The 56,198-nt window shown below is 69.4% G+C and carries 52 protein-coding genes and 1 pseudogene (1 of these 53 running past the window's edge); 31 read left to right on the top strand and 22 right to left on the bottom strand.

Going from position 1 to position 56,198, the window contains the following annotated elements; all coding sequences use genetic code 11:
- Positions 1-492: 492 nt before the first annotated feature.
- From C5B97_RS08205 to C5B97_RS08220, 4 genes and pseudogenes are all read right to left on the bottom strand, one after another.
- A pseudogene (locus C5B97_RS08205) lies at positions 493-859 on the bottom strand (ABC transporter ATP-binding protein); the annotation flags it as partial.
- Between the two features lie 322 nt (positions 860-1,181).
- Positions 1,182-1,733 carry a HEAT repeat domain-containing protein gene (locus C5B97_RS08210; RefSeq protein WP_181026951.1) on the bottom strand — a complete coding sequence of 184 codons (552 nt, stop codon included), beginning with the start codon at positions 1,731-1,733 and terminating at the stop codon, positions 1,182-1,184.
- A 63-nt stretch (positions 1,734-1,796) separates the two neighbouring features.
- Positions 1,797-3,704 (bottom strand): ABC transporter ATP-binding protein, encoded by a 1,908-nt coding sequence (locus tag C5B97_RS08215; RefSeq protein ID WP_104311622.1) that lies wholly within the window; start codon positions 3,702-3,704, stop codon positions 1,797-1,799.
- A 168-nt stretch (positions 3,705-3,872) separates the two neighbouring features.
- Positions 3,873-4,745, bottom strand: coding sequence for an RNA polymerase sigma-70 factor (locus tag C5B97_RS08220; RefSeq protein ID WP_258068074.1), 873 nt, complete (start codon positions 4,743-4,745; stop codon positions 3,873-3,875).
- 166 nt (positions 4,746-4,911) lie between these two features.
- On the opposite strand from C5B97_RS08220, the gene C5B97_RS08225 reads away from it, so the two are divergent.
- Entirely contained in the window at positions 4,912-6,117 is a 1,206-nt protein-coding gene (locus C5B97_RS08225; protein ID WP_181026952.1) for an NAD(P)/FAD-dependent oxidoreductase, read from the top strand.
- Between the two features lie 141 nt (positions 6,118-6,258).
- Here the strand turns inward: C5B97_RS08225 and C5B97_RS08230 are convergent, their stop codons facing one another.
- Positions 6,259-6,933, bottom strand: coding sequence for a cyclase family protein (locus C5B97_RS08230; protein ID WP_104311625.1), 675 nt, complete (start codon positions 6,931-6,933; stop codon positions 6,259-6,261).
- 89 nt (positions 6,934-7,022) lie between these two features.
- Between C5B97_RS08230 and arfB the strand changes: the two genes are divergently transcribed.
- The 3 genes from arfB (at position 7,023) to C5B97_RS08245 (ending at position 9,479) form a co-directional block, all read left to right on the top strand.
- A complete protein-coding gene (gene arfB / locus C5B97_RS08235) occupies positions 7,023-7,445 on the top strand; it encodes an alternative ribosome rescue aminoacyl-tRNA hydrolase ArfB (protein WP_104311626.1) in 423 nt (140 codons plus the stop codon).
- A 196-nt stretch (positions 7,446-7,641) separates the two neighbouring features.
- Positions 7,642-8,058: a nuclear transport factor 2 family protein gene (locus C5B97_RS08240; protein ID WP_104311627.1), complete on the top strand. Its 417-nt coding sequence runs from the start codon at positions 7,642-7,644 to the stop codon at positions 8,056-8,058.
- On the top strand, positions 8,055-9,479 hold the full coding sequence (locus C5B97_RS08245) for a cytosine permease (protein ID WP_104311628.1): 1,425 nt from the start codon (positions 8,055-8,057) through the stop codon (positions 9,477-9,479). The genes C5B97_RS08240 and C5B97_RS08245 overlap by 4 nt, the downstream gene beginning before the upstream one ends.
- Before the next feature lies 1 nt (position 9,480).
- Here C5B97_RS08245 and C5B97_RS08250 read toward each other — a convergent pair whose 3' ends face one another.
- Positions 9,481-10,191, bottom strand: coding sequence for a M15 family metallopeptidase (locus C5B97_RS08250; RefSeq protein WP_104311629.1), 711 nt, complete (start codon positions 10,189-10,191; stop codon positions 9,481-9,483).
- Between the two features lie 86 nt (positions 10,192-10,277).
- Between C5B97_RS08250 and C5B97_RS08255 the strand changes: the two genes are divergently transcribed.
- Together C5B97_RS08255 and C5B97_RS08260 are read left to right on the top strand one after the other, a co-directional pair.
- Positions 10,278-10,973 (top strand): response regulator transcription factor, encoded by a 696-nt coding sequence (locus tag C5B97_RS08255; protein ID WP_104311630.1) that lies wholly within the window; start codon positions 10,278-10,280, stop codon positions 10,971-10,973.
- Positions 10,970-12,112 (top strand): HAMP domain-containing sensor histidine kinase, encoded by a 1,143-nt coding sequence (locus C5B97_RS08260; protein WP_104311631.1) that lies wholly within the window; start codon positions 10,970-10,972, stop codon positions 12,110-12,112. The genes C5B97_RS08255 and C5B97_RS08260 overlap by 4 nt, the downstream gene beginning before the upstream one ends.
- Here C5B97_RS08260 and C5B97_RS08265 read toward each other — a convergent pair.
- On the bottom strand, positions 12,109-12,612 hold the full coding sequence (locus C5B97_RS08265) for a VanZ family protein (protein WP_181026953.1): 504 nt from the start codon (positions 12,610-12,612) through the stop codon (positions 12,109-12,111). The genes C5B97_RS08260 and C5B97_RS08265 overlap by 4 nt on opposite strands.
- Before the next feature lie 128 nt (positions 12,613-12,740).
- Between C5B97_RS08265 and C5B97_RS08270 the strand changes: the two genes are divergently transcribed.
- Together C5B97_RS08270 and C5B97_RS08275 are read left to right on the top strand one after the other, a co-directional pair.
- A complete protein-coding gene (locus C5B97_RS08270; protein WP_258068075.1) occupies positions 12,741-14,261 on the top strand; it encodes an amino acid permease in 1,521 nt (506 codons plus the stop codon).
- Between the two features lie 274 nt (positions 14,262-14,535).
- Positions 14,536-16,035, top strand: a complete 1,500-nt coding sequence (locus tag C5B97_RS08275) for an HNH endonuclease signature motif containing protein (RefSeq protein ID WP_146080765.1) — start codon at positions 14,536-14,538, stop codon at positions 16,033-16,035.
- 105 nt (positions 16,036-16,140) lie between these two features.
- On the opposite strand, the gene C5B97_RS08280 is transcribed toward C5B97_RS08275, so the two are convergent.
- Positions 16,141-16,767, bottom strand: a complete 627-nt coding sequence (locus C5B97_RS08280) for a response regulator transcription factor (RefSeq protein ID WP_104311635.1) — start codon at positions 16,765-16,767, stop codon at positions 16,141-16,143.
- Positions 16,764-18,032: a sensor histidine kinase gene (locus tag C5B97_RS08285; RefSeq protein ID WP_104311636.1), complete on the bottom strand. Its 1,269-nt coding sequence runs from the start codon at positions 18,030-18,032 to the stop codon at positions 16,764-16,766. The genes C5B97_RS08280 and C5B97_RS08285 overlap by 4 nt, the downstream gene beginning before the upstream one ends.
- A 165-nt stretch (positions 18,033-18,197) precedes the next feature.
- On the opposite strand from C5B97_RS08285, the gene C5B97_RS08290 reads away from it, so the two are divergent.
- From C5B97_RS08290 to C5B97_RS08315, 6 genes are all read left to right on the top strand, one after another.
- Complete coding sequence (locus C5B97_RS08290) at positions 18,198-19,382, top strand: ABC transporter permease (protein ID WP_104311637.1); 1,185 nt, start codon at positions 18,198-18,200, stop codon at positions 19,380-19,382.
- Positions 19,379-20,065, top strand: a complete 687-nt coding sequence (locus C5B97_RS08295; RefSeq protein WP_104311638.1) for an ABC transporter ATP-binding protein — start codon at positions 19,379-19,381, stop codon at positions 20,063-20,065. Before C5B97_RS08290 ends, C5B97_RS08295 begins: the two co-directional genes overlap by 4 nt.
- A gap of 136 nt (positions 20,066-20,201) precedes the next feature.
- A complete protein-coding gene (locus C5B97_RS08300; protein ID WP_104311639.1) occupies positions 20,202-21,446 on the top strand; it encodes an NAD(P)/FAD-dependent oxidoreductase in 1,245 nt (414 codons plus the stop codon).
- A complete protein-coding gene (locus C5B97_RS08305) occupies positions 21,443-21,913 on the top strand; it encodes a DUF2809 domain-containing protein (RefSeq protein WP_104311640.1) in 471 nt (156 codons plus the stop codon). Before C5B97_RS08300 ends, C5B97_RS08305 begins: the two co-directional genes overlap by 4 nt.
- A gap of 196 nt (positions 21,914-22,109) precedes the next feature.
- Complete coding sequence (locus tag C5B97_RS08310; protein ID WP_104311641.1) at positions 22,110-23,807, top strand: ABC-F family ATP-binding cassette domain-containing protein; 1,698 nt, start codon at positions 22,110-22,112, stop codon at positions 23,805-23,807.
- Positions 23,804-24,742: a hypothetical protein gene (locus tag C5B97_RS08315; protein WP_104311642.1), complete on the top strand. Its 939-nt coding sequence runs from the start codon at positions 23,804-23,806 to the stop codon at positions 24,740-24,742. Before C5B97_RS08310 ends, C5B97_RS08315 begins: the two co-directional genes overlap by 4 nt.
- An 86-nt stretch (positions 24,743-24,828) precedes the next feature.
- On the opposite strand, the gene C5B97_RS08320 is transcribed toward C5B97_RS08315, so the two are convergent.
- On the bottom strand, positions 24,829-25,623 hold the full coding sequence (locus C5B97_RS08320) for an alpha/beta fold hydrolase (protein ID WP_104311643.1): 795 nt from the start codon (positions 25,621-25,623) through the stop codon (positions 24,829-24,831).
- A gap of 134 nt (positions 25,624-25,757) precedes the next feature.
- Between C5B97_RS08320 and C5B97_RS08325 the strand changes: the two genes are divergently transcribed.
- On the top strand, positions 25,758-27,908 hold the full coding sequence (locus C5B97_RS08325) for a cell wall-binding repeat-containing protein (RefSeq protein ID WP_104311644.1): 2,151 nt from the start codon (positions 25,758-25,760) through the stop codon (positions 27,906-27,908).
- A 32-nt stretch (positions 27,909-27,940) separates the two neighbouring features.
- On the opposite strand, the gene C5B97_RS08330 is transcribed toward C5B97_RS08325, so the two are convergent.
- Both C5B97_RS08330 and C5B97_RS08335 read right to left on the bottom strand, forming a co-directional pair.
- On the bottom strand, positions 27,941-28,723 hold the full coding sequence (locus C5B97_RS08330; RefSeq protein WP_104311645.1) for a response regulator: 783 nt from the start codon (positions 28,721-28,723) through the stop codon (positions 27,941-27,943).
- Positions 28,724-28,850: 127 nt separating this feature from the next.
- Positions 28,851-30,143, bottom strand: coding sequence for an ATP-binding protein (locus tag C5B97_RS08335; RefSeq protein WP_249312051.1), 1,293 nt, complete (start codon positions 30,141-30,143; stop codon positions 28,851-28,853).
- A gap of 169 nt (positions 30,144-30,312) precedes the next feature.
- Here C5B97_RS08335 and C5B97_RS08340 point away from each other — a divergent pair, with 169 nt between their 5' ends.
- From C5B97_RS08340 to C5B97_RS08350, 3 genes are read left to right on the top strand one after another with little or no spacing between them, the layout of a single operon-like run.
- Positions 30,313-31,368 carry a tripartite tricarboxylate transporter substrate binding protein gene (locus C5B97_RS08340; RefSeq protein ID WP_104311646.1) on the top strand — a complete coding sequence of 352 codons (1,056 nt, stop codon included), beginning with the start codon at positions 30,313-30,315 and terminating at the stop codon, positions 31,366-31,368.
- Positions 31,365-32,000 carry a tripartite tricarboxylate transporter TctB family protein gene (locus C5B97_RS08345; RefSeq protein WP_104311647.1) on the top strand — a complete coding sequence of 212 codons (636 nt, stop codon included), beginning with the start codon at positions 31,365-31,367 and terminating at the stop codon, positions 31,998-32,000. The genes C5B97_RS08340 and C5B97_RS08345 overlap by 4 nt, the downstream gene beginning before the upstream one ends.
- A gap of 1 nt (position 32,001) precedes the next feature.
- The gene (locus C5B97_RS08350) at positions 32,002-33,540 is read left to right on the top strand and encodes a tripartite tricarboxylate transporter permease (protein WP_104311648.1); all 1,539 of its coding nucleotides are present in this window, start codon (positions 32,002-32,004) and stop codon (positions 33,538-33,540) included.
- Positions 33,541-33,559: 19 nt separating this feature from the next.
- On the opposite strand, the gene C5B97_RS08355 is transcribed toward C5B97_RS08350, so the two are convergent.
- A complete protein-coding gene (locus C5B97_RS08355) occupies positions 33,560-34,486 on the bottom strand; it encodes a LysR family transcriptional regulator (protein WP_181026954.1) in 927 nt (308 codons plus the stop codon).
- 77 nt (positions 34,487-34,563) lie between these two features.
- Here C5B97_RS08355 and C5B97_RS08360 point away from each other — a divergent pair, with 77 nt between their 5' ends.
- Complete coding sequence (locus tag C5B97_RS08360) at positions 34,564-36,303, top strand: FAD-binding protein (RefSeq protein ID WP_104311650.1); 1,740 nt, start codon at positions 34,564-34,566, stop codon at positions 36,301-36,303.
- Between the two features lie 211 nt (positions 36,304-36,514).
- Positions 36,515-37,006, top strand: a complete 492-nt coding sequence (locus C5B97_RS08365) for an SRPBCC domain-containing protein (protein WP_104311651.1) — start codon at positions 36,515-36,517, stop codon at positions 37,004-37,006.
- A gap of 97 nt (positions 37,007-37,103) precedes the next feature.
- Here C5B97_RS08365 and C5B97_RS08370 read toward each other — a convergent pair whose 3' ends face one another.
- Both C5B97_RS08370 and C5B97_RS08375 read right to left on the bottom strand, forming a co-directional pair.
- Positions 37,104-38,852 (bottom strand): BCCT family transporter, encoded by a 1,749-nt coding sequence (locus tag C5B97_RS08370; protein WP_104311652.1) that lies wholly within the window; start codon positions 38,850-38,852, stop codon positions 37,104-37,106.
- 69 nt (positions 38,853-38,921) lie between these two features.
- Positions 38,922-39,866 carry a flavin reductase gene (locus tag C5B97_RS08375; RefSeq protein WP_104311653.1) on the bottom strand — a complete coding sequence of 315 codons (945 nt, stop codon included), beginning with the start codon at positions 39,864-39,866 and terminating at the stop codon, positions 38,922-38,924.
- Positions 39,867-39,983: 117 nt separating this feature from the next.
- On the opposite strand from C5B97_RS08375, the gene C5B97_RS08380 reads away from it, so the two are divergent.
- From C5B97_RS08380 to C5B97_RS08415, 8 genes are all read left to right on the top strand, one after another.
- Positions 39,984-40,691: a GntR family transcriptional regulator gene (locus tag C5B97_RS08380; protein ID WP_104311654.1), complete on the top strand. Its 708-nt coding sequence runs from the start codon at positions 39,984-39,986 to the stop codon at positions 40,689-40,691.
- Positions 40,692-40,736: 45 nt separating this feature from the next.
- A complete protein-coding gene (locus C5B97_RS08385) occupies positions 40,737-41,393 on the top strand; it encodes an amino acid synthesis family protein (RefSeq protein WP_104311655.1) in 657 nt (218 codons plus the stop codon).
- Complete coding sequence (locus C5B97_RS08390; RefSeq protein WP_104311656.1) at positions 41,390-41,941, top strand: amino acid synthesis family protein; 552 nt, start codon at positions 41,390-41,392, stop codon at positions 41,939-41,941. Before C5B97_RS08385 ends, C5B97_RS08390 begins: the two co-directional genes overlap by 4 nt.
- Positions 41,942-41,951: 10 nt before the next feature.
- Complete coding sequence (locus C5B97_RS08395) at positions 41,952-42,728, top strand: alpha/beta fold hydrolase (RefSeq protein ID WP_258068076.1); 777 nt, start codon at positions 41,952-41,954, stop codon at positions 42,726-42,728.
- Positions 42,721-44,202 carry an aldehyde dehydrogenase gene (locus tag C5B97_RS08400; protein WP_104311658.1) on the top strand — a complete coding sequence of 494 codons (1,482 nt, stop codon included), beginning with the start codon at positions 42,721-42,723 and terminating at the stop codon, positions 44,200-44,202. Before C5B97_RS08395 ends, C5B97_RS08400 begins: the two co-directional genes overlap by 8 nt.
- A gap of 5 nt (positions 44,203-44,207) precedes the next feature.
- Positions 44,208-44,405 (top strand): 4-oxalocrotonate tautomerase family protein, encoded by a 198-nt coding sequence (locus C5B97_RS08405; RefSeq protein WP_104252646.1) that lies wholly within the window; start codon positions 44,208-44,210, stop codon positions 44,403-44,405.
- 35 nt (positions 44,406-44,440) lie between these two features.
- The gene (locus C5B97_RS08410) at positions 44,441-45,484 is read left to right on the top strand and encodes an LLM class flavin-dependent oxidoreductase (RefSeq protein ID WP_104311659.1); all 1,044 of its coding nucleotides are present in this window, start codon (positions 44,441-44,443) and stop codon (positions 45,482-45,484) included.
- Between the two features lie 188 nt (positions 45,485-45,672).
- Complete coding sequence (locus C5B97_RS08415; RefSeq protein WP_104311660.1) at positions 45,673-45,933, top strand: hypothetical protein; 261 nt, start codon at positions 45,673-45,675, stop codon at positions 45,931-45,933.
- Here the strand turns inward: C5B97_RS08415 and C5B97_RS08420 are convergent.
- The 4 genes from C5B97_RS08420 to C5B97_RS08435 all read right to left on the bottom strand — a co-directional run bounded on the left by C5B97_RS08420 (position 45,914) and on the right by C5B97_RS08435 (position 50,280).
- Positions 45,914-46,834 carry a DUF1295 domain-containing protein gene (locus C5B97_RS08420; protein WP_104311661.1) on the bottom strand — a complete coding sequence of 307 codons (921 nt, stop codon included), beginning with the start codon at positions 46,832-46,834 and terminating at the stop codon, positions 45,914-45,916. The genes C5B97_RS08415 and C5B97_RS08420 overlap by 20 nt on opposite strands.
- A gap of 73 nt (positions 46,835-46,907) precedes the next feature.
- Positions 46,908-48,770: a long-chain fatty acid--CoA ligase gene (locus tag C5B97_RS08425; RefSeq protein ID WP_104311662.1), complete on the bottom strand. Its 1,863-nt coding sequence runs from the start codon at positions 48,768-48,770 to the stop codon at positions 46,908-46,910.
- A gap of 138 nt (positions 48,771-48,908) precedes the next feature.
- Positions 48,909-49,373: a DoxX family protein gene (locus C5B97_RS08430; RefSeq protein WP_104311663.1), complete on the bottom strand. Its 465-nt coding sequence runs from the start codon at positions 49,371-49,373 to the stop codon at positions 48,909-48,911.
- Between the two features lie 250 nt (positions 49,374-49,623).
- Positions 49,624-50,280, bottom strand: coding sequence for a pentapeptide repeat-containing protein (locus C5B97_RS08435; RefSeq protein WP_181026955.1), 657 nt, complete (start codon positions 50,278-50,280; stop codon positions 49,624-49,626).
- A gap of 32 nt (positions 50,281-50,312) precedes the next feature.
- Here C5B97_RS08435 and C5B97_RS08440 point away from each other — a divergent pair, with 32 nt between their 5' ends.
- Positions 50,313-50,783: a hemerythrin domain-containing protein gene (locus C5B97_RS08440; protein ID WP_104311665.1), complete on the top strand. Its 471-nt coding sequence runs from the start codon at positions 50,313-50,315 to the stop codon at positions 50,781-50,783.
- Between the two features lie 75 nt (positions 50,784-50,858).
- Here C5B97_RS08440 and C5B97_RS08445 read toward each other — a convergent pair whose 3' ends face one another.
- Together C5B97_RS08445 and C5B97_RS08450 are read right to left on the bottom strand one after the other, a co-directional pair.
- Entirely contained in the window at positions 50,859-52,745 is a 1,887-nt protein-coding gene (locus tag C5B97_RS08445) for an ABC transporter ATP-binding protein (protein WP_104311666.1), read from the bottom strand.
- Positions 52,742-54,481, bottom strand: coding sequence for an ABC transporter ATP-binding protein (locus C5B97_RS08450; protein ID WP_181026956.1), 1,740 nt, complete (start codon positions 54,479-54,481; stop codon positions 52,742-52,744). Before C5B97_RS08450 ends, C5B97_RS08445 begins: the two co-directional genes overlap by 4 nt.
- Before the next feature lie 157 nt (positions 54,482-54,638).
- Between C5B97_RS08450 and C5B97_RS08455 the strand changes: the two genes are divergently transcribed.
- Positions 54,639-54,983 (top strand): hypothetical protein, encoded by a 345-nt coding sequence (locus tag C5B97_RS08455; protein ID WP_146080766.1) that lies wholly within the window; start codon positions 54,639-54,641, stop codon positions 54,981-54,983.
- On the opposite strand, the gene C5B97_RS08460 is transcribed toward C5B97_RS08455, so the two are convergent.
- Positions 54,973-55,935: a zinc-binding dehydrogenase gene (locus tag C5B97_RS08460; protein ID WP_104311669.1), complete on the bottom strand. Its 963-nt coding sequence runs from the start codon at positions 55,933-55,935 to the stop codon at positions 54,973-54,975. The two genes, C5B97_RS08455 and C5B97_RS08460, sit on opposite strands and share 11 nt — an antisense overlap.
- Positions 55,936-56,098: 163 nt before the next feature.
- Here C5B97_RS08460 and C5B97_RS08465 point away from each other — a divergent pair, with 163 nt between their 5' ends.
- On the top strand, positions 56,099-56,198 hold the 5' portion of the coding sequence (locus C5B97_RS08465) for a MerR family transcriptional regulator (RefSeq protein ID WP_219819786.1). 338 nt of this gene lie beyond the right edge of the window; the window shows 100 of its 438 coding nt (coding positions 1-100); the start codon lies at positions 56,099-56,101; its stop codon lies beyond the right edge, outside the window.

Raw genomic sequence — 56,198 nt, forward strand, 5'->3', positions numbered from 1 at the left:
TTGCCGTATCCCTGGCACGCACGCAACCATCAACACCTGCATGGATAAGGCGGCCAACGTGCTTGGACGACAGATGAGTCCGAAAAGCCGAACGCAGGACACAGTACCGCTCAACGACTGTTCGCAAGCGGTTAGAGAGACGACACCGTGGGGGCCTGTGTCTGACAGGCTGGGCATCCCACCGTCTACCCATCTAAAACAACAGCGACGAATCGATGTGGCCGCGTGCAAACGGAGGGAGCGAGCCTCTCGGGTCCCCGTCAGCACAGGCAAACCGCGAGTTGCCGAGCCGATCGTGCCGGCCGGGAATTGGTCGGATCCTGCAAGAGGTTGCAGCTTCAAATCCCGTCACTTCGACATAGAAACGTCGGTGAGACGTGGTCTTGCGAGATCATTGTCGTTGACGCGGTTCGCGTCTCGCGTGCCGAGCCAGTCGACTGAGTAGCTCTCGAGCAATTGTCGTGAAGTCTGTCCGAACGCCCAGCATCCTCCCAGCGCATCCTCTTTCGCCGCCACATTCTTCTGCACGGCGAACTGGGTTAGGTGCAACTTTTTATACCGCCCTGCCGGGCTCCACGATCGAGCCCTCCTCGACCGCGAGTATCGGGTCGGCGCCGCGGATAGTCGACAGACGGTGGGCGATCACCATCGCCGTCCGTCCCTTGAGCGCCTCGCTCAGCGCAGCCTGCACGGCCGCTTTCGAGGACGAGTCGAGCGCGACGGTCGCCTTATCGAGGCTTACAACTCGTGGCATAGTGGGCAGGAGCCTCGCACTGGTCATCCGCTGATGCTTACCACTTGATTGGCGGCAACCGCGCTCGCCCACCATGGTTTTAAGCTTGTCGGGCATGGAATAAACGAAGGGGCTGCGGATGTCTCGCGACAACGCGTGTGCCTGTCCTGCAACAGGTCACTGTCAGTTCGACAGAACATCCTCGATGAGAAGTCACTCCCACGAGGAAATCTCCACTTCTGAATGTCGTGCACTTCGGTCGACCTCTGCTTCGCGTTCAACCTCGCTCGCCGCCGCGACCCTTGCCGGGCTAATCCGCGCATCAGCACCAACCGCCACGATCCGCTAAAGCTCGTCAGCGTGCCCTCCTGTATCTCGTGCTCTGAGCGTCATAGCCGACTCCACCTCACCCCCGGAGTCGGTGGATCGAGCCAAAGCGTGACCCGCCCTAGTCCTTCGGAAACCTCGCCCGCAGTGCTTCGATGCTCTGCTGCGCGCTTCGCCGCACATCGATTTCGGGATCCTTGAGCAGCGGGCGCAGGCGATCCACGTCTTCGAGCGCGCCCACGGCTCCCAAGGACCTCGCGGCTGCCGATCGCACTCGAGCCACGCTGTCTCCGAGCAGCCCGGCCAGTTCGGATGCAGCTGGGAGCTCGCGCGCTGCGACAACCCTTGCCCCCATCTCACGGACGCGCCAAGCCGGGTTGCCGAGCGTACCGATCACCGCAGGCGCGGCCGACTCATCCCAGACATACAGCAGCGCTCGCGTGCCCCAGAGCTCGGGCCAGTAGAGCACAGGCGCACCATCGAGGATTCCCTGCGCGTGATCGCCGCCGACATAGAGGAGAAGGTCGTCGCCTTCGTCGTACCCCTTGATGAGGTTGAGCACTCGCTCAATGAACTCGGACTGGCCGTATCGCTCGACGGCAGCCGCCAACCGCTGCTCGAGCGGGAGGTCTACAGGAACGGACGCAGGAACTGAAGAGGGCATGTCAGACATCACCTCACCCTACGCGGACCGCGCTCAGGTCAGGTGCCCGAGAAACACCTTCCCGCTTCGAACTCAGGATCCACCCGCCGCATCCGCATCCGCATCCGCCGCCAGCTTCTTCTGCACGGCGAACTGCGTCCGGTGCAGCTCCTCGTACCGCCCAGCCGCGGCGAGCAGCTCCTCGTGCGTGCCGCGCTCCACGATCGAGCCGTCCTCAACCACGAGGATCATGTCCGCGCTACGGATCGTGGACAGGCGGTGGGCGATCACCATCGCCGTCCGCCCCTCGAGCGCCTCGCTCAGCGCCGCCTGCACGGCCGCCTCCGACGTCGAGTCAAGCGCTGCCGTCGCCTCATCGAGGATGACAACCCGCGGCTGGGCCAGCAGGAGCCTCGCGATCGTCATCCGCTGACGCTCACCGCCCGACAGCCGGTAGCCGCGCTCGCCCACCATGGTGTCCAGCTGGTCAGGCAGCGACCGGATGAGCGGCTCGAGCCGTGCACGGCGCACCGCATCCCACACCTCATCGTCGGACGCCTCCGGCCTCGCGAGCTTTAAATTGGAGAGGATCGTCTCGTGGAACAGGTGGCCGTCCTGCGTCACCATGCCAAGCGTGTGCCGCATCGATGCGAAGGTGACGTCGCGAACGTCCGTCCCCGCGAGGCGCACAGCGCCGCTGTCGACGTCGTAGAGGCGCGACAGGAGCTGCGCGATCGTCGACTTGCCGGCACCCGACGTGCCGACGAGGGCAACGGTCTGCCCCGGCTCGATGCGGAAGGACACACCGTGCAGCACCTCCTCGCCGCCACGCGTATCCAGCGTCGACACCTCCTCGAGGGAGGCGAGCGACACCTTGTCCGCGGACGGGTAGCCGAAGTGCACGTCGTCGAACTCGACGGAAACCGGCCCCTCAGGAACGGTGACAGCGTCTGGCTTCTCCTTGATGAGCGGCTCGAGATCCAGCACCTCGAAGACGCGCTCGAAGCTGACCACCGCGCTCATGATCTCCACGCGAGCGTTCGCGAGGCTCGTCAGCGGCGCGTAGAGGCGGGTCAGGAGCAGCGCGAGGGTGACCACGTCACCCGTCTCCAGCTGGCCGCCGAGCGCTAGGGCACCGCCGAGCCCGTACACGAGCGCGAGGGCCAGCGCTGAGACGAGCATCAGCGCGGTGAAGAAGACGAACTGCAGCATCGCGGTACGGACCCCGATGTCGCGGACCCGGGCCGCGCGGACGCGGAACTCCTCGGCTTCCTCGTCGGGCCGGCCGAACAGCTTGACGAGCGTGGCGCCGGGCGCCGAGAAGCGCTCCGTCATCTGCGTGCTCATGGCCGAGTTGTGGTCGGCGGCCTCGCGGCGCAGCGCGGCCAGGCGACTGCCCATGCGGCGCGAGGGAATGAGGAAGATGGGGAGCATGATGACGGCGAGCACCGTCACGAGCCAGGACGTGCTGAGCATGACGATGAGGGTCAGGATGAGCGCGACGAGGTTCGTGACCACGCCCGACAGTGTGCCGCTGAAGGCCTGCTGCGCGCCGATCACGTCGTTGTTGAGGCGGCTCACGAGGGCGCCCGTCCGCGTGCGCGTGAAGAAGGCGATCGGCATCTTCTGCACGTGGTTGAACACGGCCGTGCGGAGGTCCAGGATCACGCCTTCGCCGATCCGCGCCGAGTACCAGCGCGTCACGAGCGACACGCCTGCGTCGGCGACGGCGACGATGGCGATGAGGACCGCGAGCCAGACGATCGTGCTGAGCGCGCCCTTGGCGACGATGACGTCGACCACCTGCCCGGCGAGCACGGGCGTCGCGACCGCGAGGAACGCGCCCACGATGGAGAGGGCGATGAACAGCACCAGCTTCGACCGGTAGGGCACCGCGAACGTCAGGATGCGCCGCACCGACTCACGCGAGAAGCCGTGCTTCCCATCCCTCGCGGACGAGATCTTGTAGAGCGAACTCCAGGCCGCGCCTTCCATGCTCATAGCGGTTCCTTCCCCTAGGCAGGAGGCTCAGCCTAGGCGGCAAGTCGCCCCACATCTGGGATTGTCCGCCAGGGGCGGAGAGCGTCCGATGTTGACACTGACGATGGCCACCCCCGCACCCCCCTTGGCGCACGCGATCGGCCTCCTCTGGCACCTGAGCGGAGCAGGTCAGGCTGCGAACCGCAACGCGCTGAGCTTCTCCGGGTTCATGACGAAGTAGATCCGGTCGATCCCGGCGTCGCTGACGCCGATCATGCCCACCAGGTAGCGCTGACCGTCCTTGCGCAGCACAACCGCATCCGCGCCGTTCACCGACATGACATCGACCTGGAAGGCGCCCTGCGCCTTCTCCACGACGCCCAGCAGGAAGCGTCCGACCCGGTCGCGGCCCTCGACCGGCCGTCGCGCCGCCGATACTGCTCCGCCACCGTCCCCGTAGTAGACGATGTCATCGGTCAGAAGCGACCGGAGCCGTTCGAGGTTCCCCGTCTGTGCAGCCTCGAGGAAGGACCGCAACAGGCGATCGTGTCTCTCAGCGGGCACCTCCCGCGCGCCCGCCGTCTGCAGATGCAGACGCGCGCGGCGCCCGAGCTGCCGCGCATTCGCCTCCGTCGTATCGATCACCTCGGCGATCTCGGAGAACGGAAAATCGAACGCCTCACGCAACACGTACACAGCCCGCTCAGTCGGAGTCAGCCGCTCCATCAGGAGCAGCATCCCCACCGCGAGGGCTTCCGCGTTCTCCGCGCCCAGCGTCGGGTCGGAATCGGTCATCACCGGCTCGGGCAGCCAGGGACCGATGTAGGTTTCCCGACGCACCCGCGACGACTCGGCGACGTTGATCGCCAGACGAGTCGTCATGGTCGTCAGAAACGCCAGTGGCGTGCGGACGCTCGCCCGGTCGGTGGTCTGCCACCGAACCCACGCGTCCTGCACCACGTCCTCCGCCTCGGCGACGCTTCCCAGCATCCGGTAGGCGATGCCGAAGAGGCGAGGGCGCAACGCCTGGAACTCTTCGCCGAGCGCGCGCAGCTCGCCCACCGAGGTGTCATCAGCGGCGAAGCTCATATCGTCCTCCGATCCGTGACGCCCGACGCCCCACGAGCGCTCCCCAACGTACTACCGGTGCCCTGGTCCCGGAGGGGCTGTCACATTTCGGGACGGCCACCGGTCACTACTGGAGAAGCAGTTCCCGAAAGGAGCACACGTGACCCACGAAGCCCAGCACAACGTCGTCATCATCGGAGCCGGGTATGCCGGCATCCTCGCCGCCAACCGCATCCAAGCGTCACTGAGACCCGCGGAGGCGCGACGGGTGCGGGTCAGGATGGTGAACTCGACCGGTGACTTCATCGACCGCATCCGCCTACACGAGGTCGCCGCAGGGGCCCGAGCAACCGCAGCAACACCGCTCAACGAGATGCTGCACGCCCGCATCGAAGTCGTCATCGGAACCGTCTGCCACATCGACGCAGACACGCGGATGCTCTCCATCGAGACAGGGGAGGGCGTGACCCACGAGTCCTACGACACCCTCGTCTACGCGGTGGGGAGCGTCGCCGCGCTCGGCGCCCCCGGGGCAGAGGAATTCGCGCACCTGCTCAGCAACGTCGACGGTGCCGACGCGGCGCGGGGCGCCATCGCGGCAGGAGCGCCCGAGCAGCGCATCCTCGTGGTCGGCGGCGGGGCGACCGGTGTCGAGGCGGCGGCCGAGTTCGCCGAGCAGCGCCCGAGCGCATCCGTCACTCTGATCTCGCGGGGCGCTGTTCTGGGGCACCTGCCGGTCGGCTCGCGGAGATCAGTGGCGCGTTCACTCGAGAAGCTCGGCGTCACCGTCAGGGAGGGCTCCGGCGTCCGCAGCGTGACGGAGCGCGCAGTCGAGCTCGACGGCGGCGAACTCGTGCCGAGCGACGTCACGGTGTGGACGGCATCGTTCGCCGTCCCGGCGCTCGCCCGTCAGAGTGGCCTCGCCGTGGACCCGATCGGTCGGCTCCTCGTCGACGAAGAACTGCGCGTGCCCGCCCACCCGGAGATCTTCGGGGCGGGCGACGCGGTGCGCCCACCGGCGTCAGTCGGTGCCCACCTCCGCATGGGATGCGCCGTCGCCATGCCGCTCGGCGCTCACGCAGCCGACAACATCCTCCGCGCCCTCCGCCGCGAGCCCCTGAAGTGCCTTGATGTGGGCTTCGGCGCCCAGTGCATCAGCATCGGACGGAAGGACGGGTTGATCCAGCTCCTCAGCAAAGCGGACGAACCCCGACCGCTGAGGATCACCGGCAGACCCGGCGCGATCGTGAAGGAGCTCGTCTGCAGCGTCCTCGCCTACGGATCGCCCAGGCGCGAACGACGCCTGCCCGGGTCGTTGATGCTCCCCTCCGGACCGAAGCGCCTGCCCGTCGGCAGGCTCGAGTGAGCACGGCGCCCGAGCGCAGTTTCCCGCTTCAGATGACGCCACTCGAGTGCATGAGCAGGTCGGGGGAGCACGAGCCCGAGATGAGGTCGGCGTCGTTCTGGGCGACCAGCTCGGTGAACACCCCCTTCACGATCTCGCCGGTCAGGCGCGGTGCATCACGACCGCCCGAACCGGGGACCCGTCGAGGCCCGTGAACGGCAGCGGCAGGGCCGAGATCCAGGGGCCACGCGCTGGGTCGATGGCGGAGAGGTTCGTGAGGTTCTCGATGATGACGCCGCCGGCGCCCAGGAAGACCTCGTGGAACGGCAGCTCGGCAGACTCCGCGGTCGGGTCCGTTCGGTCCGGACTGAGGGTGTCGACACCGACGACCGTCACGCCCGCAGCACGCAGCCGCTCGGCGATCGCGACGTCGAGGTAGGGATGCTCGAGGTAGTCCGGCTGCCCGAACCGCGCTGACCAGTCCGTTCTGAAGACGACGATCGCGCCAGGCTGCACCGCATCGAGCTGCGAGGCGACCTCGGCGAGCGCGATCCGACGCGAGGGAGCCGCAATTGCCGTCACGTCGACGAGGTGCAGCGGCGCGACGAGCCGAGCGAGGTCGAGGCTGTCGACGGTGTCTCCGCCGGCGATCGAATGCGAGGGTGCATCCAGGTGCGTGCCCGCGTGCGTGCCGAGCTGAAGACCATGGACGACGACCCCGTGCTCGGCCAGCGAGGTGGCGGGCGCGATCCGCACCTCCGGGTCGCCGGGGTAGATCTGCATCCCAGAGGCGAGCGGATGCGTGAGGTCGACGAGCTTCCGATGCGGTTGCGACATGGGGCCACCTTAGGCACCGACGGCCGTCCCGCGAGGCGCTGCGCCTTCCGCGGCCGGCACGGGTTGCGTGCGCGTGGAAGGCTTGGCGCATGGACTTGGAGGTGTCGCGCTCGCTCACGATTCCGGCCGCGGAGCTCGGCTGGCGGTTCTCGCGATCCTCAGGGCCGGGCGGGCAGCATGTCAACACCACCGACAGTCGCGTCGAGCTCTCCTGGAACATCAGCGAATCCCTGGTGCTGACCGATGACCGGCGCCGGATGCTCCTGGATCGCCTCGGGAAGCGCCTCGTCGACGGCGTGCTCACGGTTGCCTCCTCCGAACGGCGCTCGCAGCTCCGCAACCGGGAGGCGGCGCTCGAGAAGCTCGCGAACCTCGTGCGCGAAGGCCTCGCCCCGCCCGGACCGAAGCGTCGGGCGACGAAGCCGACGAAGGGCTCGCAGCGGCGGAGGCTCGAATCGAAGGGCCAGCGCTCCGCGACCAAGGCGCAACGCAGGCGTCCGGCCGCCGACTAAGACGGCGACCGAAGCCCACGGTCGTCCGGGCGAATCGCCCCTCAAGAACCGAAACTTGTTCGATTGTTCCCTGGACGAGACTCGGGCAGCGGGTGTTTCCTTGGTGTAGAGCGGCGGCCGCAGTGCGGCAGTCGCATGCATCATCGCCGTGCGACACCTGCGCAGCAGGGCACGCCAAGTCCAAGGGAGCACTTGAATGTCGACCACACCTACACACGACGTGGTGCTCGACGCCGCCGACGCCATCATCGACGCGTTCCGCGCCACGGACACCGAGGCGTACTTCGCCGGGTTCGCGCCCGACGCGTCGTTCATCTTCCACCCGGAGCCCGCGCGGCTCGACTCGCGCGCCGAGTACGAAGCGCTGTGGGCGGGCTGGATCGCGGGCGGCTGGCGGGTCACCTCCTGCGCATCCACCGACCGCCTCGTGCAGGTCTTCCCGGGCGGCGCGGTCTTCAGCCACACGGTTGCGACCAGCATCGACTCGGCCGACGGCCCCGACTCGTACCTCGAGCGGGAGAGCATCGTCTTCACGGTCGGCGACGACGGATCCCTCCTCGCGATCCACGAGCACCTGTCCGCGCCGACGACGGACACGGAGGCCACCTCATGACCGGGCCGAAGACCATGGCCCTGAACCTCGACGGCCAGGACGACTCGGCCGGCCCCGTCCGCGGCACGCAGTCGCTCATCCGCATCGCCCTCATCTGGCTCGCCGCGAACCTCGTCGTCACGACGCTCCTCACGGGCACGCTCTTCGTGCCGGGCGTCTCGTTCGGCACGGCAACCGGCATGATCGTGCTCGGCACGCTCCTCGGCGTCATCGTGCTCGTGCTCATCGGCAACATGGGCACCCGCACGGGCCTGCCGACGATGGCCCTCACGCGCGGTGCGTTCGGCATCCGCGGCAGCCTCGTGCCGGCGGCCTCCAACCTCATCGTGCTCATGGGGTGGAGCTGGGTGCAGGCGATGCTCGCCGGCGTCACCGTCGACTACCTCGTGTTCGAGGCGACGGGCTTCTCGAACCCGATGCTGTTCTCCGCCATCTGCCAGGGCATCGTCGTCGTGCTCGCGATCTTCGGCCACACGGGCATCTCGCGCGTCGAACCGTGGCTGGCGCTCGTGATCCTGGTCGTGATGGGCTTCGTGTTCGCAGCGGCGTTCGGCGCGTTCAGCCCCGGAGACTTCGCGGCGATGACCGTGGATGCGGAGCTCGGCGGCACCGCGTTCATCACCCTCGACCTGGTCATCGCGACGGCGATCTCGTGGACCGTCCTCTCCGCCGACATGAACCGGCACGCGAAGAACAGCGTCGCCGGAGTCATCGGCTCAGGAGTCGGCTACACGCTCTCGACCACGATCGCCATGTTCCTCGGCCTCGTCGCCTTCAGCGTCGTGCTCCTTCGCGGCGGCGAGGCGATCGCGTTCGACCCGACCGTCATCGTCGCCGAGTTCGGCTGGCCGCTCGGCATCGCCATCTTCCTGTCGGTCATGGCGACCAACACCATGGTCGTCTTCGGCATGGTCACCTCGGTCATCAACGCGCAGTCGAAGTGGCACCTGCGCTTCCTGCCGACCGCGATCATCCTCGGCATCATCTCGATCATCGGGTCCACGTTCCTCGGCCTGCTGAACCAGTTCACCGACTTCCTGTTCATCATCAGCGCGTTCTTCGTGCCCGTCTTCGCGATCATGATCGCCGACTACTACCTGCTGAAGCGCCGCAGCTACTCGCGGCAGATCCTGCAGGAGCGGCGCGAGAGCCGCTACTGGTACATGCGCGGCATCAACTGGGTGGCCGTGGCCGTATGGATCGTCGGAGCGGCCCTCTCCTACGTGCTCGCGTACGTCGCGCCGAGCCCCATCGGCGCGAACATCCCGGCCTTCGCGGTGAGCTTCGCCCTCTACCTTGGCCTCACCTGGGCGCTGCGCGGCGTGAAGCCGCTCGCGCTCGCCGATCCGCGCGACGCCATCAAGGCGGGGCACCTGCTCGACGAGGAGGAAGAGGCGGGGGAGCCGACGCGGGGCCGCTGACCTACCCGCGCAACCGCGGGTCGTCCGTCGGGTCGGCGTACGGCTCCGCGCATCCGTTCGTGGATGCGCCAGCCTGGTACTCGAAGTGCCACGGCTCGTTGAGGTACGTCAGGCACAGCCCGTAGCTGGCGCCGTTGGTGGCGAGCCAGTCGGATGCGCCGTTGCCTTCCACATCGACGGCGTCGCCCGACACGTGGAGCGACGTCTCGGGCGAGGCGACCCACCGCGACGCCTCGTCCTCTGAGCCGTATTCGGCGACCGCATCCTGCAGCAGCTGCTCCTGGAGCTCGACGGAGCGCCAGCCGCTGTTGACCATGACGGACACGCCCGCCGACTGCGCGTCGCGCGTCGCTGCCTGGAGCGCATCACGCAGCTCGGGAGACAGCTTGCCGATGCCCGCGTACTCGGTGTCAAAGGCGGTCGTGCCGAACTGGAGGCGCCCGTCTGGGTTCTCGGCGTCGTCTGTCTCCGAGACAGGTGAGTCGCCGGTCTCGACAGGCCCGAGGTCTGAGGGTTCCGCGAGCACCGTGTCCTGCACCGGCAGCTCGGTGTGCGACGCCGTCGTCTCACCGAGCTGCGCCGAGAACAGCGCGACTCCGAGGCCTGCGAGGGCGACGAGGGATGCACCGCCGAGCAACAGTCGCACGCCTCGCTTGCGAGGTGGCTGGTCGTCGTCGGTGCGCTGGTGGCGGGTCGGGCTGGTGAGCGTCATGCGACAAGTCCACGTGCGCGCACGTTGCCGGGGTGTTGCCTCTTTCGCATACGCCGGCAATATGCCGCGGCTCGTATCATCGGCACATGCGTGTGCTGCTGGTGGAGGACGAGCCCTACATGGCGGAGGCGATCCGCGACGGGCTGCGCCTCGAGGCGATCGCCGCCGACATTGCCGGCGACGGGCACGCCGCGCTCGAGCTGCTGAGCGTCAACGACTACGACGTCGCCGTCCTCGACCGTGACATCCCTGGCCCCTCCGGCGACGAGGTCGCCAAGCGCATCGTCGCGTCGAACAGCGGCGTGCTCATCCTCATGCTCACGGCCGCCGACCGCCTCGATGACAAGGCGTCCGGCTTCGAGCTCGGCGCCGACGACTACCTCACGAAGCCCTTCGAGCTGCAGGAGCTCGTGCTCCGGCTGCGCGCCCTCAACCGCCGCCGCGCGCACAGCCGCCCGCCCATCCACGAGATCGCTGGCCTGAAGCTCGACCCGTTCCGCCGCGAGGTGTACCGCGACGGACGCTACGTCGCGCTGACGCGCAAGCAGTTCGCGGTGCTCGAGGTGCTCATGAGCGCGGGCGGGGGAGTGATCAGCGCCGAGGAGCTGCTCGAGAAGGCGTGGGATGAGAACGCCGACCCGTTCACGAACGCCGTCCGCATCACCGTCTCCGCCCTGCGCAAGCGCCTCGGCGAGCCCTGGCTCATCATGACCGTGCCCGGTGTCGGCTACCGCATCGACGCCGAAGCGAACTCGGTGCTCGACGAGGACGACCAGCGGTGACCCGGCAGCGCGGGCTCAGCGTGCGGCTGAAGCTCGCCCTGAGCTACGCCGGCTTCCTCATGATCGCCGGCGCGCTGCTGCTCGCCGTCGTCTACGCGTTCCTGCTCCGCTACGTGCCCGCCGAGGCGATGGCCAGCGAGTGGACGTTCTTCCCCGGCCGCACCGACCTCGTGCGCGCGTTCGTTCCCGCCGCGGCGTGGGCACTGCTGTTCCTGCTCGTCTTCGCGCTCGTCGGCGGCTGGTTCCTCGCCGGGCGGATGCTCGCCCCGCTCACCCGCATCACCTCCGCGACGCGGGCCGCCGCGGCCGGGTCGCTGTCGCACCGCATCCGCCTCTACGGGAAGAGCGACGAGTTCACCGAGCTGGCCGACAGCTTCGACGCGATGCTCGCGCAGCTCGAGGCGCACGTCGCCCAGCAGCAGCGGTTCGCCGCGAACGCCTCGCACGGGCTGCGCACGCCGCTCGCCATCTCGCAGACGCTCCTCGACGTGGCCCGCAAGGACCCGGACCACGACCACGACGAGGTCCTCGGGCGCCTGCATTCGGTGAACGCCCGCGCCATCGAGCTGACCGAGGCGCTGCTGGTGCTGAGCCGCACCGAGCACGGCACCTTCGCGACCGAGCGCGTCGACCTGTCGCTCGTCGCCGAGGAGGCCGCCGAGACGCTGCTGCCGCTCGCCGAGAAGCGCGGCGTCGCCATCGAGACGGCGGGGGAGGCCGCGACCACGATCGGCTCGCCCGCGCTCATCTCGCTGCTCACCACGAACCTGCTGCACAACGCGATCGTGCACAACCTGGCGCAGGGCGGCTCGGTCACCCTCACGACGAGTTCGGCGACGGATGCGGTGGTCGCGACGACTGCTGCGGCTGCGGCTGTTCTCGTCGTCGAGAACTCCGGCAGCTCGATCGGCGACGACCTGCTTGCCACGCTGACGGAGCCGTTCCAGCGAGGCGAGCAGCGTGCGCGCAGCGACCACGCCGGTGTCGGGCTTGGGCTGGCGATCGTGAAGAGCGTCGTCAAGGCGCACGGCGGGTCCATGCGGCTCGCGGCGCGAGACGGCGGCGGGCTGCGCGTGACCGTGCGGCTGCCGCTTGCCACCGATGCCGCGACGGGCGCACCGGCGGGCGGCAGCGCCTAGCTGAACGCCGAGCGCCGCACGCTCGGCGCGACGACCGCGGCACCGATCAGCGCGCCGACCGTGTTCGCGATGATGTCGCTCGTGTCGAAGCTGCCGACGGCAAGCGCGAACTGGGTGGTCTCCATGGCGAGGCTCGCGAACCCGGCCGCGAAGAACGTCTTCGGGCCGGGCGACCGACGCCACAGGTAGCCCGTGCAGAGGCCGAACGGGATGAAGACGGCGACGTTCGCGAGCACCTCGAGCGGCAGGCTCGCCGCGTACCCCTCACTCGCGACGAACGGGACGAGCTTGAGTGCCCGCATCTCACCCCATCCGACGAACGGGGCCTCGAGCTTCCACACGATGAGCCACGTGAGCATCACCAGGTACGCGACGAAGAGCACGGCCACGAGGAAGCGCGGCGCGCGCGACGGGCGACGCGTCCGCGGCTGGCGCTGGGCGCTGACGAACGCCCCGGTCGTCGGGAGTTCGAGGGTCTGGTCTGCGCGGCTGTAGCTCATGGCTACAGCCTCTCGAGGGGCGTGTTGCGGGAGCGTATGCGGGTTTCGATACGCGGACGATACCCGCCTGGTCGGCGGATTCGACAGGCGACGGGCCGCGCTCGCCATTCGTGAGAGACTTCCGGCTTGTGACTTCCGCAAGCGCATCCGAGAACAGCAACCCGCATGAGGCCGCGCGCGAACCGCAAGCCGTCGCCGGCCAGAAGAGCGACGCGCACCACCTGCAGCGTTCGCTGACGCCTCGGCAGCTCGCGATGATGGGCCTCGGCGGGGCGATCGGCGCCGGCCTCTTCGTCGGTTCCGGGCAGGCGATCGCGGTCGCCGGACCCGCCGTCATCGTGTCCTACGCGGTCGCGGGCCTCCTCGTCATCCTCGTGCTGTTCATGCTCGCCGAGATGGCCGCCGCCGACCCGCAGAGCGGTGCCTTCTCCGTGTACGCGGCGAAGGCCTTCGGCGCGACCGCGGGTGCGACGCTCGGCTGGTTCTACTGGATGCAGCTCGTCATCGTCATCGCCGCCGAGGCCACGGGAGCCGCCGCCATCGTGGCCGCCTGGACGCCCGGCATCCCGCAGGGCATCTGGGCGCTCGCCTTCATGGTGGCGTTCACCCTCATCAACCTCCTCGGCGTGCGCCGTTACGGCTCCTTCGAGTTCTGGTTCGCGGTGCTCAAGGTCGCCGCCATCATCGGCTTCCTCGCCCTCGGTGCCGCGCTCCTCGTCGGGCTCATCCCCGACGTGCCCTCGCCCGGCCTGTCCAACCTCGTCGCGCACGACGGCTTCGCGCCGACCGGCATCCTCGGCATCTCCGCGGCACTCCTCATCGTCATGTTCAGCTTCGGCGGCACCGAGCTCACCGCGATCGCCGCCGCCGAGACCCGCGACCCCGCCACGAGCATCCGCCGCGCCGTGCGCAGCGTGCTCTGGCGCATCCTGCTCTTCTACATCGGCTCCGTGTTCGTGATCGTCGCCGCCCTGCCGTGGATGGACCCGGCCGTCGTCGCCGGCCCGTTCGCCGCCGTGCTCGCCCTCACGAACATCCCCGGCGTGGACCTCATCATGTCGGCCATCATCGTCATCGCCCTGCTCTCGGCACTCAACGCGAACCTCTACGGCGCCTCCCGCATGGTCTACTCGCTGTCCGAGCGCCGCTTCGCGCCCCGCGGAATGCAGCGCCTCGCCCGCAACGGCACGCCGACCGTCGCCGTGCTCGTCTCCGTCGGGGTCGGCTTCCTCACCGTCATCTTCAACTTCCTCGCGCCCGACGCCGTCCTGCCGACCCTCCTCAACATCGTCGGCTCGACCCTCATCGTGCTGTGGGCGACGGTCACCGCCTCCCAGCTCGTGCTGCGGCGGCGAGCGGATGCGCGCGGCGAGACCCTCACAGCCCGCATGCCCGGCTTCCCCTGGCTGAGCATCCTGGCGGCCGTGATCCTCGCAGTCATCGTCGTGCTGACCATGCTGAACGAGGGGTCTCGGGAGCAGCTGCTCGCGACGCTGGGCATGACCGCGGTCATCGCCGTCGCCTGCGCGCTCACCAACCGGCACCTGCGCAGGCAGGGCGTCGATCCCGTGCAGCTGCTGCGCGGAGAGGTGCATGAAGGGGCTGCAGGAACTGAGGCGCCCGGATCTGGCAACGCACAGAAGAAGTAAGTGAACATCGTTTCTGCACTGCCTGACCCGTTGATCCGAAGCTATGTTCGGGAAGTCGGGAATCTAGGTTCCACCCACGTCTGGGGATAAGTCCAAGGGCGGCCGATTTTCGGTCGCGATCGGTGCGGAAAGTTATCCGCGAAACCGCAGAATGTCGGTGGTTGTCCGTAGCGTTGGGGACATGCAACAGCACCGCGAGCACGACCTCCCGAACCCGGGGTTTGACCCTTCGGATCCGGCGTCTGTTGCTGCGCGTAGGTCGTACATTCTGGCGTTGGAGGAGCGGGCGGCCGCGATGATCGCGGCAGGGTCCGCGTTGCAGTTGCGGGCGCATGCGGCGGCGTACGACTTCGGTCACGTGTTGGATGCGGCGGAGGGATGCGCGGAGTCGGCGATGCATGTGCGGTCGATCGCGAACGAGGTGGCGCTGGTCATGCAGGTGACGTCCGGGGCTGCTCAGGGACAGCTGGCGCTCGCGTCGATGACGCAGCAGGATTTCGCGGCGCTGGCGGTCGCGTTGGACGAGAACGTCGTGACGCCCGCGCAGGTGCACAAGCTGGTCGAGGTGGGGTTCAAAGTGAACCACGATGATCCGGTCGAGCAGGCGGAGCGGCGTGCGCTGTTCGTGGAGGTGATGCTTGAGCGGGTTCGGCGGGAGCCGTTGCCGCCGCAGGCACTGCGGAAGGCTGCGGAGCGGGTCGCGGAGGAGCTGACTGGCGAGTCCATCGATCAGCGGCATGCGCGGGCGAGGCTGCAGCGTCGAGCGACGGTCGAAGATCTTGGCGACGGGATGAGCATCATTCGGGTCACGACGGACACGTTCGTCGCGCACGCGATCCGCGACCGGGTGCGGAAGCAGGCGCTCGCGATCATCAAGGCGCGCCAGAGGGTCGGTGCAGCACCTCATGCCGAGACACAGATCGCCGCCGACGCCGACGCCGACGCCGCGGCCGCCGACGCCGCCGGGGCAGCGTCCGCAGCCGGAAGCGCATTCGGGGTAGCCGTCGATGATGCTCGCGCTTCCGCGGAAGCTGGCGAAGAACCGGACGAGCGGAGTCTGAACGAGGTCATGTCCGACGTCGTCGCCGACATGCTCCTCACCAGCGACCCGATGGGCAACTCCGCGGCCGCCGGTATCCAGGCCAACGTGCAGCTCTCGATCCCGATCACGACGGTACTCGCCGACAGCGACTCCGCGAGCGACCAGCCGGGCCGGGCGCCCGCGATGCTCGACGGGATGACACCCATGCCGATCGAGGACGCGAAGCGCCTCGCCGCGACCGCACCAGCGTTCCTCCGCGTGCTCACGCACCCGATCACCGGGGCCGTGCAGGCCGTCGACTCCTACAAGCCGACCGCGGCGATGCGCGCATTCCTGCAGGCCCGCGACATCCACTGCCGCTTCATCGGCTGCCGACAACCCGCCGTGAGGTGCGAGCTCGACCACACCGAGGACTACCAGCACGGCGGCAAGACCGCGGTCTGGAACCTCAGCGACTTCTGCAAGAACCACCACATCGTCAAACACCACACCGCCTGGAAAGTGCGACAACTCGACGGCGGCGTCCTCGAATGGACCACACCAAGCGGGAGGATCTACATCAGCAGACCCGAACCCCACGGCGTGATCTTCACACCAACCGACCAACTCTTCAGACCGACGGAAGAACCCAGGAGAGGCGAGCCCGTTCACTCGGAGCGACGCGAACGTGCGCGTCCCGTCAGTGAAGCCCTGCCGCCGCGGCCCAACAGCAGCGCGACTCCACCGTTCTAGTCCCGCCGTGGCCGTGGCCGTGGCCGTTGCCGTGTTCTTTGCTGCTCCTGACTCCTGCGCGCGGTCATACCTGCACGCAAGGGCCGCCGCGGGGACGAGCGGGGACTAGCGGAGAACGCCGCGCGTCCTCGCCTCGGAGACCGCCGCCGTGCGCGACGTCACGCCGAGCTTCGTGAAGACGTGCGCGAGGTGCGACTTCACCGTCGTCTCCGTGACGAACAGGGCCGCAGCGACCTCCGTGTTGGAACGGCCGGCCGCGACGAGCTCGAGCACCTCGATCTCCCGCGGCGAGAGACTCTGCTGCGGCGCCCGCAGCCGATCCATGAGGCGCGACGCGATCGGCGGGGCCAACGCACTCGCGCCTCCCGCCGCCGCGCGCACCGCCGCGAGCAGCTCGTGCGGGGGCGCATCCTTCAACAGGTAGCCGCTGGCACCGGCCTCGACGGCGCCGAGGATGTCGCCGTCCGAGTCGTAGTTCGTCACCACGAGCACGTGCGGGGGAGTCGGCAAGGCGCGGATGCGCTTCGTCGCCGAAGCCCCCGTCTCGTTCTCGCGAGCCCCGAACTGCAGGTCCATGAGCACCAGGTCCGGCCGCGTATCCACCGCGGCGCGCACCGCCTCCTCCGCGGTCGAAGCCTCAGCGACGACCTCGATGTCGGACTCGCCGCCGAGCAGAGCCCTCAGGCCAGCACGGACCACAGGGTGGTCGTCGGCGATGACGATGCGGATCATGCGGCGACCTCGCGAGGGAGCGTGACGGTCAGGGTCGTGCCCCGGCCCGCCATGGACGCCAACGCCAGAGTGCCGCCCAGCTGCTGCACACGGTCGCGGGTCGCGACGAGACCGAACGAGTCGGAGCTCGGACGCGCCGCCCTCGAAGCCGCATCCGCATCGAACCCCTGGCCGTCGTCGGCGATCGTGAACACCAGTCCGGCATCCGTCTCGTCGAGCGTGATCGTCGCGCGGCGAGCACCCGAATGCTGGGTGACGTTCGCGAGCGCACCCTGGGCGATGCGCAGCAGCGCAGTCTGCACGGGCATCGGCAGCGGGTGGGCGCTCGCGCGCACGTCGACACGCAGACCGTGCGCCGCGGTCGTCGCCTCCCCCAGCCGACGGAGCGCCTGCTCCAGGTCAGCACCGTCGAGGTCCGGCGGCGAGAGCTCGCGGATGAAGCGCCGCGTCTCCGCGAGATCAGCCGCAGCCGTCTCCCGGGCGAGACGGATGTGCCCGACGCCAGGCCCCTCCGGGTCCGCGCGCTCGGCGGCGTGCAAGAGCATCTGGATGCTCGCCAGCCCCTGAGCGACCGTGTCGTGGATCTCGCGGGCAAGCCGCGCCCGCTCAGCGAGCGTCCCCGCCTCCCGCTCCGTCGCGACCAGATGCGCCTGCGTCTCGAGCAGCTCCCGCATCAGCGCCTCCCGCTCCCTCGCCTCCTTCGCGAGCGCCGCGTAGCCGAGGCCGATCAGCACGGCGACGCCGGCCCCGATGCACGGGCCGATGACACCAGCCACCGACCAGCCCTCGTGCAGGCCGAGCCCGATGACGGCGACGGCGGTCATCGCGGCGACCGCGAGCATCCCGGCACGCCGACCGAGCACGTGCAGGACCACGAAGAACAGCGGGAAGACGAGGTACGCGGCCTCTCTGGACAGCCACAGGAGCAGCATCCACTCGAGCGTCAGCGCGGTCAGCCACAGCAGGCGCCGACGCTCGAAGCGAGCTACAGGCACGAAGCGAGCTACACGCTCGAAGCGAGCGCCCGGCTCGGCGCTGGCTACACGCTCGGCGCGAGCTACAGGCTCGCCGCTGGCGCGGGTACTCGCGACGATTCCGAGGGCGTACGTCACCCCGAACAGCACAACCGCGCCGAGCACAGCGGGCGTGCTCGGATCCGGCGCCAGGAGTGCCCGAGCCGCGACGAGCGCGAGCAGGCCAAACAGCAGCACGTGGAGCCCCGTGCGCAACCCCACGAAGACAGGGGTGAGCGCAGAGGGGGACATGCCGCTCAGCCTAGACACGAGTCGGAGCACCGGCATCCTTCGAAAGTTGGACGGGACGCTCCTCCCTGCGGAACAGGAGGTCCGTGCCCACGGCCGATGCCCGCGCCCCACCCGCGGCGAGAAGGTTGCCTGAGTCGCCGCAACCGGCGACGGGAAAGGACCACCATGTTCGTCGCCCTCCGCGACCTCCGCTTCGCACGCGGCCGATTCCTGCTCATCGGCGCCGTCGTGACACTCATCACCGTGCTCGTCGGATTCCTCAGCGGCCTCACCGGCGGCCTCGCCACCCAGAACATCTCGGGCATCCTCGCGCTGCCCGCCGACCGGCTCGCGTTCACGGTTCCCACCGGCGAAGACGCTCCGAGCTTCTCGACGTCCTCGCCCACCCGAGACCAGGCCGACACGATCGCCGCCATGCCGGGGGTGACTCGGGTCGACCCGCTCGGAATCAGCCAGCTCCGCGCAGAGAGCCCGACCACGGGCGCCGCAGTCGCCGTGTTCGGCGTGCCCGCTGACTTCAGCATCTTCGGGCCCTCGGATGGGACGAGCCCCCTCTCCGTGCCCTCGGAGGGGACGAGCCCCCTCTCCGTGCCCTCGGACGGCACGAACACCATCCCCGAGCCAGCACCAGGCACGCACGCCCTTTCCGCACCCGCCGAGAGCACGATCGCCCTCTCCGAGGCGGCCGCAGACGAACTCGACGCGGTCGTGGGGGACGACGTCACGATCGGCGGCACGTCGTTCAGGGTCGACAGCGTCGGCCCGGACGCCTGGTACAGCCACACGCCCGTCGTCGAGATCAGCATCACCGACTGGCGCGCACTCGCCGAGGCGACCGGGTCACCCGACGCGTTCGCCACCGTGCTCGCCGTCTCCGGTGCCCCCGACTGGGCCGCAGTGGATGCGGAGGCCGGCGTCGTCTCGGAGACCCTGGTCGGATCGCTCACCGCTCTCTCCGCGTTCCGTTCCGAAGTGGGGTCGCTGCTGCTCATGGTGGCCATGCTCTTCGGCATCTCCGGCCTCGTGATCGGCGCGTTCTTCACCGTGTGGACGATGCAGCGCCAGGGTGATGTCGCGGTCCTCAAGGCGCTCGGCGCGAGCACACGATCACTGGCTCGGGATGCGCTCGGGCAGGCGCTCCTCGTCCTGCTCGTCGGCATCGGCACCGGCATCGGGCTCGTCGCGATCCTTGGCGCCCTCGCCGGCCAGGCGCTCCCGTTCCTGCTCAGCCCCCTCACGACCCTCGTTCCCGGCGCGATCATGGTCGCGCTCGGCCTCGCCGGCGCCGCCTTCGCGCTGCGATCCGTCACCTCAGCAGACCCGCTCACCGCCCTCGGAGGCAACCGATGATCACCCTCGACAACGTCACGCTCACCTTCCCAGACGGCGCCGGCCGCCTCACGGCGCTCGAGAGCGTCAGCCTCACGGCCGCGCCCGGCACCGTCACGGGCATCACAGGGCCGAGCGGCTCCGGCAAGTCGAGCCTGCTCGCCGTCGCGGCCACCCTCATCCGCCCCGACTCAGGCGGCGTGCGCATCGGCGACGTCGATGCCAGCGCGCTGAGCCGCTCCGAGTCGGCCGCCCTGCGCCGCTCTTCCATCGGCATCGTCTTCCAGCAGCCGAACCTCCTTCCCTCGCTGACGGCGCGCGAGCAGCTCCTCGTCATGAACGAGCTCGGTGAGCCGGGCAGTCGCGAGCGCCGGCGGGACGTGTCCGCCCGCGCTGACGAGCTGCTCGACGCGGTCGGCCTCGCCGAGCACCGGGCGAAGCGCCCGCACCAGCTCTCCGGTGGCCAGCGGCAGCGCGTCAACATCGCGCGAGCCCTCATGAACGGTCCGAGCGCGCTGCTCGTCGACGAGCCGACCAGCGCGCTCGACCAGGAGCGGGGAGCGGCCATCATCGAGCTCGTCCTGCGCCTCAGCAGGGAGCTCGACACCGCCACCCTGCTCGTCACCCACGACCTGACGCACCTCCCCAGCCTGCATTCGTCGGTGCAGCTCGTCGACGGGGGCCTCGCGCAGCTCCAGAGCTGACGGATGCGGCTCCGCCAGACGGCTTCGACGCAGCCAGGCGAGCTCGGTTCCGCCAAGCTGGCACGAACGCGGTCGAGCTGCGCGAGAATCGGGAGGCGACCGAACTCCGGCCGCTGAGGAAGGTGGCCGAAAACGCATGCGCATCATCGTCGTCGGAGCCGGCCTGGCCGGCCTCACGTCCGCGTGGGAACTGCACAAGCTCGGCCACGAGGTCACCGTGCTCGAGGCGCGGGACCGCGTCGGCGGCCGCACCTGGTCGCAGCGACTCGGCAACGGGCAGCTGACCGAGCGCGGCGGCGAGTACGTGTTCCCCACCGAGTTCGCGATCCGCCGCCTCGCCGCCGAGGTTGGGGTGCCCATCCTCAGCCACAATGTCCGCTACGCCAGGCGGACCCTCGACGGCCGGCACGTGTCGTTCGCCGAGCTCGAGGCCACGACCGCGCGCGTCACCGAGACGCTGCGACGGATGCTCGCGGACGGGGCCACGCGAGTCTCCGTCGACGAGGCGCACAGGGAGGCGCTCGGCCGCGGCTACCAACACGACCCGGTGTACCGGCGCGTGGTCACGTCGCTCGCGAACAACCCGAGGCTCGTCAGCGCCGAATCGGCCCTCCTCCACGACCCCGACGCCGGCCAGCCGTTCATCGACGACGGCGGGCGGTTCGTCGCCGGCAACCAGTCACTGGCGATCGAGCTCGCGCGCCGGCTGGGGGCGGCCGTGCGGCTCGAGCATCCCATCACGGCCGTCGACCAGTCCGCGGCCGGGGTCGAGGTGACCCTGTCCGACGGCTCCGCGCTGCACGGCGACGCGGCCGTCATCGCGGTGCCGCTCCCGATCCTGCGCGGACTGCGGATCGGGTTCGAGCTGCCGGATGCGCAGCAGGCGGCACTCGACCACCGCATCATGGGCACGGCTGCGAAGCTCGGCGTGCCGCTCACCGCGGTCGACGACGACGTTGCACTGCAGAGCGCCGACCTGAGCTGGTGGTCGTGGCGGTCCCTGTCTGCGGATGGGGAGCACCGCATCCCTGCCCTCTCGTGCTTCGCGGGCAGCCGCACGACGCTCGACGCGCTGCGCACGGCCGACGGGCCAGACACCTGGGCCGGCCAGCTGCGCACCCTGCGCCCCGAGCTGGTCATCGACGGCGACGTGCTGCTCACCGACTGGAGCGCCGACCCGTGGACTCACGGCTCCTACTCGGCGGCGTCCCTCGACTGGACCCCCACCGACCTCGACGCGTTCGACGCCCCAGCCGGACGCGTCGCGTTCGCCGGCGAGCACACGGGCCTCGAGCAGACCCTCAACGGCGCCGTCGTCTCCGGGCTGCGCGCGGCTCGAGCACTCGAACCCGTGGGCGCGACTGCGCGCGGCGCGCGATGAAGACCCGCGCCCAACAGCCCGACAGCGCCGGACGGGTCAAGCCAGCTGGCCGCCGTCGCGCCACCGCCGCAGTGCTGCTCGCTGTGACGGTCGCCCTCGGCCTCGCGACCCACTTCCTGCTTCCGGAGGGGGCCGTCTCCGACATCGCCGGCGACGCCCTGTACACGGTCGCGGTCTACCTCGGCGTGATGCTGCTCGCACCTCGGGCTCGACCATGGCTGCTCGCCGCGCTCGCGGTCGGCTGGTCCTTCGCGGTCGAGTTCCTCCAGCTCACGGAGCTGCCGCATCGCGCCGCCGAGGCGTTCGCGCCAACCCGACTGGTGCTCGGGGCGGGGTTCGACCCGCGCGACCTCCTCGTCTACGCGCTCGCCGGCGTGCTCGCCTGCGCGGCCGACCTCGCTGTCCATCGCATCCGTGCTCGACGCCTTGAGGCCCCTCGACGAAGCTCGACACCGCTGGTACGGTGAACGCGTGTTCCTCTTGCTTTTCTCCTAACGGCTGAGCTGGCCCTCCGCGCTCGTTGAGCTCGGTCTCCTCGAGACCCTCCGAGCAGGCGGCGGCCGAAAGCTCTGCCCCCCCCGGGTCGCCGTTCTGTGCACCCTGCTGCAGGCCAGCTACCGCCTGGCCTGGCAGCGCTGTGTGCGCCTGCTCGAAGGAACCACCATGCACGCCGCCTCCATCGCTCTTCCAGCGCGCCACCGCGCGCAGCTCACCCTCTCGGACGTCTCGCTGATGCGGGGCGCAACACAGGTCCTCACCTCTGTCGATCTCACGGTCACGCCGGCGTCGCGGACCGCGATCGTCGGCGAGAACGGGCGAGGCAAGTCATCGCTCCTCCACGTGCTCGCGGGCACACTCGCCCCTGACAGCGGCACCGTGCATCGGGTCGGAACGCTCGGCATCGCCGAGCAGGAGATGAGCGCCGACGACGACCGGACCGTGGGGCAGGCCATCGCAGACGCCATCGCCCAACCCATCGCCGCGCTCGCCGCGCTCGACCTGGCCGGAGCCGCACTCGCCGAGGGCGGACCCGGTGCCGACGACCGCTACGCGGCGGCCCTCGAATCCGCCGAAGCGCTCGACGCGTGGGACGCCGAACGTCGAGTCCTGATCGCCCTGGAAGCGCTCGACGCGGAGACCGATCAGACTCGACGGCTCGCGGAGCTCTCGGTCGGCCAGCGCTACCGGGTCCGCCTCGCCTGCCTGCTGGGCGCCGACCTCGACTTCCTGCTCCTCGACGAGCCCACCAACCACCTCGACCGCTCCGGCCTCGACTTCCTCACCGAGCAGCTCCGATCCCGCAAAGGAGGGGTGGTCATCGTGAGCCACGACAGGGCCCTCCTCGCAGACGTCGCCGAGACGATCGTCGACCTCGACCCGACACCGGATGGGCTTCCCCGCGTGTACGGGAACGGGTTCGACGGCTACCGCGAGGGGCGGCTCGCGGAGCGCGAGCGCTGGGAGCAGACGTACGAACGGCAGCAGCTCGAACACGCGAGGCTGCAGGACAGCTTGAGCGCCGCACAGAACCGGCTCGTCACGGGGTGGCGGCCCGAGAAGGGAGCGAACAAGCACGGGCGCGCGACCCGAGCCGCCGGCCTGACGCAGAGCGTGCATCGCCGGCAGGAAGCGCTGGAGGCGCATGCCGTGACGGTGCCAGTGCCGCCGCAGCGCTTCCGATTCCCGGAACTCCAGGCGAGGGCGGGCGCCGAGCTCCTGACGGCGGTGGGCGTCTCCGTCGCCGGGCGTCTCGCCGAGCGCGTATCCGTGGCGCTCTCACGGGAGGGGAGGCTGGCGATCACGGGTCCGAACGGTGCCGGCAAGTCGACGCTGCTGAGTCTGCTCGCCGGCAAGCTGCCCCCGGACTCCGGGGTGGTGCGGGTCCAGCCTGGCACCAGGGTCGGGGTTCTGTCGCAGGAGTCGTCACTCCCCGCCGAGCGCCGCGCCGCCGAGCTGTTCGAGGCGCATCTCGGACAACTCGAGGCATCCGGCATGCTCGCCGCGAGCGAGACCGTCGGTCTCTCGCACCTCGGGCTGCTGCGCTCCAGGGAGGCCGGGAAACGGGTCGGCGAGCTCTCGATGGGGCAGCAGCGAAGACTGGATCTCGCGATGGTCCTCGCTTCGCGGCCTCACGTGCTGTTGCTTGACGAGCCGACCAACCACCTCTCGATCGCGCTCGTCGACGAGCTCACGGAGGCGCTCGGCGCGACGCAGGCCGCCGTCCTGCTGTCGACGCACGACCGCCAGCTGCTTCGGGACACCGAGCAGTGGCCGCAGCTGCGGTTGGAAGGCCCGGGCGACCTCGACCGCGACCTCGGGCCCGCGCCGATGTCGGTGGCTGATGCGAGGATGATCAGATGAGAAGCCCCGGCAGAGGAACCATCATCGGAGTCGTCGCCGGGGTCCTCGGACTGGCGCCCTGGCTCGCCACCGGCGCGAACCTGCCCGGGCAGAACCTCTGGTCGTCCGACACGCTGCCCGCTGACATGCCGATAGTGCTGCTCCCGATCCACCAGTACTTCGCCATCGACCTGGTCGCCCTGCTCGTCCTCGGTGGGGCCCTGGCCGGCCTCGCCGTCCGGCTGCTCCGCGAGCGCGCATCAGAGGTTCGGCGGGCGGCGGCGCTCGCGCTCGTCGCAGTCCAGCTCCTCGCCGTCTTCCAGAGCTTCTTCGCGCTCACGGGCGGCCTCGGCCTGGGGCTCGCCTTCGGTCTCGGCATGGGCACGCGGGCGCTCGCCTACACGGGCGGGATGCTCCTCGGCACGCTCGCCGTCGTCGGTGCGTCCCAGGCGATCTACTGGCTGGTGAGCTCGCGTCGGGCGCCCGTCTCGGCGCTCGGCCTCTGCCTCGGCGTGATCCCCATCGGGACGTGGCTCGGCCTCTGGTACATGCTCTCTGTCGGCCCGGCCGGAGGCGGGGTGGCTTCGTACGAGCTCGTTCGCTGGGCGCCCGGCCTGGCCGTCGGCGTCGTGCTCGGGATGCTCGGCGTCTCGTCGTGGGCACGCGTCGGCGTCTGGGCGGGGTCGCTTGCCGCCGTCTGGCTGCTTCCCGTCGTCTTCGGCTCGGTGCAGTACGCGCTTGGCACTCGGAACGCCTTCGGAGACGTGTACCTCATGTCGGATCTGGCGAGGACGCTGTTCGTTCCGCTCGCGGGGGAGCTCGCGCCCCCTGCCCTCGGAGCCGCGGTGCTCGCGGGGCTCCTCGCGCTCGTCCTGCACATTGTGCGAGCACGCAGACAGGCCTCGCCGCTGCGACAGCGTCAGCGCGAGGTGCCATCGGTCCTCGCCCCTCAGTGAACGGCACAGGAGCTGGTCAACGCGCAACGAGAGCGCCCTCGGGACGCTGGGGTGCTGGGACGCTGGGACGTGGGGTGCTGGGGTGTTCAGGCGAGGAAGGTCAAGAGGGCTTCTGAGGTCGCTTCCGGCGCATCCATCGTGACGACGTGCCCCGCGTCGGGAATCACGACCTCCGTGAGTCGGTCGGCGGCCGCCCAGGCCGGCATGGCGCGTGCGATGTTGCCGGTTGTGTCGCGTTCGCCCCGCACCAGCAGGGTCGGCACCGGGGTGCGGTAGCTGGCGTCCGGACGCACGAACTCGGTCGTCGCGCGCCAGACGGCGATGAACTCGCCCTTCGACATGGACGCGAACGTCCGAGTCAGGGCACCTCGCGCGGACGCCGTGGTCGCCGAGGCATCTGCCATGAGCTGCGGGAGTCGGGCTGACGGGATGAGCCGCAGCATCGGCCCCGCGAGCCGGAGCGCGGCGCGCTCGCCGACAGTCAGCGGCCCCGCGTTCCAGGTCGCGTCGAGCACCGCGAGCCTCCCGTAGCGCTCCGGCGCGCGACGGACGAGTTCCTGCGCGAGGTTGCCGCCGAGCGAGTGCCCCACCAGCGACACCTCGCCGAGGTCGAGGTGGGCGATGAGTCGCTCGATGTCGCTCGCCAGCAGCTCCGGGGAGATCGCGATCGTGGTCGGGCGTGACCGGCCATGCCCCCGCAGATCGACGAGCACAACACGGTGACCGGCGCGACGGAGCGCGGCGGCCTGGCGCTCGAACATCGTATGGTCCGCGCCGGCGCCGTGCAGGAAGACGACGGAGCCCGGCACCGCACCGGGGCCGGTATCCGAGAACCAGATCGTGCATCCGCCGAGGCCGAGATGTCCGTCGAAGTTGGCCATGCCAGCAACGCTACCTCTGCTTCGGTGTGTCCGGATCCGCGTGAATCTGCACGCAAAACGGCGTTTCGTCCAGAAATCACCCTACGATTCACCCTGGGGGGACCACCGCTCGATCACACAACCCGGATGTGACCATGAAAAAGGCGCTCTCCCTCCTCGCCGCGCTCCTGCTCTCGGCCTCGGCCCTCACGTTCCTCGGAACCACGCCCGCGCAGGCCGCGTCCTTCGGGGTCGTGAACCAGGACGTCATGTCGCCCGCGAACTACGTCGCCAAGGGCAGCTACGCGACCACCACACCCCAGGGCGCGCCGGTCTCGTCGCTCTCCGCGCAGACCGCGGCGATGGTCGACACCCTCCCCGACCGGTACCTCAACGACTTCTGGAAGGGGCGCCTGAAGACCTCGACCAACCGGGAGAACTTCACCATCCCCATCTACACGGTCGACAGCTCGAGGGCCGACGCCAACTGGGTGACCGTCAAGATGCAGAGCTACGCGCTCTACCCGGACATCCATCCCGTCATGGAGGGCAAGGCGACGGCCTCGGCCACCGGTGGCACCTACGGCTTCCAGATCACCCCGTTCCAGTCGAACGCCAAGAACTACGGGAAAGTCGTCATCCCGGCGCATGCCGAACCAGGCGGGCCGTTGCCCGGAGGGGACAAGTCGATGACCGTCGTCGACATCGCCACGGGCATCGTGCGCGGCTACTACGTCGCCGACAAGCAGGCCGACGGGTCCTGGCTCATGGGCGGCGGCTACCTCACCACGCTGAACTCGCCGAAGTCGACGAACTGGTTCGATCAGAACGAGTGGCTCAAGACGGAGCGCGGCACGAGCTCAGTGGGTGGCGTCATGAACGAGTTCCTCATGGCGGGCGCCGAGGAGATCGCTGCCGGGTCGATCAACCACATCACCAGCTGGACCTTCCCATCGACCCGCTCGGGGGCCGCGATGTGGCCCGCCTATCAGACGGATGGCAAGCTGAGCGAGGTGCATGCGCCGAAGATGGGGCAGCGGTTCTGGATCCCGAACGACGCCGCGACCAACGCAAAGATCGCGGCCCTCGGCCTCTCCAGCTTCGAGAAGGTCGTCGTCAAGAATCTGCAGGAGTACGGGGGCATCGTCACCGACCAGAACTACTGGACCATGGCGCTCAATCTGCAGCATCCCGTGACCTTCACCGCCCAGGGCAAGCCCAACCCGTACCTGCCTGGCGGCATCGTGCACAACAAGCACGGCAACGTCGACCTGATCAACAAGATCCCGTGGACCCTCACCAAGTGGGGCGAGATCACCTCGAGCACGAAGCTGCCGCAGTTCGGCGCGCCCACCTCCACCCCGAAACCCACCGCCACCCCGACCGCGACGGCCACGCCGACGCCGACGGTGCAGCGCGGGGTCGCCGAGCGCATCGGCTCGGCCGACACGTACGCGAACGCCGTCACGGCATCCGGGAAGTTCAACACGGTCGGCGGCAAGCTCGTCATCGCCAGCGGAGACGGGGGAGTGGATGCGCTGCTCGCGGCCCCGGTCGCCGCGAAGATCGGCGGCAGCATGCTGCTCACCAAACCCAGCGCGCTGCCGACGAACGTCTCCGCGGAGCTGACGAGACTGAAACCCTCGGCGATCTTCGTGATCGGGCAGATCTCAGAAGCGCAGAAGACGGCGCTCGGGAAGCTCACTCCCAGGCTCGAGGTCGTCGCGGCGGCCGACAAGTCCGAGACCGCGCTGGCGGTGGCGAAGCGGTTCTTCCCGAACGACCCCGCCGTGTACATCGCCAACAGCGGCATGGCGACGGACATCGCCAACGCCGCCGGGCGGGCCGCACTCGCCAAGGCGCCCCTGCTCCTGACCGGCCCGACGCAGACCAGCGCCAACTTCAAGGCCTACTTCGCGACCGGGAAGGTCACCTCGGCCCGCGTCATCGGCACAGGAACATCGATCTCGGCGGCGGTCTTCAACGAGGTGAAGGCCAAGGTCGCGGCGACGACTCGGGTCAATTCCTCGGAGGCCTTCAGCGTCAACGCGGCCCTGCTCAAGGACTTCGATGCCGGCAGCGTCCGCCCGAAGGGCTTCGCGATCGCGAACTCCGGGAGTGCCGCTGACATCGCCGTGGCCCTCCTCGTCACAGCGCGCACCGGGAATCCACTGGTGCTCGCCCAGCAATCGTGCGTCCCTGCGGGGGCCAGTGAGGTCACCGCGAAGTACCCGGGTGCCAACTACAGCATCGTCGGGACGACCACCGACCTCGTCTCTGACATCCACACGAAGCGCTGCACGTAGGAGTCGCGCAACGCGGTGCCCGCGACCGCCGATCAGCGTTCGGGGGAAGGAGACAACCGGTAGAGCACCTGCGGCCGCCCGCGCTTGCCGTACCGATGCGCGAGGTCGATCACCCCTGTGACCACGAGGTGGTCGAGGTAGCGTCTGGCCGTCGCACGGGAGATCTCGCATGCCTCGGCCACGTCGAGCACCGTCGCGGGGATCACCGGGTCGAGCGCAGCAACGACCCGCTCGAGCGTCACCTGGGCCAGCCCTTTGGGAAGCTCGGTGGACGGTGATGCCCCGCTTCGGGCCGCGCTCGAGGGGCCTCGCGGCGCTGCGGGCTGGCGGATGCTGCCAGTGGCCAGCAGGCGGTCGATCTCGCCTTGGCCGAGGGGCCGCTCTCGGTCGTTCGCCGAGCTCGCCCGACGCTCTGCGATGTAGAGGTCGAGGCGCTCCTGCAGGGCCGCCTGCGTGAACGGCTTGATGAGATAGCCGACGACGTGCGCCGCGAGGGCCTGTCTCACCGTGGTCTGGTCTCGGGAGGAGCTGATCACCAGCACATCCGGCACCTTCGCGCCGAGCGTTCTGAGCCGGTGCAGCACCTCCACCCCACTGATGTCGGGAAGCCGCATGTCGAGGAGGATGAGGTCGACGCCGCTCATGCTCTGCGCGAGCGCGGATTCACCCGTGCTGGCGGTCCCGGCGAGGGCGAACCCGGGGATGTCGGCGACGAACCCGCTGTGCAGCGCCCGAGCCCCGCGATCGTCGTCGACGACGAGCACCCTGATCGGGTTCGCAGTCGCCTGCGGGCTGCCGTCTCCTCGATCGCTCATCTGGCTCCTCTCATCCCTTTCGGCGCTGATGTTGCTCCTGCTGCTGCTGCTGCTGCCGCCGCCGCTTCTGCGCCTGCGTTGGCGTCGGCGTCGGCGTCTGCGCCTGCGTTTGCCTCCGCGATCGCGTTCACCTCAGACGCTCGATCTCGAAGGCGAAGCGCGATCCGCCGAGTCTGGACGCCCCGACTTCGATGGTGCCGCCGCGCGACGTGACCGTCCGGCGGACAAGCTCGAGGCCGATGCCCCGTCCGAGCCCAGTGGGGTCCGCCTTGGACGAGAACCCTGGAGTGAAGATGCGGCCGCTCGCCTCGGCATCCAGACCTGGACCGTCGTCGTCGACGAGCCCGATGATGCGGTTGTCGCTCTCGCGAAGCGTGCAGCGCACCCGAGATGCGCCTGCCTCGCCGGCGTTGCGGCAGAGGTTCGCGATGACGGTCACGACTCCGTCGTCGATGTCGTCGTCGAGCTCCAGGTCGAAGCTCGCCTGCGTTCCCAGCTCGTGCAGCTCAGCCCGCACCGCCTGTGTCGTGGCGTCAAGCAGGGGAAGATGGATGCTCGAGTCGGTGCTGTCGGGGGCACCGACCCCTGCCGTGCGCACCGGCACGACCTCGTCGATGTACTCGAGGGCGTCCTGGGCGTCGCCTCTCGAGACGAGGCCGTGGACCACGTGCATGCGGGTGCTGAACTCGTGCGACTGCTCCCGCAGGGCGGTTGTCGTCCGCTGCATCTGCGCGTGCTCGGCGGAGAGCGCGTCGAGTCTGCGGAAGCGGCGCTCGACCGCGAACGCGAGGGCCGAGCTGGCGAGCGTGCCGAGGACGAGCGCGCCGATCGTCCAGGGGAGGAGCTCCCCGAGGGCCTCGGCGCCCTCCGCGGAGATGCTTGACTCGAGCACGCCGACGGCGACCATTCCGACGATGGCGCCGTCGTCCCCGAACACCGGGACTTTCGCGCGCAGCGAGGGGCCGGATGCGCCTTCCTCCGTCCCGAGGTACGGCTCACCGGCGAGCACGGACGCATTGGCCGTCGAGACCTGCACCCCGCGTTCGGCGGGGTCCGGATGCGTGATGCGCACGCCCTCGTCGTCGGTCACCACGACGTAGTAGACGCCCGTCGCGTTCTCGACGAGGCTTGCGAGCGGCTGCAGGTCATCGGTGGCCACTGCGAGGTCATCCGCGTCAGCGAGCGCCGACGCGGTTCCCGCGTTCGCGACGCCCTCGAGCGCGCCGCGCACCTCATCCAGCTCCGCGAGGCTCGACGCGACTTCCTGCACGCGCTCGGCGGTCGTGTCGCGCAGCTCCCGCTCCTGCGCCGAGAACGCGATCGCGGCCGTGATCGAGACGGAACCGAGCGTGATGAGACTCGGCACCACGAGCATCCCGAGGCGCACGGCCCGCTGGCTGAGCTTGAACGGCAACGTCATCCTCACCTCCCGCGCTCTCGCCTCCGGCCCGCTGCCGCCACGCGATGCCTCTTCGCACCGGGCTTACGAGCACTTATGAGCACAACTCCTCGTGGAGCTCCCCACGTTCGAACGCGATGCAATCCTAGGGCGATATTGCGGAGACAACGATGTCCGCGCGAATGGAGCAATGATGATCCGAGCAACGAGAGAGCCGGTGGTACCGGACGAACCTGGCCGGCGGGCCAAGTCCGGTGGCGGGCGCGTCATCGGCCGCGTCATCGGCCGCGTCATCGGCGGGGTCGTGGCCGCCGCATCGATCGCCGTCGCGAGCTTCGGCTCGATCACGTCCGCCGCGGCGGGTCAGGACATCAACGCGTCCATGACGATCATCGCCCCGGCAGCTGCCGGTGGCGGCTGGGACACCGTCGCCCGCGAACTGCAGCAGGCGCAGAAAGCCAACGGGCTCGTCAACAACGTGCAGGTGGTCAACATGCCCGGGGCCGGCGGAACGATCGCGCTCGGCAACGTGAGCGTGCTCGATGGTGAACCCAACAACCTCCTCGTCGGAGGAACCGGCCTGCTGGCCGCCACCATCCAGTACGACTCCGCGGCGAAGCTCGAGGACGTCACGCCGCTCGCGGTGATGGTCGAGGAGTACGACGTCATCGTCGTCCCCGCCGACTCGCCGTACGAGACCCTCGAGGACCTCGCCACGGCATGGAAGGCCGACCCGAAGTCCATTCCATGGACGGGCGGTGGCTCGTTCGACCAGCTCGTGGTGACCGACCTCGCGCTGAGCGCAGGCATCGAGCCCGTCAACACCACCTACATCTCATCTGATGGCGGTGGCGAGGCCATTCAGGCGCTCCTCAACGGAACGGCGCAGGCCGCGGCCGGAGGCTACGCGGACAACATCGACCAGATCGAGGCCGGCAGGCTGCGGGCGCTCGCGGTCGTGGCGAAGGAGCCCATCGAAGGCGTCGACATTCCGACAGCCGCCGAGCAGGGCTACGACATCTCGCTCACGAACTGGCGATCGATTCACGCTCCCTCCGGCTTGACCGAGGAGCAGACGGACGCGCTCGCCGAACTCGTGGTGCAGACGACGGAGACGCCCGAGTGGCAGGACGCCATCGACAGGTACCACTGGAACGAGCGCCTCATCACGGGCGACGAGCTCGACACCTTCCTCGCTGAAGAGGAACTGCGCATCAAGGAGCTCTACGAGGAGATGGGACAATGACGCACCACGCGAACCCGACGGCCGCGTCAGCGGTCATCGGCGGAGACCTGACCTTCGCCGCCGGCCCGAGCAAGACGGCCACCCTCCTCAAGGGACTGACGATGCCGCTGGTCATCGCAGCCTTCGCCACCTACCTCGTCTTCGGCATCGTCACGATGAAGGTGCCAGAGGGCGCCGACTTCCCTGGACCGCAGTTCTTCCCCGGCCTCATCGCCGCCGGCCTCTACCTCTTCGCGGCTCTGCTCGCCGTCGGTGCTGTCCGGGAGATGCGCGCGACCGCGGCCGCGGCCTCCGCGTCGACTATGACCGAGGAGGAGCTTCTCGCCCGTGCACTGGCCGACGACGAGGCGCTCGCCGCGGCGGGTGCAGCAGACGCCCCGCGCAAGGTGCGCGTCGACGTGAAATCGTTCGCCTGGGTCGTCGGCTCGTTCCTGGTGTTCTCGCTGACGCTCGACCTGCTCGGCTGGGTCATCGCAGCCGCCCTCCTCTTCTGGTGCGTGGCCCGCGGCTTCGGTTCCACGAAGCCGGTGGCGAGCCTCGTCGTGGGCTTCACGCTGAGCTCGCTCGCCTACATCGCCTTCGACATGGCACTCGGCATGTCGCTCCCGTCCGGCATCCTCGGAGGTATCTGACATGGAAACGCTCCAACTCCTCATGGAGGGGTTCGCCGGTGCCCTCACCTGGCAGAACCTCATGTGGGTCTTCGTCGGCTGCCTCCTCGGCACCGCCGTCGGCGTGCTGCCGGGCCTCGGCTCCTCGATGGCGGTCGCCCTCCTGCTGCCCGTCACGTTCTCCCTCGAGCCGACGGCCGCGTTCATCATGTTCGCCGGCGTCTACTTCGGCGGCCTCTTCGGCGACTCGACCATGGGCATCCTGATGAACACGCCCGGCCAGGCGTCAGCCATCGCCTCCACGTTCGAGGGCCACAAGATGGCGCTGAACGGGCGGGCCGCTCAGGCGCTCGCGACTGCTGCCATCGGCGCCTTCATCGGCGGCTTCATCGCCTCGATCGTGGTGGTCTTCCTGGCCCCCGCGCTTGCCGACTTCTCCAGCAGCTTCGGGCCGGCGGAGTTCTTCGCCCTCGCAGTGTTCGCGTTCGCGGCGACCTCCACCGTGGTCACTGACAACGTCGTCAAGGGGCTCACGGCCCTGTTCATCGGCCTCGGCATCGCCGTCATCGGCATCGACGGCGTCTCCGGCGCCCCGCGCTTCACGATGGACTCCCCGCAGCTGTTCGACGGCATATCGCTGGTGACCGTGACGGTCGCGGTCCTCGCGCTCGGCGAGGTCATCTACGTCGCTTGCCTCGAGCGGCACGTCAACGACAAGGGTCTGATCCGTCCGAAGGGGCGCCCGTGGCTGAGCCGCAAGGAGTTCAAGGAGGCCATGCCGGCCTGGCTGCGTGGCACCGTCATCGGTCTCCCGTTCGGCGTGGTGCCGGCCGGTGGCTCCGAGATCCCCACGTTCCTCGCCTTCGGCTTGGAGAAGCGACTGGATGCGCGCCGCACGAACCCGCAGTTCGGCAAGGGCGCGATCAGGGGCCTCGCAGCCCCGGAGGCCGCTGGCAACGCGACGACGGGCATGGCGATGGGTGCGCTCCTGGCGCTCGGCCTCCCCATCTCGGCGACGGCAGCGATCATGCTCGCCGCGTTCCGTCAGTACGGCCTGCAGCCGGGCCCGCTGCTCTTCGACCGCGCCCCTGAGCTGGTCTGGGCGCTGCTCGCGAGCTTCTTCATCGCCATGGTGGTGCTGCTCGTCCTGAACCTGCCGTTCGCGATGCTGTGGGCGAAGCTGCTCCTCATCCCGCGCCCCTACCTGTACGCGGGCATCACGATCTTCTGCGCGCTCGGCATCTACGCCACGTCGGGTTCGACCTTCGATCTGCTCATGCTGCTCGGGGTCGGCCTGCTCGGCTTCCTGATGCGGGCTCTCGACTTCCCGATCGCACCGCTCATCATCGGCATGGTCCTCGGCCCACTGGCCGAGACGAGCCTGCGGGATGCGGCGATGAGCGCCAATGGCGACTTCTCCGTGCTCGTGCAGGGGCCGATCGCGATCGCGCTCTACACCCTCCTGGCGCTGGTGCTTGCCTTCACCGTGCGCGGCCGCCTCGTGGCTCGCAAGCGTGCGAAGCAGGAGGAGAAGGAGCTCGTGAGCTCCGACGCACGATAACCCTCGGGGACGTGTTGGGTCAGACGCTGCTGGTTCCCGGCGTCTGGCCGACCATGGCGGCGGCGATCGATTCGATCGTCGCCGCCATGGCGCGTGCGGCGCGGGAGAGGGGCACGTCGCTGCGGTGCGCAAGGCTCACGGTGCGCTGCAGGCTCGAGTCGGTGAGGCGGGCCGAGCGGAAGCCCTGCCGTCCGCGGAGCACCATGGCCGGCACGACCGCCACGCCCAGGCCCAGCTCCACGAACCGGAGCACCGCATCCATCTCCGGCCCCTCGACGACGACGTTCGGGTTCAGACCCGCCTCGAGGTAGGCGGCCTCCGTCGTCGCGCGGAGGTCGTAGCCACGGTGGAAGACGACCTGTGGCCTGGCCGCAAGATCGGCGAGGGTGAGCGTCTGGGCGTCGAGCGCCCGGTCGCCCGTCAGGGAGGAGACGACGAGCAGCTCCTCGTTGAGCAGCGGGATCCGGCTCAGCGTCGCGCGCGGAGACTGCCGCGACTCGGGGGTCGTGATGAGCGCCAGGTCGAGTGCGCCTTCCGCGAGCTGCTCGATGAGCCCCTGCGAGCCGCTCTCCGAGACGTGCAGCTCGATGCCGGGATGCGATGCGTGGAACGACTGCAGCGCATCCGCCACGAGGCTCACGCAGAGCGACGGGGTCGCGCCGAGGCGCACCGTGCCTCGCTGCAGGTCGGCGAGCTCCGCCATCTCCCGGCGCACCGAGTCGGCGTCGGCGAGCATTCGCCTCGCGAGGGGGAGCAGGGATTCGCCGGCATCGGTGAGCGCGACCCGGCCGGGCGTGCGGTTGAACAGCGGCGCCCCGAGATCCTGCTCGAGGGTCGAGATCTGTCGGCTCAGCGAGGGCTGCGCGAGATGCAGCGCCTCCGCCGCCCGCGTGAAGTGCCCTTGCGAGGCGACCTCGACAAAGCTCCGCAACTGGTCTAAATTCATGGCCATAGCCTACGCGCATCACCACGAGCAGGACTATGCATTGGAGTAATCACACGAAGCTCTCTAGCGTTGCTGTCATGACCGCGACAACGTCCATCGAACGCCAGATCTCCACCACCGTGCTCGTCATCGGAACCGGCGGTTCCGGGCTGCGCGCCGCCATCGAAGTAGCCGAGCAGGGCGTGGATGTGCTCGCCGTCGGCAAGCGACCCAAGCACGACGCCCACACCTCCCTCGCCGCCGGCGGCATCAACGCCGCCCTCGGAACCATGGACGAGGAGGACAGCTGGCAGCAGCACGCCGCCGACACCATCAAGGAGAGCTACTGGCTCGCCAACCCGCACACCGTCGAGATCGTGACCCGCGGAGCCGAGCAGGGCATCCGCGACCTTGAGCGCTACGGCATGGGCTTCCAGCGCGAAGGCGACGGCCGCATCTCACAGCGCTTCTTCGGCGCCCACAAGTTCCGCCGCACCGCCTTCGCCGGCGACTACACCGGCCTCGAGATCCAGCGCTCCCTCGTCGCACGCAGCGAGCAGCTCGACATCCCGATCCTCGACACCGTCTACATCACGCGCATCCTCGTGAGCGACAACGTCGTCTTCGGCGCGTACGGCTTCGACATCAACGACGGAACCCGGTACCTCATCCACGCCGACTCCGTGATCCTCGCGGCCGGCGGCCACAACCGCATCTGGCGGCGCACGTCCTCACGCCGCGACGAGAACACGGGCGACTCGTTCCGCCTCGCCGTCGAGGCCGGCGGGCGACTCCGCGACCCGGAGCTCGTGCAGTTCCACCCGTCCGGCATCATCGAGCCCGAGAACGCGGCCGGAACGCTCGTCTCCGAGGCCGCCCGCGGCGAAGGCGGCATCCTCACCAACGGCCTCGGTGAGCGCTTCATGGAACGCTACGACCCGGAGCGCATGGAGCTCTCGACGCGCGACCGCGTCGCCCTCGCCGCCTACACGGAGATCAAGGAGGGGCGGGGCACCGCGAACGGCGGCGTCTGGCTCGACGTGTCGCACCTGCCCCGCGAGACGATCATGAACCGCCTGCCGCGCATCTACCAGCAGATGCTCGAGCTGCAGATGCTGGACATCACCGAGAAGCCGATCGAGATCGCGCCAACCGCGCACTACTCGATGGGTGGCGTGTGGGTTCGCCCCGACGACCACAGCACCGACGTCGACGGCCTCTACGCCATCGGTGAGGCATCCAGCGGCCTGCACGGCGCGAACCGCCTCGGCGGCAACTCGCTCATCGAGCTGCTCGTGTTCGGCCGCATCGTCGGCCAGGCAGCCGTCGCCCACTCCGGGGGACTGGATGCGCAGCGCCGCTCAGCATCGGCCGTCGCGCAGGCACGCGGCGAGATCAACGACCTCCTCTCGGCCGACGGACGCGAGAACGTGCGCGCCCTGCAGCGCGCGATCCGCGACACGATGACCGAGTACGCGGGCGTCGTTCGCGACGAAGAAGGGCTGAAGGCGGGCATCGCAGCGCTGGATGTCATCGAGTCGCGCATGGAGGACGTCGGCATCCACCCCGACATCGCCGGATTCCAGGACCTCGCGCACGCCTTCGACCTCAAGTCGTCCGCCCTCGCCGCTCGGGCGACGCTTGAGGCGGCCCTCGAGCGTCGCGAGACGCGCGGCTGCCACAACCGCAGCGACTTCCCCGAGCTCGACCCGGCCATGCAGGTGAACCTCGTGTGGTCGCCGAAGGGCGGCATCACGCGTGAGGAGATCCCGCCGGTGCCTGCCGAGATCGCCGAGCTCATCGGAGAGGTCTCCGTCGAAGGCAAGCTCGTCGAATAACGCGCTGGGGCCCGGACGGACCACGCACCGGTGGCGGCGGTGTGGTCGTCAAGACGCAGCTGACGTGACCACAGGTCCGCTCCCAGCGCCGGCTCCAGGAGCCACACCTCGTTCTTCGGGAACTGAACGGCGATTCAGCCCGGTCCTTGTCGACTGCACGCTCGCGGTCTGCCAGGATCGGGCTGTTCGTCATCGTAGAACTGGAGCGCACATGACAGCTGAAGCACTCGACCCCGAGCTCGACCTCACCCTGAGTCGAGTCATCCGCGCACCACGCGACGTGGTCTGGCGCGCCTGGACCACCCCGGAGCTGTTCGCGAGCTGGTGGACGCCCGCCCCGACGATGACCCGCGTCGAGCAGCTCGATGTCCGGCCCGGTGGCGCGTTGACGACGCAGATGAGCGACGACGGCGAGATGTTCGTCCCGCACACCGACGGCATCTTCCTGATCGTGGAGGAGGGGGAACGCCTCGTCTTCACGAACGCGGTCACGTCGGCGCTGCGCCCAGCCGAGCCTGCCCCAGTCTCGATCGTGGCATCGTTCTTGTTCCTCGAGCACCCAGAGGGCACCGAATACGTTGCTCTCGCCCGTCACGTGGATGGGGCAGCACGTGCGCTGCACGCGGAGCTCGGCTTCTTCGACGGCTGGGGCGCAGTCACCGAAGCGCTGGCGGAGCTGTCCGAGAAACTGGCTTCGGAGTAGCGAAAGCGGGTTCGGGGCGAGACGCCGGGGGATGGGGATGGGGATGGGCGTGGATCTTCTTCCTCGCCATCCCCATCCCCATTCCCGCGATCGTCGTCTACGGCGTCGGAGGCAGGAGCGGCCGTTGACCCGCCGAGGCCGGTGGCTCAGGCGCTGAATCTGACTCCGTTTTCCGCGCGGGGCCGTGGAAGGGCAGTCGAAGGACCCCGGTGCGGAGGTCCTCCCGACGCACGTCCCGCGTGTAGTCGAAGTGCGGGTCCTTCTTCAACTGCATGACCAGTGAGACGGCGAGCAGCGCGACGATGACCGTGAACGGCAGCGCGGAGAGCATCGCCGCCTGCTGCAGCGCCTGCAACCCGCCGGTGAGGAGCAGCAGGGCCGCGCAGAGGCCGGTCAGCGCACCCCAGATCGCCAGCACCAGCTTCGTCGGCTCGAGCGCGCCGCGGGACGACATCATGCTGAGGACGAACGTGTTCGCGTCAGCGCCGGAGACGAAGAACAGCACGACCAGGATGATCGCGACCACCGAGGTGATGCCCACCAGCGGCAGGTTGGAGAGCATCTCGAAGAACGCCGTATTGACGTCGGCACTGGCGGCCTCGCCGATGCTGCCCACGCCGTCCATGTCGAACTTGATCGCCGACCCACCGAAGATGGTGAACCAGGCGAAGAAGACGAGGCTCGGGACGACCATCACCCCGATCACGAACTGGCGAATCGTGCGGCCGCGCGAGATCTTCGCGAGGAAGACGCCCACGAACGCACCCCAGCTGAGCCACCAGGCCATCATGAAGTACGTCCACCACTGCATCCACTGCCCGTCCTCTGCCGTGAGCGGCGTCGTGAGGCTCATCGAGAAGAAGTCGGCGAAGTACGCACCCGTCGACCGGAAGAACAGGTTCGTGATGAAGTTCGTCGGGCCGGCGAAGAAGACGTAGATGGCGAGGAGGATCGAGGCGAGCATCGTGAACTGGCTGATGTACTTGATGCCGCGGTTCACACCCGACAGTGCGGAGAGCGTGAAGATGACCGTGATGACGGCGATGACGAGGATCTGCGTGAAGGTCTCTGCGGGCAGGCCGAAGACCCGGTTCAGGCCCTCGGTGATCTGCGAGGCTCCGAGGCCGAGCGAGGTCGTCGTGCCGAACAGCGTCGCCATGATGGCGAAGACGTCGATGACGTTGCCGAGCCACCCGTCGACGCGCTTGCCGAGAATGGGTCGAAGCATGGGGGAGACGAGACCGGTGTTGCCCTTGCGGTGCGTCGAGTAGGCGATCGCGACGCCGAAGACGCCGAACACGGCCCAGGCGTGGGGGCCCCAGTCGAGGTACGAGTACTGCATGGCGACGACCGCGGCCTCAGCGGTGCCCGGGTCGGCGAGTGCGTGCGGCGGCAGCACGAAGTGCGAGATCGGCTCGGCGACACCGTAGCTGATGAGCCCGACGCCCATCACGGTCGAGACGATCATGGCGAGCCAGGCCCACGTGCTGAACTCGGGGCGGTCCTCGTCGGCCCCGAGCCGGACCCGTCCGAACCTGCTGCACGCGAGGTAGATGAGCAGGCCGATGCAGCCGGTCGTGACAAGCAGGTACGACCAGCCGACGGTTGCCGAGGCCCAGTTGATGGCTCCCGTCATCGACGCGTTGAGCGTCTCGGGCGACAGCGCAGCCCACGACACGAACGCGAGGATGAGGGCGATCGACACCCAGAAGACGACGCCGGGGCGGTGACGCAGCGCGTCGGCCGCCGCCTGAGCTCGACTCGGGCCGGACGTCGGCTCGAGCCCGTGACCATCGAGTGCGTCGTCATCATGCAGCTCGGGCTTCGGGGGATGGTGAAGAGTCATGGTGTTGCTCCACTTCGGAGGAGGCAGGCCCGGGAGGGCGGAACGGTCATCGCGGTTGTGATGACCTGGTCAGAGCTCTGAGAGCCCTCGTCCATCGAAGAACTTGCCGGCCTTGTAGAGGATGGGCGCGTCGTCGGTGGTCGTCGCGTGGTGCACGCGGCCGATGAAGATGGTGTGGGTGAGGGCCTGGAAGCGTTCCTTGATCTCGACCTCGATCGACGCGGACGAGCCGTCGATGAGGGGGCTGCCATCCGGCCCTTCGTGCCACGTGATGTCGGCGAACTTGTCTGGACTCTTCGAGGCGAAGGTGGCGAGCACATCCTGCTGCTCGCTCGACAGGATGTTGATGCCGAGGTTCGTCGACCGGAAGAGCGACGGGTAGGTCGAGGATGACTTCTGCACGCAGACGAGCACGAGGGGCGGGTCGAGCGACACCGAGGAGTAGGCGCTCACGGCGAGACCGCGCGGCTTGCCTTCCTCATCCTTCGTGGTCACGACCGTGACGCCGGAGATGAACTGCTTGTTGAACGCCTTGAGCATCTCGCGCGGGGGCGCCGCAGACTCGTCAGCGTAGTCATCCTCAGCGTCCTCGAACGCCGAGCGCAGCGAGGGCAGGCCGAGGTTGGCGAGGAGCTCCGCGGAGTCCCAGGTCACACGCTCGGAGGAGACGAGCCCGTCCCGAAGGGTGCCGTAGTTGGATCCGTTCGTGACGACGCGCTTGCCCGTCGGGGGGACCGTGCCGAGCGGCTGGCTGAACGTGCCGTCGGAGGTCCAGAAGACGGCGAGGGCGTCATCCTCGACCAGGACTCGATCGATGCGCGTGACGAGATCCGGGAACGCGGCGCGCACCTCGGTGACCTCCTGCTTGAACTCGTCGAGCGCGGAGACTCGACCTGACCGTGTGCTCTCGCGCTGATAGTCCTCCGTCACGAGAGCTTCGAACGCACCGAAGTCACCCCGATCCCACGCGTCGGACCATGCAGCTGCGACAGCATCTTTGATGTTTGCTTGCATGCAACGGAGCGTAACCCCGGGTTCATGTATGCGTCAACGGTTCGTTGTAAACGTTGGGTTTCCTGGGAAAGATGGGGCCCGTTGACAATCCTGTGACATGCCAGCTAGCTTTCTTGTATGCAACAGATCACGCCCCTGGGTCTCGGTGATGAGGCCTACGCAGACCTCCCGCTCCTCGAGCGGCTCCGGCGCCTCGTGACGAGCGGGACGTACCCTCCGGGCGATCCGATGCCGGAGCTCGTGCTCGCGCAGGAGTTCGGCGTGAGCCGCACGCCCATCCGCGAGGCGCTCAAGCAGCTCGAGAACGAGGGCCTCGTCGAGATCCGCCCCCGCGTCGGGACGTTCGTGCGGACACCGACTCGGCGCGAGATCGTGGAGCTCTTCCAACTCAAGGAGTCGCTGGAAGGCCTCGCCGCGAACCTGCTCGCCCGGCGCGGGCCGACCTCAGAGCTCGCGGCCCTCACACGCAACCTCGACGAGAGCGATGCCGCCGTCCGCGCGAACGACACGGCCGAGTACGCACGCCTCGTGCACGAGTTCCACTGGACGATCGTGCTCGGAGCCGACAACGCGAAGCTCGCCGAGCACTACGAGCGCCTCATGAACCAGCTTGCGTACCACCGCATCGTGCTCCGCACCATCGAGCGCCCCGGCCGTCTGCTCGCATCCGACCATGAGCACCATGCCATCGTGCGGTCGATCGTGGAGAAGGACGCCATCGGCGCCGAGTTCGCGATGCGCACCCACGTCGAGGCCTCGAGCCGGGCAGCGCTCGCACCGGAAGACCACGGCAACCCCGCCGAAAGCGAGTCGGCGCACGCCTGACCCGCTGGCGCTCGCTCGCGAACGATAGGAAGACCAGGAGCCACCATGACCACCACCGTCACTGCAACAGAGCAGCACGGCGATGCCCTGCTCGAACGGGCCGTCGCGCTCGGGGTTCGGAAGATCTTCACCGCGTACGAGGACGTCATCTCCGACGGCGGCGTCGACGCGCCCGCGGCGATCCGGCAGGCAAGCGCCGTTGCGGTCGTCCGCAACCCGTGGATCGGGCAGGGCAAGCTCGCCGACCTCACCGAAGCGACCGCCGAGGTCGCGCCGGTCGTCGCAAAGCTCCTCAGCGACCGACTCCTCGCTGCCCTCGGGGGTGCCGGCAAGGTCGAGGCCTTCGGCAAGGCGGCGGTTGTCGGGCTCGAGGGCGAGATCGAGCACGCTGGTGCCCTCATCCACACCCCGTACTTCGGGAACCTGCTGCGCGAGTTCCTCGAGGGCACCTCGATCATCTGCTTCTCCGACACCAGGGCTGATGCCGGCGGCGACCTCCGTGTGCCGCTCTGGCACAAGACTGCGGCCGCGACGCGCAGCCACTACCAATCGCTCGACGTGCACCTCGCGGATGCGCCGCACCGCGACGAGATCGCGGTCATCGCGGTCGCCTCCTCTGGACCCCGCCCACATCCCCGCATCGGCGACCGCACGACTGACGTGCCGGTCACCTCGGACATCCTGAAAGGAATCACCGCATGAAGGTTCGCAGAGTCATCACCATCGTCGACGAGACGCTCATCGAGGGAGGCCGCGAGGTCTCACCGGCGGCACGCACAGCGGTCGTCGCGGCGATCATCGACAACCCGTGGGCTGGCCAGGGCTTCGTCGAGGACCTGACCGCGGGCATCGACGCGGTCGCCTCCGAGCTCGGGGAGCTGCTCGCGCCCCGCGTCATCGAGGCGCTCGGCGCTCCGCTCGAGGCCTACGGCAAGGCGGCGATCATCGGCCTGAACGGCGAGGTCGAGCACGGGTCGGCGCTGATCCACACGCTCAAGTTCGGCGATCACTTCCGCAAGGCGGCGAACGCGAGCACGCTGCTCCCCGCCGTCGAGAAGCGCGGGCCGGCCGGAGTGGCCTTCGACATCCCCCTCAAGCACTTCACCGACGCGACCATCCGCTCGCACCACCAGTCGTTCGAGGTGCGCATCGCGGATGCGCCGCACCCGGACGAGATCCTCATCGCGCTGGCAGGCGCGGCGCAGGGACGCCCGCAGCAGCGGCTCGCGGCGCTCTCCACCGAGCTCTAGGGGAGCGACCGTGAGCTCGACCCAGGCGCAGCAGACCCCCATCGTGCTGCTGCACGGTGTGGGGCTCGACCGCACGATGTGGGCCCCGGTCGAGGCCCTGCTCGGCGAGCGGGCCGTCGCTCTCGATCTTCCCGGCCACGGAGCCCAGCCCCCGCTGCGCGCACCAACCTCGCTCGCCGACTTCGCGGCCGACATCGAAGGGCGACTGCCTGACGGGCCGATCCACCTCGTCGGCTTCTCGCTCGGCGCGCTCGCCGCGCAGCACATCGCGAGCCGCGCACCGGAGCGCGTCGCGACGCTCACCTGCGTGAGCTCGGTCTGCCGACGCACACCGGATGAACGTGCCGCGGTGCTCGAGCGTCTCGCGTCGGCGCGCACCGACTTCGGCGCGACCGTCGAGCGGTCGCTCGAACGCTGGTACTCGGGCAGCGGCGTGAGCGCTTCGACGATCGCCGAGACGAGGCGAGTGCTCGAAGCCAACGACGTCGAGTCGTTCGGGCACGCGTACGAGATCTTCGCGACCGGCGACCAGCAGGTGTCGGACGCGCTCGGCGCGATCACGGCGCCGGCCCTCGCCATCACGGGGGAGCTCGACCCAGGATCGACCCCGGACATGACCCGCAGGCTGGCCGACGCCATCCCCGGCACGCGAACCCAAGTCGTCCCCGGCGTGCGGCACATGCTCCCGGTCGAAGCACCTTCCACGCTCGTCGACGAGCTCGAAGCGCTCATCGGCGACGCAGAACTCTCCATCCAACGGCATCACGAAGGAGCACACCATGACTGACCGCTACGGACACTTCATCGATGGGTCCTGGCGCGACCCCGCAGGCGGCGCCTACTTCGAGAGCATCAACCCGGCGACCCTCGAGGTGCTCTACGAGGCGGCCCGCGGCGATGCGGCCGACGTCGAGCTGGCCGTCGCCGCCGCGCGCCGCGCGTTCGAGGCGCCCAGCTGGAGCGGCCTCACCGCGACGCAGCGAGGGAAGCTCCTCCGGCGTCTCGGCGACCTCGTCGCCCAGAACGCCGACGAGCTCGCCCGCCTCGAGAGCCTCGACAACGGCAAGCTCCTCCGCGAGATGCGCGGCCAGCTCGCCTCACTGCCCGAGTACCTCTACTACTACGGCGGTCTCGCCGACAAGATCCAGGGCTCGCAGATCCCGACCAGCAACCTGCAGATCCTCAACTACACGCAGCACGAGCCGCTCGGCGTCGTCGGCGCGATCACGCCCTGGAACTCCCCGCTCACGCTCACGACCTCCAAGCTCGCCCCGGCGCTCGCCGCAGGGAACACCGTGGTCATCAAGCCGAGCGAGTACACGTCGCGCACCGTGCTCCGCTTCGCGCAGCTCGCGAGCGAGGCAGGCTTCCCCGACGGCGTCGTCAACGTCGTCACGGGCTTCGGGGCAGAGGCGGGCGCCGCGCTCGTCGAGAACCCCACCATCGCGAAGATCTCCTTCACCGGGTCGACTCGCACGGGCTCCGCGATCGCGGCGAGCGCCGCGGCCCGGTTCATCGGGTGCACGCTGGAGCTCGGCGGCAAGAGCCCGAACATCGTCTTCGACGACGCGAACATCGAGAACGCGGCGATGGGCGTCATCGCCGGCATCTACGCGGCCGCGGGGCAGACGTGCATCGCCGGGAGCCGCGTCTTCGCCCACAGGTCCGTCTACGATGAGCTGCTCGAGCGCGTCTCGACGCGGGCGAAGTCGATCGTCATCGGCGACCCCCTCGACGACGCGACCGAGCTGGGGCCCCTCGCGTTCGGCGACCAGCTCGAGAAGGTCCGCTCCTACGTCGGCATCGGCGTCGACGAGGGTGCAACCCTCTACGCGGGCGGCGGCAGACCCGACGTGGCCCTCCCCGGCTACTACTTCGAGCCGACCGTGCTCACCGACGTGACCAACAGCATGCGCGTCGTCCGCGAGGAGATCTTCGGACCGGTCGCCGCGATCATGCCCTTCGACACCGAGGATGAGGTCGTCGGCCTCGCCAACGACACCGAGTTCGGCCTCGCCGCCGGCGTCTGGACGCAGAACCTCGCCAGGGCGCACCGCATGTCTCGCCGACTCGAGGCGGGAACGATCTGGGTCAACACCTACCGCGCCATGTCGCCCATGTCACCGAGGCAGGGCTTCAAGAGCTCCGGCGTCGGCATCGAGCACGGCATCGAGTCGATGCACGAGTACACGCGCCTCAAGAGCGTGTGGATCAACACCGACGAGTCACCCGTCGCCGACCCCTTCGTGATGCGGGGGTAGGGGCCATGCCACTCATCGACATCTCGATCGCCAAGGGGCGCACACCCGAGCAGCTCCGCGCCCTCATCGACGGCGTCCACCGCGTCGCCGAAGAGACCGTCGGGGCCGCACCCGAGAACATCACGGTCGTCGTCCGCGAGATCGAGCACGAGCACTGGTCGCGCGGCAACACGACGATCGCAGAACGAGCCCGCCGCAGCTGACCGCGGAGCACATCCACTCTCGAAAGGACACGACAATGCGTTTCTCTCTGTTCATCCACATGGAGCGCTGGGACGACTCCGTCAGCACCGAGCAGCTGTTCGCGGAGCTCGTCGAGCTGACGCTCCTCGCGGAGGAAGCCGGCTTCAGCACGGTGTGGATCGGCGAGCACCACTCCATGGAGTACACGATCTCGCCGAGCCCCATGCCGCAGCTCGCATACCTCGCAGCGGTCACGACGAGGATCCGGCTCGGCGCCGGCACGATCATCGCCCCGTTCTGGAACCCGCTGCGCGTGGCCGGCGAGACGGCGCTGCTCGACGTCATCAGCGGCGGCCGCGCAGAGGTGGGGCTCGCCCGAGGTGCGTACCAGTTCGAGTTCGACCGCCTGGCCGGTGGCATGCCGGGCAAGGAAGGCGGGCAGCACCTGCGCGAGCTCATCCCCGCCGTCCGCGAGCTGTGGCAGGGCGACTACGCGCACGACGGCGAGATCTGGCAGTTCCCCGTCTCGACGAGCGTGCCCAAACCCGTTCAGCGGCCGACGCCGCCCATGTGGGTGGCGGCCCGCGACCCCGACACGCACGACTTCGCCGTCGCCAACGGCTGCAACGTCATGGTGACGCCGCTCATGAAGGGCGACGAGGAGGTCGCCGACCTCGTGAGCAAGTTCGAGACGGCCGTCGCCAACCATCCGGAGGTTGCACGCCCCGACATCATGGTGCTGCGCCACACCTACGTGCACGACGACGCCGACCCGGAGGGGTGGCGTCCGGCAGCCGAGGGCGTCAACAAGTTCTACCGCACGTTCGATGCCTGGTTCGGCAACAAGACCGACCCCGTCGACGGGTTCCTCGAGCCGAGCCCAGCGGCGAAGTTCGCCGAACGGCCCGAGTTCACGCCCGAGGCGCTCCACAAGACCGCGATGATCGGCACGGCGGATGAGGTCATCGCTCGGCTGCGCGAGTACGAGGCGCTCGGCGTCGACGAGTTCAGCTTCTGGAGCGACAACTCGCTCTCGCACGAGCAGAAGAAGCGCTCGCTCGAGCTGTTCATCGAGAAGGTCGTCCCGGAGTTCTCGTAGGACCTCCGCGAGACGGTGGACAGGCGGGCGGGTGCGGACACGCATCCGCCCGCAGGTGCGCCACCGTCCTCCGCTGTGGTGAGTCGCATCTCCGGCACCAGGGGGAGGGATGTCAGCCGCCGGGGGGAAGCACGGCCCGCGTCGGCTCCGTAGCGTTGAGCGCAACGGAAACGACGATGGGAGATGACATGGACAGCACGCAGCAGGACGGCACTCGAGGTGGCGGCACCAACGGGTCGACCCAGATGGGGACCGGCATCGCTGTCGGACTCGCGATCGGCGTCGCCCTCGCCCTCATCCTCGACAGCTGGGCGATCGGCCTCGCCCTCGGGCTCGTCCTCGGCATCGTGACGGGTGCGATCCTCGCCCGCCTGGCCAAGCGCGGCGGGCGTCCGGGAGACCCTCGTCCTGAGGACCCCCGTCCGGGCGCTACGCCTTCGGGCTCGTGAGCCGCGGCAGCAGCACCGGCGTCTCGCGCTTGTACGCCTCGTAGTCGGCGTCGCCGCCCCACTTCTTGTCGGCCTTCGCCTCAAGCAGCGGGACGCCGCTGACGCGCAGGAGCAGGAGTGCGACGAAGATGGGGGAGATGAGCGCAACCCACTGCCAGCCCACCAGGACCGGCGCGGCGACGATGGCGACGCCCACCCAGAGCAGGATCTCGCCGAAGTAGTTGGGGTGGCGCGAACGCGACCAGAGGCCCGAGCGGATGAAGCGGCCCTTGTTCGCGGGATCCGCCTTGAAGGCGTTCTTCTGCAGGTCGGCGGCGACCTCGATGATGAACCCGGCCGCCCACACGACGATGCCGACGACGCCCAGCCAGCCGAACGGCTCGCGGTCGTCGGTGCCGCCCGCGATGGCGATCCAGGCCGCGGCCGCAGTGAGGCTCACCCACAGCCCCTGCATGATCCAGACGCGAAGGAAGCGCAGCTTGTCGCCCTTGATGTCGTCGAAGCGGTCGTCGGAGCCGGAGCGGTGGATGCGCGCGAAGAGGAACGACCCGAGGCGGAGCGCCCACAGGATGACCATGGCGCCGAGGACCCAGGCGCGCGCATCCGGTTCGGGGGCCGCGACGAGGAGGCCGATCGTGACGACGATGAACGTCGCGCTTCCCGTGAGGTCGAAGAAGCGCTCGGTCTTCGCTGCCGCGGACGGCAGGTACACGAGGACCTGGATGAGGAAGGCCGCCGCGACCGCCCACGCGTAGAGGGGGATGCCGGCGAGCTGCGCTCCGCCCTGGCTCCCGGCGAGGGCGACGAGCGCCCCGATGAGGAGGGCGATGAGGATCGTGACGATCGTCGCCCTGTTCTTCTTGCCGGCGGTGCTGCTGCTCGCGGTGGTCTCGCTGCTCATGCTGGTGCCTCTCGAGGCGTCGGGCGCCTGGAACTGGCGCCGGGTGAACGGGAAAAGTCGGTGGGGCCGTGCGTCAGGCGTACAGGGCCGCGACGGCGTCGGTGCTGCGCTGCAGGACGGCGGCGCGCTTGAGCTTCAGCGTCGGCGTGATGAAGGTGGGGTCTTCGAGGTCGGTCGCGATGAGCGTGAAGCGTCGAACCTGCTCGCTTCGGGCGACGAGCGCGTTGGCCCGGTCGACGGCCGCCTGCACGTGGTCGCGCGCACGGGCGTCCACGACGGTGAGCAGCTCGTGGTGCGCGGGGTCCGGGTGGGTGGCGGCGGCGATCTCCGCCGAGAACTCGGCGAGCGCCTCCGGGTCGAGGATGATGAGCGCGGACAGGTAGTTGCGTCCCTCGCCGATCATGACGGCGTGCGAGACGAGCGGGTCGGACTCGACCGACGACTCCCACCTCATGGGCACGATCGTCTTGCCGTTCGAGGTGACGATGACGTCCTTGAGGCGGCCCTCCAGGACGACCCGCCCCTGCTCGTCGAGGCGGCCGAGGTCGCCGGTGCGGAAGAACCCGTCGACGAAGGCGTCGCGGTTGTGTTCCGGGTTGCGGTAGCCGCTGAAGACGCCGATGCCGCGGGCGAGGATCTCGCCGTCGTCGCTGATGCGGACCGTGGACCCGGGGAGCGGCCGGCCGACGGTGCCGGAGCGGATGTCGTTCGGCAGGTTGCCGGTGAGCGGCGCCGTGGTCTCGGTGAGACCGTAGCCCTCGATGACGGGCACGCCGATGCCGCCGAAGAACAGGGACAGCTCGGCATCGAGCGTGGCGCCGCCGGAGAGGACGTGGGTGACGCGGCCGCCCATGACCTCGCGGAGGCGGCTGAAGAAGAGCCGGTCGAAGGCGCCGTGGCGGAGGCGCAGACCCATCGGTGCACGCGTCGTCGGGCTGGCGGTCTCGCGGAACGCGCCCCACTGCACCGCCGTGCGCTGCGCCGAAGCCCAGACCTTGCCGAGGCCCTTGGCCGCGGCCTTGGCCCCCGCGGCGGCCTGGATCTTCTGCAGCACTCGAGGCACGACGACAAGGAATGTCGGCGTGAGCTGCCCGAGCGTTCCCACGACAGCGGCCGGGTCGGCGAGATGGGCGATGCGCATGCCGCTGGCGAGGCAGATGAGCTGCAGGCCTCGCGCGAGCACGTGGGCGAGGGGCAGGAAGATGATCGTGTTGCCGGCAGGGTGCACGACCTCGCCGTAGGCGGCCGCGATGTTGAGCACCTGTCCGAGGAAGTTCTCATGCGTGAGGACGGCGCCCTTGGGCTCGCCGGTGGTCCCGGAGGTGTAGACGATCGTCGCGGGAGAGTCGGGCGTCGCGAGCAGTCGGCGCTCCTCGAGCGCCTCATCCGCCACACCGGCCCCGAGCGCGGCGAGGCGGTCGAGGTCGCGTCCCTCGTTCCGGCCAGAGGTCGCATCCATCGACCAGACGCCGAGGGCGTCCCTGCCGCGCTCGGTGAGCGGTTCCTCGAGGAGACGCACGTGCTGCGCGCTGCCGCCGAACGCGAGGACGACGCGGGCGTCGTGGATGATCGCGGAGACCTGCGTGGGCGCCGACGTCTCGTAGATGGGCACGACGACGGCCCCGGCGAACCAGACCGCCAGATCGGCGACGGCCCACTCGTACCGGGTGGGCGCCATGATCGCGATCGAATCACCGGGGCGCACGCCAAGGGCGATGAGGCCCTTCGCGACAGCCCGGACCGCGTCGGTGTACTCGCGCGTGGAGACCTGACGCCAGGGAGCGGAGCGGTCAGCGGAGTCGCTCGGCACGTCGAATGCGGCGTGATCTGGCGCGACTTCCAGGCGTCGGACGAGCAGGTCGGTCACATTTCGGTACGTGCCCGCGGATCCGATGGTCTCGGGGCCCACAAGGAGAGGGGTTGTCGATTCCAGCACTGCAGCCGCCTTTCGCGCGCCGGGTCACTTCACCCGTGTGCGAGGAAATTCGGAGCAGGGGGGCCGGTGGATTGGACCGTATCGCAAACCTCGGCCACTCGGGCGCGACTCGCCGCAAGTAGCTAGGCGGACTAGGTATCAGGCCACCTGAGCTGCAGACCGACGCTCGGAGTGGCTCTCGGGGTGGCTCTCGCGGTTGCTCCGAGGCCGACGGATGAGCGCATCCGCCGCCCAGCGGCCCCCACCGGTCAGCACGAGCGCGATGCCGACGAGCGCCAGCACGAGCACGAACTCGTACCCGCCGTCCTGGGCGAAGAAGCCAGCAGTGAAGTGCACGGTGAACATGGCCCCCAGGGAGACGACCGCGAGCAGCGCGGCGGCGACTCGCGTGAACAGCCCGACGATGAGCAGGGCGCCGGCGACGATCTCGACGAAGGGGAGCGCAGCCCCGGCGACGTCCGCGAGGGGGATGCCGAGGCCGCCGAGCATCTCCTGCACGCCGCCGATCCCGGTCGTCGTGAGCTTCTGGATGCCGTGCAGCAGCATGGTGGCGCCGAGGGCGAGTCGGAGGATGAGCAGTGCGGCGTTCGCTGAAGATGACATGCGCTCGACGGTAGGAAGGCCCCTCAGCTGAATGCTGAGAGGGCGGCCGACTGTGCCACCACGAAACCCGGGGAACGACCCGGGTCATGAGTTCGGCATGAGAAACGCCGTTCACGGAACCAGTCACGCGCCGTTGAACGCAGTGCCTGCGCGTGGAAGGCTCGAGCACGGCCCCGTTCAGTACGTACCAGCGCGTATGAGGTTGCTATGACTCTCTCAGCCCGCGCGCTCCCGGGTGTGGCGGGCCACGTCAGCCAGCCAGCGGTTCGATCTTCGTGCCCGTCTCGCTCGCCTTGCCGAACTTCGGGGACGCGCCAACGAACGTGCAGCCGCGGAACGTGGTGGCCGCATTGAACTTCGCGCCGGTGAAGCTGCAGTCGATGAAGCGCGTGTTGGTGAACTCCGCCCCCGACAGCTCCGCGCCGTCGAAGCTGCAGTTCGAGAAGACGGTTCCTGGCACAGCGCGGAGGCGTCGCAGCTTCGAGTCGGCGAACGAGCAGTTCGACACCTCGGGTCCGATGGACGCCTGCGGGATGTTCGCCCCCGTGAAGGTGCAGGCCCGCAGAGCACCCTCGAGTCGTGCGTGCGCCGCGACCTTCGCGTGCTCGAAGCGGACGTGCGTGAGCGTGCTGTCCCGGATGGTGAGGCCGCCCGTGAAACCGCTCGCGTCGACCTCGGAGACCTCGAGGTGGGTAATGCTCACGCCGAGGCTGCCGGCCTGCAGCCCTCGGAGGTCGGTCACCGAGGATGCCGGATCGTGCCAGCTGGGCGTGATGCGATGCGGCCCTGGAACCACCCCGGAGAGCCGCGCGAGCTGGGTCCGCAGCGACGAGAGCTCCGAGGAGGTCCAGCGGTCGCGCAGGGTCTTGCTGTCGGCGGCACTCATGCCGTCGAGCGTACTTGCCACGCGATGACTATCTTGGTGAGCGAGGCGATCAGATGAGTGCACAGGAGAAGGACCGGCTGGCCGCGTGGAGCAGCGAGCTGAGGGCCGTCCACGCGCGGCTGCGCAAGGCCCTGGCCGTCACGCGTGAGGCAGTGAAGCGCGGAGACCCGGCTGAGCCCGCCACCCGCGACCTGCTGCTGTACTGCCACGGCTTCTGCACCGCGCTCGACGGTCACCATCGGGGCGAGGACCGCGAGCTGTTCCCCGCGATCGCTGCAGCGCATCCCGAGCTGCGCGACACGCTCGCCCGCCTGCAGCAGGACCACTCGATGATCGGCCACCTCATCTCCGGGCTGCAGGCGTCCGTGGATGCGGGGGAGTCGCCGAGCGAGCTGGACCGGCACCTGGAGGGCATCGCGGCGATCATGGAGTCGCACTTCCGCTACGAGGAGCGCCAGCTGCTCGGGGTGCTGGAGACGCTGGCTCTCGACGCAGACCCGGCGGCAGTGCTCGGACCCCTGTAGCGAGGTGGCGGGGCGACAGGCCACTCCGAGCGGGCCGGGTAGTGCTCAGCGCTGACCCTCACCGCCGCCCTCCGCCTACGCGCGGTGCGAGGTCCAGGCAGCCCAGAGTTCGCGGTACGGTCCCTCGATCTCGAGCAGCTCGTCGTGCGTTCCATCTTCGACGACCCGGCCGTGCTCCATGACGAGCACCCGCTCGGCGCTGCTCGCCTGCGACAGGTGGTGGGCGATGGTCACGACCGTCCTCCCGGCGAGCGCCCGCCCCGCGGCGGCCTCCAGGTCGCGAGCGTCGGCGGTGTCGGCATCCGCCGTCGCCTCGTCGAGGATCACGATCGGCGCCCGCGTCACGAGCGCACGCGCGAGGGCTAGGCGGTGCGCATCCGTTGCGCTCACCTCTGCGTTGCCCTCGCCGATCATCGTGTCGAGTCCGTCGGTGAAGGTGTGCCGCCAGCGGGGGCCCGCCACCGACTCGAGCGCATCCCGCAGCTCGTCGTCGCTCGCCGACTCCCTCGCGATGAGCAGGTTGTGGCGGAGGGTGCCGGAGAAGACGTGCACGTCCTGGCTCACCATGACGATGCGACTCGCGCGTTCGAGCTCGCTCATCTCTGCCGGATCGAGGCCACCGACGTCAACGTGCCCATCGCGCACCTCGAGGAGGCCCATGAGCACGCGGGCGAGCGTGCTCTTGCCGGCGCCGGACGAACCGACCACGGCAACCCGCTGGCCGGCGGGGATGCGCAGCTCGTCGATCCAGAGCACGACCGGGCGCCCGGGGTAGGCGGCCTCCACGGACTCGAGGGCGATCTCGGGGGCCGGCGGTTCGCCGGCGGCGGCGCTGGCGATCGCCGCGCCCGCGTTCGCGAGGCTCTCCCCGAGGGCAACGCGCACACGCGGCTGCTCGTCCGGTGGGACCGGCGCCAGCTGGATGACACCCGCGACGCGAGCGAGCGAGGCGCCAGCCGACTGCAGGTCGTCGACGAGCATGAGCAGCGAGATGAAGGGGCCGAACAAGGCCTGGAAGAGCAGCGCCGCCGTCGTGACCTCGCCGATCGTCGCGGCACCGGTGAACGCGAGCCACGCCCCGACCAGGAGCACGGAGGTCAGGCCCACCGCCTCCGCCATGTTCATGCGGAACCCGAACCGGCTCTGCACGATGCGGGTGCGCAGCGCCCACCTGAGCACGTTCCAGGAGCGGGTGCGGATGCGCTCCGTGACAGCCCCGCCCCACCCGTAGGCGTGCACGGTCGGGAGGGCCTGGATGGCGGACACCATCTCGCGGGACCGCGAGGCGATGGCGACGCGTTCCGCGGCGTAGAGGCGCGGCGCCTTCCGCAGGTAGCGCCAGAGCGCGAACGCGTGCACCGGAACGACCGTGAGCATGGCGAGCAGGAACAGCGGGTTCAGCACGGCGAGCCCGACGCCCGTCGCGACGACCGCCAGGCCGGCGGACACGACCGCGGGAACGGCGCCCGTCGTGACCTCGCCGACCGTGTCGACGTCGTCGGTTGCCCTCGAGACGAGCTCGCCGTCGGCGACCTCGTCCACCAGCACGGCGGGGAGGGCGAGCGACGCCGCCACGAAGTCCTCCCGGAGCCGTGCCAGCGCCGTCTCCAGGACCGCGGCGAGCGCCATCGACCCGAGCGCTCCGAGCGCCGCGCTGCCAGCAACACCGGCGAGCAGCATGAGGGCGACCTCGACGAGGCTCCGGTCGACACCCGTGACGGCGTCGACGAGGCGCCCGAGCCCCGCTGGGACCAGCAGGGCGGCCGCGGCGGCCGCGCCGAGCAGCACGATCGCGAGCACGAGCATCCACGGGCGCAGCGTCAGGAGGTGCCAGGCGAGGCGCGCGGAGCGCTTCCCCGTTGCGATGGGGAGCCCTGCTGCGATTGGCCGCTCCGAAACCGTGGACTGATCCGGAACGGTCGGGCGGGCCTCGGCCTGCGAGCCCGGGGTGGTGGCGCTCACGCGATCGCCTCCGCGTAGTCGGCGTTGCTCGCGAGCAGCTCATCGTGGGTGCCTTCGGCGGCGAGGGCGCCGTCGCGGACCACCAGCACGCGGTGCGCGCGCACAAGCAGCTGCGGGTTCGAGCACACGACGACCGTGGCCCGGCTCGCGGTGGCGGCGCGCATCCGCTCGCCGATTCGCTGCTCGGTGACGGCGTCGACGGAACCGGTCGGCTCGTGGAGGACGAGCACGGGAGCTGGTGCCGCGAGGGCCCTCGCGAGGGCGAGGCGCTGGCGTTGGCCGCCGGAGAGGGTTCTGCCCGCGCCGCCGAGCGGAGTGCGGATGCCATGGGGGAGCTGGTCGAGGACATCCGTGAACGACGCCGCGTCGAGCGCCTCATGCGCCTCATGGAGCGAACGGGAGGCTGCGCCGATGCCGACGACGTTGGCCGCGACGGTGCCGGGCAGCGTGTGCGCGGCGTGCGGAGGCGCGGTCACCAGCTCGTGGAGGCTGGCGGCGTCGACCTCGGCGAGGGGCAGGCCGTCGACGGTGACGGATCCCTGCGTCGGGTGGATGCGACCGCCGAGCAGCTGCACGAGCTCGGCCGCCTCGTGGGCCTCGGCGACGATGCCGACGGTCTCACCTCGCTCGACGGTGAAGCTCAGGTCGCGCAGGTGCTCGCCGCCGAGCCGGGCGACGGCGAGGGCCGGCTCCGTGCCCTTCGCGCGGCGATCGTCGACGTGCTGCTCGCCGACCCTCTTCGTGTCGACGAGCGCCTCCCTCGCGTACGGGGCCTCCAGCAGCGAGAGCACGCGCTTCGCGGAGGCCCCCGCGCGGGCCCACACCGCTCCGACGTTGACGGCGAGCGCTTCCATCGGGCCCATGACGACCTGCACGACACCCACGACGGTGATCAGCTGGCCGACCGTGATGGCGCCCTGGAACGCGAGGGCCGCGGCGATGACGCCGATCGCGACGACGAAGATGCCGGTCGCCGTGCTCGAGACGGCGACGAACCACGCCTCTGCGCGGCGCGTCGCGATCGCCGCGACGCGGGCGCGTTCGCTGGCCTCGGCATAGCTGCGCGAGGCGCGCCCCGTGGCTCCGAGGGCGGTGAGCGTGCGGAAGCCGGCGATGGCATTCGCCGCCAGCGAGGCGGAGTCTGCGGTGAGCCGCTGCTGGTCTTCGGCCCTCGCACGGAGGTGCCGCCCGAAGCGGTCGAGCAGGAGCAGGAACACGGGGCCGCCGAGGATGACGGCGAGGCCGAGCGGCCAGGCGATGCTGATGAGGACGGCTCCGGCCGCCGCGACCGCCGCCAGTTCGGCGACCGGGTGCACGAAGAGGAGGCCGCCGAACGCAACTCGCTGCACATCCGAGCCGCCGATGCCGAGCAGCTCGCCGGTGGGCCGCTGTCGGTCGCCGAAGCCGCGCGGGTCGAGGGAGCGTTCGCTGACGCGCATGCGCAACTCGTGATGGGCGCGCTGGATGCCGTTGACGAGGAAGTACACGCCGGCCCGGTACGACCAGGCGAGGAGCACGAACACACCGACGAGCACTGCGGCCCAGACCGCGAGCTGCGGGAGGTCGCGGTCGACGATGCCGCGGTCGATGACGAGCCCGACCACGACCGGCACTGCCACCTCGCACAGCTGGTGCGAGACGAACAGGGTGGTCGCGGGCGCCAGCCAGCGCTTCACGCTGAGCGCGGTCTGCACGATGAGACGACGCGGCCCCGTCGTCTGAGCTGCTGCTGGCACGCGGCGGCCTCCTGGCGGCTTCGGTCGGGGCGCTCCGGATGCGCGAAGCCGCAACGAGCGACGCCCGTGGTGAGGGCGACCTTCCTATTTTTCCCTACAATCGCGATTTCCGCCCACTCCCCATGGATGTGTGGGGAAGTCGCGTCAGAATGAGCGCATGAATCCTAGGGATTTCGTGGTGGCGCGGCTCGACGAAGGCGGACTGCCCGACGGTGTGGAGCGCACGTATCGGCGGCTGCTCGCTCTCGCGGGCGAGGCCGTCACCGGCGGGGAGGATGACGACATCGTCGACTGGCTGCTCGGGGCCGATGAAGAAGAGAAGGCCCTCGAGTATCTCTTCGGCGCGGATCCTGCCAGCGAGGGCGAGCGGCTGAGCCTGCAGCTGCTCGTGACGCTCGCGGCGACGTGGGACGAGCATCCGGACTTCGAGGCCAGCTGGCGGAGCAGGCTGCCGGGCGGTGGCGCTGACCGAAGGCAGGGGCCTGGTGCGTTCAGCCCTTGAGGACAAACGCGAGCTTCCCGGTGGTCTCTCCTCTGAGCAGCGGCGCGAGCAGGGCCTCGTGCTCGTCTAAGGACCCCGTTCGCGACAGGTCCACGTGGATGGCACCCCTGGTAACTGCCTCAAGCGCCCAGCGAAGCGACTGGGTGCCGTGGTCCGGGTGCTCGCCCAGCCAGGCGCCGACGTTGAATCCAGCTGTCGTCTTGTTCTGCAGCCAGTGGTCCATCCCGCTCAGGCTCACATCGTCGGCCTGTGACGCGTTGCCGACCCGCACCAGGCGCCCGCCGCTGCGCAGGAGACGGAACGCGGATTCGGTCGCAGCGCCACCCACGGGGTCGATCACGACGTCGTAGGTGGAATCGGGAATTGTGGACACTTCGTCGCGGAGATGAGCATTGTCGTAGCCGAGTGTGCCAGCGACCTGCCGCTTGGCCGCGCTCCCGACCACGGCATCCACGCGGGAAGCGCCCAGCTCACGCGCGATCTGCGCGAACTGCGATCCCAGCCCACCGGCTCCGGCATGGACCAGCACTGACTCGCCGCCTTCGAGCCGGGCGACCTTCGTGAGGGCGAGATGAGCGGTCACCGTGTTGACGGGAACGACAGCGGCGTGCGTGGTCGTCAGCCCGTCGGGTATCGGCGTGACCAGAGCCGGGGTCGCTCGGACGACGTCGGCGAAGCCTCCCGCCCCGGTCAGGAGGGCGGCGACGCGCTGCCCGACCCGGAAGCCAGCCACGCTCTGCCCGAGTTCACGGATCGTGCCGGCGACCTCGAGGCCAGGCACGAATCCTGCTTGCTGAGGCATGTAGCCAGAGGCCCAGAACGCGTCGATGAGGCCGATCCCAGCGGCCTCGACGTCGATGGTGACCTCGTCTGCCTGCGGGTTGGGCACGGGCCTTTCGGTCAGTCGCAAACTGTGGTCGTGGCCAGTTGTCGTGGTGGTGAGGGCTCGCATGGCTTCTCCTTGCTGTCGGGACTGCGCGGTCTGCGCAGTGGCGACCTTAGGAACTGGAGTGCGCTCCAAGGCAAGTCGAGTCGGGGCCATGCTCAGGGCGGCTCTCGCCGGAGCTGCAGCCGAGGTCGCTCGTCGCCGGATCGTGCCGGGTTAGCATCGGCGGATGGACACGGAAGCTCACCTGACGATCACGCAGATGGCGAGCGCAACTGGTTTGAGCGCGGACACGCTCCGGTGGTACGAGCGTGAGGGGATACTGCCGC

This window comes from Pseudoclavibacter sp. RFBB5 (genome assembly GCF_002931555.1).
Lineage (GTDB): Bacteria > Actinomycetota > Actinomycetes > Actinomycetales > Microbacteriaceae > Pseudoclavibacter.

Bases quoted from the DNA above. Each gene is read 5' to 3' on its own strand.
- C5B97_RS08210 (WP_181026951.1), bottom strand. From the start codon at position 1,733: ATGTCTGACATGCCCTCTTCAGTTCCTGCGTCCGTTCCTGTAGACCTC.
- C5B97_RS08215 (WP_104311622.1), bottom strand. From the start codon at position 3,704: ATGAGCATGGAAGGCGCGGCCTGGAGTTCGCTCTACAAGATCTCGTCC.
- C5B97_RS08230 (WP_104311625.1), bottom strand. From the start codon at position 6,933: ATGTCGCAACCGCATCGGAAGCTCGTCGACCTCACGCATCCGCTCGCC.
- arfB (WP_104311626.1), top strand. From the start codon at position 7,023: ATGGACTTGGAGGTGTCGCGCTCGCTCACGATTCCGGCCGCGGAGCTC.
- C5B97_RS08240 (WP_104311627.1), top strand. From the start codon at position 7,642: ATGTCGACCACACCTACACACGACGTGGTGCTCGACGCCGCCGACGCC.
- C5B97_RS08245 (WP_104311628.1), top strand. From the start codon at position 8,055: ATGACCGGGCCGAAGACCATGGCCCTGAACCTCGACGGCCAGGACGAC.
- C5B97_RS08250 (WP_104311629.1), bottom strand. From the start codon at position 10,191: ATGACGCTCACCAGCCCGACCCGCCACCAGCGCACCGACGACGACCAG.
- C5B97_RS08255 (WP_104311630.1), top strand. From the start codon at position 10,278: ATGCGTGTGCTGCTGGTGGAGGACGAGCCCTACATGGCGGAGGCGATC.
- C5B97_RS08265 (WP_181026953.1), bottom strand. From the start codon at position 12,612: ATGAGCTACAGCCGCGCAGACCAGACCCTCGAACTCCCGACGACCGGG.
- C5B97_RS08280 (WP_104311635.1), bottom strand. From the start codon at position 16,767: ATGATCCGCATCGTCATCGCCGACGACCACCCTGTGGTCCGTGCTGGC.
- C5B97_RS08285 (WP_104311636.1), bottom strand. From the start codon at position 18,032: ATGTCCCCCTCTGCGCTCACCCCTGTCTTCGTGGGGTTGCGCACGGGG.
- C5B97_RS08290 (WP_104311637.1), top strand. From the start codon at position 18,198: ATGTTCGTCGCCCTCCGCGACCTCCGCTTCGCACGCGGCCGATTCCTG.
- C5B97_RS08295 (WP_104311638.1), top strand. From the start codon at position 19,379: ATGATCACCCTCGACAACGTCACGCTCACCTTCCCAGACGGCGCCGGC.
- C5B97_RS08300 (WP_104311639.1), top strand. From the start codon at position 20,202: ATGCGCATCATCGTCGTCGGAGCCGGCCTGGCCGGCCTCACGTCCGCG.
- C5B97_RS08305 (WP_104311640.1), top strand. From the start codon at position 21,443: ATGAAGACCCGCGCCCAACAGCCCGACAGCGCCGGACGGGTCAAGCCA.
- C5B97_RS08310 (WP_104311641.1), top strand. From the start codon at position 22,110: ATGCACGCCGCCTCCATCGCTCTTCCAGCGCGCCACCGCGCGCAGCTC.
- C5B97_RS08315 (WP_104311642.1), top strand. From the start codon at position 23,804: ATGAGAAGCCCCGGCAGAGGAACCATCATCGGAGTCGTCGCCGGGGTC.
- C5B97_RS08320 (WP_104311643.1), bottom strand. From the start codon at position 25,623: ATGGCCAACTTCGACGGACATCTCGGCCTCGGCGGATGCACGATCTGG.
- C5B97_RS08325 (WP_104311644.1), top strand. From the start codon at position 25,758: ATGAAAAAGGCGCTCTCCCTCCTCGCCGCGCTCCTGCTCTCGGCCTCG.
- C5B97_RS08330 (WP_104311645.1), bottom strand. From the start codon at position 28,723: ATGAGCGATCGAGGAGACGGCAGCCCGCAGGCGACTGCGAACCCGATC.
- C5B97_RS08335 (WP_249312051.1), bottom strand. From the start codon at position 30,143: ATGACGTTGCCGTTCAAGCTCAGCCAGCGGGCCGTGCGCCTCGGGATG.
- C5B97_RS08340 (WP_104311646.1), top strand. From the start codon at position 30,313: ATGATGATCCGAGCAACGAGAGAGCCGGTGGTACCGGACGAACCTGGC.
- C5B97_RS08345 (WP_104311647.1), top strand. From the start codon at position 31,365: ATGACGCACCACGCGAACCCGACGGCCGCGTCAGCGGTCATCGGCGGA.
- C5B97_RS08350 (WP_104311648.1), top strand. From the start codon at position 32,002: ATGGAAACGCTCCAACTCCTCATGGAGGGGTTCGCCGGTGCCCTCACC.
- C5B97_RS08355 (WP_181026954.1), bottom strand. From the start codon at position 34,486: ATGAATTTAGACCAGTTGCGGAGCTTTGTCGAGGTCGCCTCGCAAGGG.
- C5B97_RS08360 (WP_104311650.1), top strand. From the start codon at position 34,564: ATGACCGCGACAACGTCCATCGAACGCCAGATCTCCACCACCGTGCTC.
- C5B97_RS08365 (WP_104311651.1), top strand. From the start codon at position 36,515: ATGACAGCTGAAGCACTCGACCCCGAGCTCGACCTCACCCTGAGTCGA.
- C5B97_RS08370 (WP_104311652.1), bottom strand. From the start codon at position 38,852: ATGACTCTTCACCATCCCCCGAAGCCCGAGCTGCATGATGACGACGCA.
- C5B97_RS08375 (WP_104311653.1), bottom strand. From the start codon at position 39,866: ATGCAAGCAAACATCAAAGATGCTGTCGCAGCTGCATGGTCCGACGCG.
- C5B97_RS08380 (WP_104311654.1), top strand. From the start codon at position 39,984: ATGCAACAGATCACGCCCCTGGGTCTCGGTGATGAGGCCTACGCAGAC.
- C5B97_RS08385 (WP_104311655.1), top strand. From the start codon at position 40,737: ATGACCACCACCGTCACTGCAACAGAGCAGCACGGCGATGCCCTGCTC.
- C5B97_RS08390 (WP_104311656.1), top strand. From the start codon at position 41,390: ATGAAGGTTCGCAGAGTCATCACCATCGTCGACGAGACGCTCATCGAG.
- C5B97_RS08400 (WP_104311658.1), top strand. From the start codon at position 42,721: ATGACTGACCGCTACGGACACTTCATCGATGGGTCCTGGCGCGACCCC.
- C5B97_RS08405 (WP_104252646.1), top strand. From the start codon at position 44,208: ATGCCACTCATCGACATCTCGATCGCCAAGGGGCGCACACCCGAGCAG.
- C5B97_RS08410 (WP_104311659.1), top strand. From the start codon at position 44,441: ATGCGTTTCTCTCTGTTCATCCACATGGAGCGCTGGGACGACTCCGTC.
- C5B97_RS08415 (WP_104311660.1), top strand. From the start codon at position 45,673: ATGGACAGCACGCAGCAGGACGGCACTCGAGGTGGCGGCACCAACGGG.
- C5B97_RS08420 (WP_104311661.1), bottom strand. From the start codon at position 46,834: ATGAGCAGCGAGACCACCGCGAGCAGCAGCACCGCCGGCAAGAAGAAC.
- C5B97_RS08430 (WP_104311663.1), bottom strand. From the start codon at position 49,373: ATGTCATCTTCAGCGAACGCCGCACTGCTCATCCTCCGACTCGCCCTC.
- C5B97_RS08440 (WP_104311665.1), top strand. From the start codon at position 50,313: ATGAGTGCACAGGAGAAGGACCGGCTGGCCGCGTGGAGCAGCGAGCTG.
- C5B97_RS08455 (WP_146080766.1), top strand. From the start codon at position 54,639: ATGAATCCTAGGGATTTCGTGGTGGCGCGGCTCGACGAAGGCGGACTG.
- C5B97_RS08460 (WP_104311669.1), bottom strand. From the start codon at position 55,935: ATGCGAGCCCTCACCACCACGACAACTGGCCACGACCACAGTTTGCGA.